The organism is Pseudoalteromonas sp. SG41-1 (assembly GCF_014164575.1).
Classification (GTDB): domain Bacteria; phylum Pseudomonadota; class Gammaproteobacteria; order Enterobacterales; family Alteromonadaceae; genus Pseudoalteromonas; species Pseudoalteromonas rhizosphaerae.
Window position 1 is genome coordinate 173,015 of record NZ_JACJFL010000003.1, and the last position, 57,671, is coordinate 230,685.

Consider the following 57,671-nt stretch of genomic DNA (forward strand, 5'->3'; position numbering starts at 1 on the left):
CTATTAAAGGTCGACCGTTATTCGCAAGTAATGCATTTAGTGTCACGCGTTGTTGGCACATTAAAACCTCAGCTGGATGCCCTACACGCTTACCAAGCCTGTATGAACATGGGCACTTTAGTTGGTGCGCCTAAAGTCAGCGCGGCAGAGTTGGTAAGGCAAACTGAAGGTAAGCGCCGTGGTAGTTACGGTGGTGCGGTAGGTTATTTAACCGGTGACGGCGCCATGGACAGTTGCATTGTTATTCGCTCGGCCTTTGTTAAAAATAATACCGCGTATGTACAAGCCGGTGCCGGAGTTGTGTTTGACTCAGACCCTCAATCTGAAGCCAATGAGACTCGTGCTAAAGCACAAGCGGTTATTACAGCCATTCAATCGACGTACCAAGGACACTAAAATGAGTCAAAACATCAACAACTTAACGGACTTAAAAATCTACTTTTTAGATAATTTTGATTCATTTAGTTATAACTTAGTCGATGAACTTTCTATGTTAGGCAGCGATTTAGTGGTATATCGTAACAACATAGACGCGCAGGTGATTTATGACAAAATGTGTGCGGAAACGAAACCAGTGATTTTAGTACTGTCGCCGGGCCCAGGCACCCCCACTGCGGCGGGCTGCTTAATGGCATTGATTGAACTATGCAAAGGCCGTTTTCCAATGTTGGGGATTTGCCTTGGCCAACAAGCACTAACACAAAGTTATGGCGGTATTATTGGCCATGCTGGAGAAACCGTACATGGTAAATCATCAATCATTGAGCTTGGTGAGCACCCAGTATTTGCAGGTATGGGTGAACGTATGCCTGTGGCACGTTATCATTCACTGATGGCCACGAAAGTACCCGACAGTGTTGCAGTGATAGCCCACTATGAGTCAATACCGATGGCAATTTATCATCGTGACGATAAAGCCCTTGGCTATCAATTTCATCCTGAGTCTATTTTGACGCCCAATGGCGCCGCGCTACTTCAACAAAGTATGCAATTTTTAGCCAGTGCACAGCAGTAGAGGATAGTATGTCAGTAAACCAACAATCAGCCAGTAAGGCGAGCATTGGCTCAATGATTGATGTGTTATTAACGCAAACATCATTAAGCTTTAGTCAAAGCCAACAGTTATTTGATGCCATTATGCAAGGCAAAGTAAATGACATCGAACTGGCAGCCATCTTAGTGGCACTGAAAATAAAAGGTGAAGTAAGCGACGAAATCGCAGGAGCAGCCGCATCGATGCGTGCTAATGCGATACCTTTTATTACTCACTTAACAAACCTTGTCGATAGTTGTGGCACTGGCGGCGATGGCTCAAACACTATTAATATTAGCACCACCGCCGCCATCGTTGCTGCAGCTTGCGGTATAAATATGGTCAAACACGGTAATCGCAGTGTTTCGAGTAACTCCGGCTCCGCTGATTTACTCAAAGCATTGGGCATCAATATAGACATGAACCCAGCACACGCGGCGCAGTGTTTAGAGCAAACCGGCTTTACGTTTTTGTTTGCTCCGCATTATCACAGCGGCGTACGCCATGCTATGGGTGTGCGAACGACCTTAAAAACCCGTACTATTTTTAATATTTTAGGGCCATTGGCAAATCCAGCAGCACCGGATGTGCAATTATTGGGGGTATATGATGAAAGTTTATGCTTAGCGATGGCACACACCTTAAAAACGTTAGGTACACCGCGCGCAATGGTCGTTCATGGCTCGGGCACCGATGAAATAGCCTTGCACGGTGAAACGACCGTCGCAGAGCTTAACAACGGAAAAATCAGCCAGTATACACTTACCCCTGCTGATTTTGGTCTTGCAAACTATTCACTTGAACAACTTGCCGGTGAAGGGCCTGAATATAACGCCAAGGCTAGCATGGCTATTTTAGCTGGTAACGGCACCGACGCGCACAATGCGGCCATTATTGTTAACGTTGCTGCGTTGCTTTATTTAACCAATAAAGCCGACGATTTTAAAAGTGCCGCGATGCAAGTTAAAGAGGTTTTACAAAGCGGACGTGCATTGAATACCTTAAATGCCATTGTCATAAGCAGTAATAAAGAATACGCAAACTCCGAGGTAAGTAATGGCTAATGTATTAGACAAAATAGTTGCAGATAAAAAAATAGAGCTCATTGAACGCAAATCCAAGCGCCCTCTTGAGAGCTTTAAGCATCAAGCAATACCCACAAATCGTGATTTTTATAAAGCCCTTGCAGCGCCTGGCACTCAGTTTATTTTGGAATGCAAAAAGGCCTCGCCGTCAAAAGGCCTTATTCGAGAGCCGTTTGATTTAGCCGAGATCACCCGTGTTTATAAAAACTACGCTAGCTGCATCAGTGTGTTAACCGATGAAAAATATTTTCAGGGTAGTTTTGATTATCTCGAATTTGTGCGCAGTCAAGTAGAGCAACCATTGATCTGTAAAGATTTCTTTATTGATGAATACCAAATTTATTTGGCCCGTATTTATGGCGGCGATGCTATTTTATTAATGTTGTCAGTACTTGATGATACGCAATATCAATCGCTTGAAAAAGTTGCAAAAAGCCTAAACATGGCAATCCTCACCGAAGTGAGTAACGAAGCTGAAGTACATCGAGCTCTGGCACTCAATGCGCAAATTATTGGTATTAATAACCGTGATTTACGTGATTTGAGCACAAACTTAGCTACCACTGAGGCACTAAGAAAGCTTATTCCTGATAACAAAGTGGTTATTTCAGAATCAGGTATTTACACACACCAAGATGTAAAACGCTTGGCCCCGTTGTGTAATGGCTTTTTAATCGGTAGTTCACTGATGGCTGAGCGTGATTTAGAGCGCGCTTGTCGAAGCGTAATTTTAGGTGAAAACAAAGTTTGTGGCTTAACCCGTAGCCAAGATGCCATTGCCGCTTATGAAAGTGGTGCCGTTTATGGGGGGCTAATTTTTGCACCTAAATCCCCTCGATTTGTTGATTTAGATTGTGCAAAACAAGTTATGCAAAGTGCCCCGCTTGCCTATGTAGGCGTATTTGTAAACGCAACAATCGCAGACGTTGTCAATCATGCTCAGAGCTTAAAGCTTGCAGCAGTGCAATTACATGGCCAAGAAGATGCAGTCTATATAAACGAACTGCGTCCTTTGCTACCAAGTAATTGCCAGATTTGGAAGGCGCAAGCTGTGAAGGATAGCTTGCCAACACCTGTCAATGGCGTTGATCGCCACTTATACGATACTCACAGCGATACGCAAGCCGGCGGTACCGGTAAGACCTTTGATTGGTCAATACTCAAAGAGACTAAGCAGCCATTTATGCTTGCTGGTGGCTTAAACCCAGAAAATATTCAAGGTGCATTATATCAAGGTGCGCATGGACTCGACCTAAATTCAGGGGTTGAGCAAAGCGCCGGTAAAAAATGCCCAAACAAATTAAATGATGCATTTATCAGCATCCGTAAATATTGAGGTTAATATGAATAATCCAGCTTATTTCGGCGAATTTGGCGGCATGTTTGTCCCAGAATTGCTAGTACCAGCACTTAAACAACTCGAAAACGAATTTAATAAATCGCAAACAGATCCGGCTTTTCAAGCTGAACTGGAAAAGTTACTTAATGAATATGCTGGCCGTCCTACGCCGCTGACATTAACGCGTAACTTAATTAAAAACCCAAAAGTAAAATTATACTTAAAGCGTGAAGACTTACTGCACGGTGGCGCGCACAAAACGAATCAGGTGTTAGGCCAAGCACTATTAACTCAACGCATGGGTAAAAAACAAGTTATTGCTGAAACAGGCGCAGGCCAACACGGCGTTGCAACGGCGCTTGCGTGTGCATTACTTGGTTTAAAATGCCGTATTTATATGGGCGCTAAAGACGTGGCACGCCAACAACCAAACGTATTTAGAATGAAACTAATGGGCGCTGAAGTGATCCCGGTTACTGCAGGCTCTGGCACATTAAAAGATGCCGTAAACGAAGCGCTTCGTGATTGGTCAGCAAATTATAAAGAAGCGCATTACTTACTTGGTACTGCTGCAGGTCCTCACCCATTCCCTACCATCGTTCGTGAGTTCCAAAAAGTGATTGGTGAAGAAGCAAAACAACAAGTATTAAAAGCTGAAGGTCGCCTACCTGATGCGGTGCTTGCTTGTGTAGGCGGTGGCTCTAACGCCATTGGTATGTTTACAGATTTTATTGACGAGCCAAGTGTAAAACTCATTGGCGTAGAGCCCGCTGGCAAAGGGCTTGATACCCACGAGCACGGTGCAACAATCTGTAAAGGAACTAAAGGTATTTTGCACGGTACTTATACCTATATAATGCAAAATGATGATGGCCAGATTGAGGAATCATATTCTGTCTCAGCGGGTCTTGATTACCCAGCTGTTGGCCCACAACATGCGTTTTTACATGAAACTGGCCGTGCGCAATATGTGGGTATTACAGATACCGAAGCATTAGAAGCATTCCAATTACTGGCTAAAAACGAAGGGATTATTCCTGCGCTCGAATCAAGTCATGCACTAGCTTACGCACTGAAGTATGCAGAGCAGCAAACTGAAGAGTCAATTTTAGTAGTGAATTTAAGTGGTCGCGGCGACAAAGACTTATCACACGTTATGGATGTACTTTCTAAAGGGGATCAGTTATGAGCCAGACAGCAATCCAAAAAACAGACCGCTACGGTAAAATGTTCGCCCGTTTAAGCGAGCTAAATCAAGGTGCATTTGTGCCGTTTGTTACAATTGGCGATCCAAATAAAGAACTGAGCGTTGAAATAATCAAAAGCTTAATTGATGGCGGCGCTGATGGCTTAGAGCTGGGTATTCCATTTTCAGACCCAATAGCAGATGGCCCAGTTATTCAAGCTGCCAATATTCGGGCCCTTAAAGTAAATATAAATACCCAAGATTGCTTTGATATCATCAAGCAAGTACGCCAGTACAATGCTGATATCCCAATTGGTTTATTGTTGTATTCGAACTTAGTTTTTAAACGCGGTTTAGAGGCTTTTTACCAAGATGCCAAAGCAGTCGGCGTTGACTCAATTCTAGTTGCAGATGTGCCGCTTCATGAATCTAAAATGTTTCGCAAAGCGGCAGTGAGTAATGGCATTGACCCCATTTTTATAGCCACGCCTAACGCACCTGATGACACTTTACGCGAATGTGCCTCTTATGGCCGTGGTTATACTTATTTGCTATCTCGTGCGGGTGTAACAGGCACAGAAACTAAAGCACAAATGCCGGCGACATCAATTGTCACTAAACTAAAAGAATACCACAGCGCCCCTGCGTTATTAGGTTTTGGGATTTCAACCCCTGATGATGTAAAAGCAGCACTTAATGCCGGTGCAGCAGGTGCTATATCTGGCTCGGCGGTAGTGAAAATTATTGAAGCGAATCTCGATACCCCTCAAGCTATGCTCAGTGGTTTACAAGAGTTCGTAGCGAGCATGAAAGCTGCAACTGCGCTGTAAGTTCATACTTCGAAAATAAGAAAAGGGCCTGTTGCGGCCCTTTTCTGGTAATCAAACGCGTTAAAGACTCTCTTTCAACGCTTTTGCTGCTTTAAATACAGGCTTGTTAGCGCCTTCAATGTCTATTGCCTCTCCCGTTTGTGGATTGCGTCCTGTACGTGCGGGATAATAACTTAACGCAAACGTGCCAAAGCCATTTACTTGCACTTGATCACCTTCTGATAATGATTTAGTGATGGCTGCAAGCATGCTTGATAACGCCGCTTGAGAATCTTTTTTAGTTAATTCACTGTGTGCAGACATTGCACTAATCAGTTGTGCTTTATTCATAAAATGCTCCTAAAAATACCGCTTACTCAGTCACTGTTCAGCAGATTTTGGTAATGATTGATACAAAGGCACGCAGGCTAAGGGTTAGTAACTACTAAGTCAACCTTGTAAACAACACAATAAGTTGATACAACCTCTGCAACTATTCTTTGGTTTTATTTTTTGGGCATTCTATGCATGCAATAATTGAGTTTATTCCGCTAATTTTATTTTTTGCGGTATTCAAGTTAGTTGATATTTACTGGGCAACGGCATTATTAATGGGCACCACTTTTCTGCAGGTCGCTTATTCTTATTTTAAAATAGGCAAAGTGCCTACACGCCAATGGTTGTTTTTTGCCATTGCAGTGATTTTAGGCACTCTTACGCTGGTGTTTCATGATGAACAATTTGTGAAGTGGAAAGCCACTATCATCTACGCTGTGCTCTCATTAAGCTTATTGATCAGTCGCTACTTTCTTGGTAAAAATTTAGTTAAACAAGCACTCAGTGCCATTTTAAATAATGCATCAGACTCTGAGCAAGAAATTACCGTACCTGAGTCGCTTTGGGATAAACTCAACATATTGTGGATAGCGATCACAGCGGGAATATCAGCGTTAAATATCTATATCGCTTATAACTTTTCTCTCGATTTTTGGGTTAACTTTAAAGTGTTTGGCTTAATGGGGATCACATTTGTCAGTCTTTTTGCCACTATCATCATGTTGTATAAATATTTACCCGATGAAGATGAGCCCAAAGTAGACAATAAAAAGCGCTCTTAATGTAATAAATATGTCGTCTTAGCTTGTTAGCCTAGTATACAAAATCACGCTGAGACGACCTTGAACGCCAATCAATACCGCTGGTTTGAATTTACATTTATATTTGTATGCCTTCCTTTGCTGGGTTTTTACCTTCGTGCCTACCTTGCTAATTGGCTGATCCCCGCGTTAATCGTGTTAATGAGTGTCTGCGGTATGTTGCTGCTAGGCGATCCCCACTTTAAACGCTTTAGACTTACCAGCCTTGGTCAATTTTCCGCAGTGAAACGCCGACTGTTTAGTTTCTTTTTTATCGGCGCACTGTTTTCAGGGGTTTTTTACGGGATCATTAATCAAGGTAATTGGTTTATGCTGCCTCGAAACTCATTTAATGACTGGTTAATGTTACTCGCGTTCTATCCATTATTGTCAGTCATGCCGCAAGAGTTGATATTTCGAACCTATTTTTTTCATCGTTATAAACGCATCATGCCAAAAAAAACGGTGCGCATAATTGTTAGCGCCACAGTATTTGCTTTAGCGCATATTGTTTATGCTAATTGGGTAGCAGTACTACTGGCATTTATAGGCGGGTTATTATTTGCATTTACCTATGCTCAAAGCCGCTCCACGTTTGTCTGCGTTATCGAACACAGCTTATGGGGACTGTGGATGTTTACATTAGGAATAGGTCAGTACTTAGATTCGGCAACAATCTCTTAACTGAAAAAGCCGTGCTAATGATACTTAACACGGCTTAATTATGGGAAGCTCAATTAGTTGTATTAATTAAAAACCGAAAATGCTCATAGCAAAAAACTTAGTCGCTACGGTATTAATAAATATAACTACTAAAATTACCGGAATAAAGGTTGATAGCGAAAAATTAACGTATTTTTCAGTAAAGCTACCTGCATAGCCTGGACAACCTTGGCTTAGCTCTTCACTTAAACGTACTTTTTTCCAGCGATACATCACGAATAAACATACCATTAAACCATTCAATGGCAAGATAGTGTCGTAAAATACATCATACACAATATCAAATAAGCTTTTAGACGCTCCGCCATAGTTAGTAAATGAAGTTAACCCTTCAACCATACCAAACGACATAGTACATAACACTGTCAGTACACCGATGCTACCAGTTAATATCAGTAACGCCATTTTACGGCTTATGCCTTTACGGTCACTTAGCGTAGCTGTTGGCACCTCAACGATGGATACCAACGAGGTAATTGCAGCAAAAAATACCAGCAAGAAAAACACAAACGCAACAATTGATGCACCAACATAGCCAATATCAGTTTGTAGCGCGAGTAAAATCTTTGGTAAAAACTCAAAAATCATCGACACAGATGAGTCAGACAATTTAGTAGGATCAGTATCTGGGTTAAAACTAAAGATAGCTGGTAGCACCATAAGACCGGCAATAAACGCCACCAGTGAATCAGTCAGTGCAACCATTTTAGCACTGCCAACAATGTCATCCTTTTTCGAGATATATGAAGCGTAAGTCATCAATATACCCATACCCAACGACAATGAGAAAAACGCTTGCGCTAATGCACCGTTCAAGACACTGGCATTCATCTTAGAAAAATCAGGGATAATATAGTACTTAACGCCAGCCATAGCATTGTCTAGCGTCAATACATACGCCACTAATGCGATTAGCAATACGAACAATGCTGGCATTAAAAACTTAGCTGCTTTTTCAATCCCTTGCTTAACACCACCGACTAAAATCAAATTAACAATTAATGCCACAGCAGCCATATACGCAAACACGCTGGAACTATTAATAAACACCCCAAAGCTTTTTGGATCAGCCAACACATCTAAGTTACCAACCGCAACTTGGCTTAAATAACCAAAAATCCATACCGTGATAACCATATAAAACACAGCAATCATAAACGGGGTTAATACTGCTAAAAAGCCAGCAAAACTCCACTTAGTATCATTACCAGATAATAACTTGTAAGAGCCTAATGGATCTTTTTGTGCTTGGCGTCCCATTGCCATCTCTGCCATCATTACTGGCAAACAAATAAACACAACAAACAGCGCGTAAACGAGCAAAAAAGCACCACCACCATTTTTTGTTGCTGAGACTGGAAAACCAACCAAGTTACCAATACCGACCGCAGAGCCAGCAGCTGCTAATATAAATCCAAGGCGGGAGCTAAAATGCTCACGAGTATCGCTCATTTAAAAACCTTATTATTATTTTGTACCATTCAAGCGACTCTACCAGTGTTGTGCTGGGCTTTTCAAGCAGATTCCGCTTAAAAATATAATGATACTGTAAACCTTAGAGGTTGTTGTTCTTTTAAGATTAAAATTTGTTCAAGCTAACAGTGATTAAATCGCAGCATCAATTTACAGCCTCGAAAGTTAACTAAAAACTGCGTAAAGCTTTCGCGCTTTAATAGCGCTCTAAACTAATCGTAATTTATTCGCCTATTAATTTTGCTGTGCTAATATCAGCATAATTCCAATAATATTCAAATCCAGAGAACACACCATGTTGTATATGATTTACTCAACTGATGTTGAAAATAGCTTAGAATTAAGAAAAGCCGCCCGCCCTGCTCATTTAGCACGCTTACAAGAATTAGACGAGCAAGGCCGATTACTGACAGCAGGTCCATTACCTGCCATTGATAGCGCCGAGCCAGCTGACGCTGGTTTTACTGGTTCTTTAGTGATTGCAGAATTTAGCTCATTAGAAGCAGCTCGCGAATGGGCTGCAGCAGATCCTTACGTCAACGGCGGCGTATATGAAAACTCACAAGTTAAACCGTTTAAAAAAGTTTTTCCTGGCTAAGTAAAACCAACAATCAAACAGGATTATACTATTTAAATGAACCAGATTTTAATGCAATGGGTATAAGACTTTGAGTCAAATCACCACAATTCAGTGTTTGTTCACCGGATGTTAATTAAACTCTGCTGCATTGAATCATCAGATTTAGTGATTTTTCACTTGAATTATAGCTACTTGGTTCATTAAACTATTCAGGTCTGGTTTAGGAGTTTCTCATCATGCGTACTGTGTTAGCTCTCAGCGTCGCCATCACTGTGCTATTTTCGAGTGTTTTTTCGACTAGTAGCCAAGCTGCATCTCAAGTCAATAAAGCTGAGATAAATAAAAAACAAGCTGTTGAGCTTGCTAAAAAAGTCGAAGATGGTAAAACTCTTAAAATTACCGTACTTAACGATATTTATACTGTAAGAATATTAAAATCGGACGGCCATGTCGTCGACGTTCATGTCAATAAAAAGACCGGCGAAGTGAAGAAGGATTAAGAAATGCGAATTTTAGTAATTGAAGATGATTTACACTTAGCAGACAATCTGCGTAATGCATTAGAAAAAGAACGTTATAGTGTCGATCTCTGTCATGATGGCGAAGCTGGTTTATTTCACATCACAGAATATCCTCTTGATATGGCGGTAGTTGATTTAGGCTTACCAAAAATTGACGGTATTGAACTGATCAATAAAGCCCGCGCACAAGGGATTACAATTCCAATTCTGATTTTAACAGCACGTGACCGTTGGCAAGATAAAGTTGAAGGACTTGATGCTGGTGCTGATGACTATTTAACTAAACCATTTCATGTTGAAGAGTTAATAGCGCGGTGTAACGCGTTGATCCGTCGTAGCGCAGGCAAAGCAAATCCTGAAATGACTGCTGGGCCTATTAAAATTCACACCCGCTCACAACAAGTGTGGGTTGATGACCGAGAGCTAAGTCTCACCGCATACGAATACAAAGTGCTTGAGTATTTAATGGTTAATCCACAAAAAGTGATTTCCAAATCTGAGCTAACAGAGCACATATACGATCAGGACTTTGATTTAGATTCAAATGTAATCGAAGTATTCGTACTGCGCTTACGTAAAAAGCTTGACCCTGATGGTACTTTAAACCCAGTAGAAACACTACGCGGACGCGGTTACAGGCTTAAAAGTCAGTGGTAGCATCGCAAATACCGTTAAAAGTAAGGCAAGGATTTATCCTTGTCTTTGTTTTATTAGTCGCTTTACCCATTTTATTCTTCTCTATTGGTAAGGCATACTATGCTTCGTTAGTCGAAGCCACCGAAAAAACCCTCGAAGCCCATTTATATTCTTTAATTTCAGAAGTCGATTTTACTGAGCGCGGCATTATCATGCCCAGCACTATTTTAGCTCCTGAATTGAATCGTTTAAATTCTGATACTTATGCGATGATCTATCGTGAAGAACAGCCTGTATGGCACTCTGAGTCGGCGGTAAATGTTAACTTTGTGCCTGACGAACTAGAAACCAAAGCAGGCGCTGCCGACTTTCGTCGTGTGGAATATAAAAATACCGTGTATTGGCAACTTAGCCTAACCGTTATTTTAAATAACATTGACCAGTCAGAGCATGCTCGCTTTATTTTATTAAAACGCAACGATGCTCTACTGCGCTTAATGGATGGTTTTAAACAAACCCTTGTAAACTGGATGTACGTCATGGGTGTAGCCATTGCAGCATTAATGGCTGTGGGCTTTGTGTGGAGCGCGCGGCCGTTGCAACGACTGGATAAAGAAATAAAAGCCATTGAGTCAGGTGATATTCAAGAAATTAAAGGACTTTATCCTGTTGAGCTGCAAACTATAAAAGCCGATTTAAATTTACTACTCGAAACTCAGCAACGCCAAAAAGAGCGCTATCGTGCGTCTCTAAGCGACTTAGCTCACGCACTTAAAACGCCACTGGCAGTATTAAAATCGAGCCCGCTTGCCAACGATGCCGATGCCCAAGAGCAGCTTGACCGTATAAATGTGATGATCGAACACCAATTAAAACGCGCTGCAACGGGTGCAGCTGATACATGGAAAAAACAAACAGCCATTAAGCCGGTGCTAGATTCAATCCTCAATGCAATGAGTAAAGTTTACCGCGATAAAGATATTATTTTTACCCATGCGGTTAAAGACAAAGATTACTTTTTAGGTGACAAAACTGATTTACTCGAACTACTCGGTAACTTAATTGATAACGCCTGTAAAGCTTGTCGCTCACAAGTCGATATCCAAGTCATTCAAAAACGCAACCTCACTATCGCTATTAGTGATGATGGACCCGGTGTGCCGGTTGATAAACGCGAATCCCTGCTTACTCGTGGTACCCGCTTGGACACCTACGAAAGCGGACACGGTGTCGGTATGGCGATTGTGTCAGATTTAGTAAAGTCGTATCACGGTAACCTGACTATTTTAGATGCTGATACCTTAGGCGGCGCGAAATTTATTTTAGAGTTTAATTATAATGATAAAAAATAACTGGTTAATAGCTGTATCTGGGCTGCTTTTAGCACTGAGTACAACAACGTTTGCAGCAGAAGAGCAATGTACAGTCGTTGAGCAAGCAACACCTGATGAAGCTAAAAAATATATTCAATGTTTAGATAAACAGATAGAGACCTTAACCCGTATTCAACAAACCTGGATAAATAAAATCACTTTAGATTTAAATAAAATCCAAGAAGATACCGGTAACTCTCAGTTGCTACCAATTTTTAAACGTAGCATTATCAATTACCAAAAATACCTGGAAGACAGCTGTAAATGGCGTTATTTACACAAAGTACCCAACGCCACCCAGGCTGCAATTGTATATAAGCGCTGTGAATTGCGTATATTAGAGCAGCACATTACTGTATTAAAACAACCTATCTGACCACCACGGTGGTTATTTAGAAGGTGACTCGATTTCTTCACCATTACCTAACAGAGTCGCTAACCAGCGCCCTTCGTCGCTGGCTTCTAAGGCTATTTTAACAATCATCGTCAATGGCACCGATAACAACATACCTACCGTGCCAATCAGCCAACCCCAAAAGATGAGTGATAAAAATACCACTAAGGTCGACAGTCCTAAACCTTTACCCATGTACTTTGGTTCAACTATATTACCCATCACGGTATTAATAGTTAAATACCCTACTGCTACAATCCCTGCGACCAAGGGTCCTTGCGTGATCAAAGCTAATAAAACTGCTGGGATAGCAGCAATAATAGAGCCAATATTAGGAATGTAATTAAACATAAATGCCATTACCCCCCATAACACGAAGTAGTCAACATTTAAGATCCACAGTAGTAGCCCAGCTAATATGCCTGTACCAACGCTTACCACTGTTTTGATCGCTAAATAAGAGTTAATAGAATTTAAAAAACGGTCTATTTGCTGCATTTTCATATCAGGATCGTCTAATGCCATATGAATTTTATGACTAAGCATAGGCCCTTCAAAAAGCATAAATACCACAGTTAAAATAATTAAGAACAAATTTGCCATCACGCCACCTAAGCCAGTCAGCATACCGGTGGCAACATCAATCATTTTTCCCGGGTCGAACATTGATATAACTTGCTCTTTATTGAGCAAAATATTGTACTTGGCAGCAACATCAACCAGCCAAATAAACTCATCCTGTAACTTACTTTTATATTCAGGTAAATGCTGTGAAAAGTCAGTCAATGATTGCCCGACTAAGCTGGCAAGGCTAACCCCTAAGCCAACCACCATCAACATCACTAGCATGATCGCGATGCCTTTAGGTATTTTGTAACGACCAAAAAAACTTAATAAAGGACTACAAATAATGGCAATAAATGCTGCAAGTACAAACGGAATGACAATAACACTTGCCGCTTTAATACCAGCTAAAGCAATCACCAACGCTGCAAAGATAACTAAACTTTTGTTTACCCCAGTTAAACTAGCCAAACTACAATCCTTTAAAATATAAACTGCAGCTAGTGTATGTGAAAAGTCTGTAAAATGAAATATTTGCAAAGTGATCAAAGCAGCCTACTCTACGTATAACGATTACATAATTACTAAAAGAGTTTTATTGCTATGCATATCTTAATAACCGGCGCAACAGGCCTGATCGGTCGTCATTTGTGCCCTGAGCTGAACAAAGAACATCAATTGACAGTGCTCACCCGCAATCCTGCAAATGCGACAAAACTGTTAGGTGAGAACATTAATGCGACTGACTCCCTTGAAGAGGTTGATTTTAACAATCTCGATTGCGTTATCAATTTAGCCGGTGAACCGATAGTAAATAAACGCTGGAGTGAAAAACAAAAACAAATACTGCGAGACAGCCGTATTACGATCACTCAACAAATTAGCGCTGCAATTAACCAATGCGATACACCGCCGCATACTTTTATATCAGGCAGTGCGGTCGGATTTTACGGTCGCCAATCAACCACCGTAATTGACGAAAGCTTTGTTGATGTGACCCCTGAATTTAGTCATCAGCTATGCCATGATTGGGAACAAGCCGCCCTGCAAGCAGAATCAATCAATACTCGAGTATGTTTATTACGTACAGGTATCGTTTTAGCTAACAATGGTGGTGCATTAGCCAAAATGTTACCGCCATTTAAATTAGCACTAGGTGGTCCTATTGCTGATGGCCAGCAAGGCATGTCATGGATACATATCGAGGATATGATTAATTTAATTATACACATTATCAATAATGTGCAACTCAGTGGCGCAATTAATATGACCGCCCCAACACCTGTATCAAATAGCGAATTTAGTCAAATCTTAGGTAAAGTATTAAATCGACCAGCAAAAATAACTATGCCTGCATGGGTTCTAAAATTAGTAATGGGTGAAATGGCAGATTTGCTGCTTTACGGACAATATGTACAACCAACTAAAGCTCTTGAAAGCAGCTATTGCTTTCGTTATAAGACATTAGATACTGCACTTACGAATTTATTAAAGTGAACGCAGTATTTATGCTAGATTACTATATGGCAATAGAACTAGTCAAAATGGGCTAGTTGGCCGGTATTTCTCATAATGTTTTCATTACTTAATGTTAAGGTCCACATTATGAGATACGATATTAAGCGAATTTACAGCATCTATCTAGAGCTCTATCGGAAGCTTCTAAAACGTTTATTTAGCTATAAGTATCTTTTTACATCTCGATTAGATGGTAGTTTAGCGTAAAATAACTAACGGCAATAGCGTGTTTTCTATCATTTTTAGGGTGTTACTGCCCAAAAAAGCATGTGCTATTTTTGAATGCGAAAAGGCCCCCATTACCAGCATTGCTATTTTATTTTTAGTTTTATATGCCATTAAAGAACTAAAAATATTACCCTCTAAAATACTTGATTTGACTTCAAAACCACTTTCAATAAGCAACGCTTCGGTGCGTTTAAATTTTTCCAACAAATCATGTTTGCCATTTTCTACAGTCACCAAATGACACGTTAAATGATGCAACAAACCACCAGCAATAATCTGTTTAACCATTTTATCTGCTGTTTCTCGTCCATCATAAGCAAGCATAAAGTTGTTCGGCTCACTGAAGTGACGATTGGCAATTAAAATAGGTGTATGAACATGGCGAATAACCTGCTCAATATGCGACCCAATAGCTTTAAAATTCTGTTCGTGAGTTTTACCGCTTCGGCCAATAACAATCAGTCGCGCTGCATCTTCAAGGTCGCAAATTGCCTCAACAATACCGCTATGGCGCTGCTTACTTTCAATTGACTTACACCCTTGTTGGCTAGCAAATACACTCGCGTGATCTAACATTTCTTTGCCTATTTGCAATGCTAATTTACTGCGTTGCTCATCCAGTGTCGCCATCTCTGATAATAATGATGTAGTTGCACCAAAACCAATTATGCCACTTAAGTCGTCAATCACAGCAGCGTTTTGTTTTTCTATGGCATGCAAAAATAGCATCGATTTATTAAGTTTCTTGGCCGCCCAAATCCCCGCCTTACACACATCATCTGTGTAAACTGAGCCATCTATACAAGTAATAATTTTATTCATTGTGCTCTCCTTAATGGCCTGTCATGAGTTTTTCAACTTCTTCAGGGTCATTGTGAACGCCAAATTTGTCAACAATCGTTGCTGTCGCGTCGCTCATACCAATAATCTCGACCTCTGCACCTTCGCGTCTAAATTTAATCACAACTTTATCAAGCGACGACACTGCCGTAATATCCCAAAAATGCGAATGAGTTAAGTCAATCACTACTTTAGCAACGACCTCTTTAAAGTCAAACGACTCAATAAACTGCTCTGAGGATGCAAAAAACACCTGTCCAACAACCTGGTATACTCGTTCATCAGCCGATGATTGCGCTGGCTTTACAACCATAAAACGACCAATTTTATTGGCGAAGAATAGTGTCGCCAATAGCACACCGACCAATACTCCCATGGCCAAATTATGCGTTGCGACAACAACAACGACCGTAGCAACCATTACGATGCTACTTGATAATGGGTTTTTCTTTAAATCTCGCAGTGAATTCCAAGAAAAGGTGCCAATCGACACCATTATCATCACGGCAACCAGTGCCGCCATTGGAATTTGCTTTAGCCATTCATCTAAAAACACCACCATAAGTAGCAGAAAAGTACCCGCGGTAAAACTTGATAAGCGGCCACGTCCCCCTGATTTTACATTAATGATCGACTGGCCAATCATCGCGCAGCCGGCCATTCCTCCCATTAAACCTGAACCTATGTTCGCGATCCCTTGACCTTTACATTCACGATTTTTATCACTAGCGGTATCGGTTAAGTCGTCAACAATTGTCGCTGTCATCATCGACTCCAATAAACCAACGACAGCAAGGCCAAATGAATAAGGAAGAATTATTAGCAGTGTGTCGAGGTTAAAAGGCACATCAGGCCATAAAAATATTGGTAAGGTATCTGGTAACTGGCCCATATCGCCAACAGTTCGAATCTCAAGTCCTACCAACATTGCAACCAAAGTTAAAACCACGATACACACTAGTGGTGATGGAATTGTTCTGCCTATCACCGGTAAGTAAGGGAATAAATAAATGATCCCAAGACCCGCAGCCGTCATCGCATATACATGCCATGTTACATTCGTCAGCTCCGGCAGCTGTGCCATAAAAATAAGAATTGCCAACGCATTTACAAAGCCTGTAACCACGGAGCGAGACACAAAGCGCATTAAACTCCCCAGTTTTAAATAGCCTGCAATAATTTGTATCACACCGGTGAGTAATGTCGCCGCCAAAAGGTATTCTAAACCATGCTCTTTAACTAAGGTAACCATCAGTAAAGCCATAGCGCCAGTAGCGGCAGAAATCATCCCTGGTCGTCCACCCACTATCGAAATAACCACGGCAATACAAAATGAAGCATACAAACCGACTTTAGGATCCACGCCCGCTATAATAGAAAAAGCAATCGCTTCTGGTATGAGCGCAAGCGCCACCACAGTACCTGCTAGTAAGTCCCCTCGAATGTTAAAAAGCCAATCTCGTTTTATTTTTTCTAACATAAAAAACCTTTTCATGTAGTTAACATTAACGCCCATACAGCAGTCAATAAAACACCGACAATGCTTTTACTAAACGATGACAACCGCATTTTCATTAATGTTTTTTTATTTATTAAAACGGCACATAACCGCCTACCAATGTTTGGTATATAGGTATCACGCAGCGGTGATTTAGAGGAGGAATAACTTAGGGCGGCGTTAAACGCAAAACATTGTTCCTTATGTAGAATGAATAAATTATCGTCTTTATTCTTGCATCTAACGTATTTTTAAGCAAGCCAAGTAACTTTTGTGTAGGCGCTGACAGCTGCTGTCACTCCTTACCTTGCCAATAAAAACACATAAAAAAACATGCCATCATTTACCCGTTCCTTCTCAAACGGCTGCAACGATAAACATTGTAAATACATTTTAGTTATCGTCTTTTTAAGTTGTTAAATACATATATGCGACTAAACTTTAAGAATAATTACAAAAACTTATCAAATAAATGAAAAAGTACTTAGTCTTTCTATTGTTGTTTAGTGGATTCGCGAAAGCGACTATGACCCCTGTTTCTTACCAAGTCGGTGATCAAACAATCGTTGCTCCAGCAGTACGATATGAATATGGCTATGCTTACAATATTGAAGCAAAGAAACTTTTAAAACTAGTCACTTTAAATTGGCCCCCTTATATTGATGAATCACTTTGTAACAACGGTTGGCTATTTCAACTAACCGTTAAACTACTACTACAAAAAGGTTATGGAGTGCATATAGAGTTTCTCCCATGGGCCCGAGCACTAAGAGCGGCCGAATTAGGTCATGCAGATATTTTATTTCCTGAGTATTTTATTGATAATAATGTTATGTCAGAGAATAAGCCAAATAAAACGCGCAATGATTTAATGGCTTTATCCTCGGCTATTCCAGGTGGAAACTTGTCACTAGTCGCACTAAATGGCAGCCACTCAAACTATGACGGCAGTGTAGAGTCTATAAAAGATCAAATTATTGGTGTTGTCCGAGCATATAAAAACACCCCAGAACTCGATAAACTAATTGACTCAAAACAAATTAATACCATTGTTGCCAATAATGAGTTTCAGCAAATTCATTTACTTATGAGCCTACGGGTAGACCTAATTGTAGCTGATTTTGACGTGTTGATTGCCAGCATTGAAAAGTCTGCTGCCTCCGAAAAAGAAAAACAACAAATGAAAACTGCTCTAATGGTTTTGTCCCCACCTTTAGGTTACAAACCCCTCTATTACACAGTAAGTAAAGCAAACCCATATTGGCAGGAAATTTTAGCCGATCTCAATAACGAGATAAAAAAAATGAAAGAGCAAGGAGCACTTTCAAGCTATATTGAAGAAAAAAAACAATGTAGCAGCTAAAAATAAGGCGCTTAAATGTTAGCAAATAAGCGCCTATATATTATTAAAACAACGACTCAAATGTCCCATCAGGAAATAATATACCAGGAACCCCTCTTACCGCTGTTACATCTGCGATTTGTGTATCGCCAAAATATAATCCACCACTGTAGTTTCGACCTTTTTGCTTAACATCTAACCAGCGACCTTGAGCACCGTGGATCACGGCATTAATATTATTGCCTACTGTACGTAAGTTAATTTCAAGTGCTCTATTCTTTAGCCGTAAGGCAATCTCTGCATTGGTAATATCAGCTAAACGATTCAAACGACCAACATAAGCAAACTGAAAATCCGGTGCGCCATTTAATGGCGTTATCAATTGCACAGCAAATGCAAGATTCTGTGTAGCTTCATTTATAAATGGCGTTGCTTCGATTGCTTGTAAGTTAAACTGTGTCGTTTGATTTTCACTAACAAGCTGACCTTTAAAGTCAAAGCCAGATACCACTGTCACAAGCTCTTCAAAAGGAGTAACGAAGCGATCAGCGTTTAGCTTTATATCACCGGTTAAGACGCCGCTATTGGCACTTTCTAATGAAACCTTTGTCTCTATATTCAGCTGCCCGGTTGTTTCACTTTGATCATTTGAAAATGGATCGTCAGTTCCATCAAATGACAACACTAAATCACTCACATCGGCGTTTAGTTGAGCATCTTTGCCTATCACTTTCGCACTCATAATACCGGAGACTTTATTACCCAGCAGTCCACTTACTTGCCATTGTGGAATATTTAAATCTAGCTGTACGTCATGCTCATCATACTGGCCACTAATAGCCCAAGAATAAGGGGATTGTTGGTAGTTTATTGTCAGTCCCTGTAAATTATAAACTCCTGCGTCGGTATTATTTAATGGCGAAAAGTTATAGAGCACGTCATAAAGCACATTCGCTAAAACGGTAATAGTTTGTTGCGAGTCTTCGCCTAATATTGTTTCAAATTCAGTTAGCTTTTGTTTGAGCTCATCACTGTACGTTTGCTCTTGTAAGCGTGCCACACCTATTATATTACGCACATCTTCGAGTAACTCACGAGAGTGTAATTGCTCTTCATCTCGTTCTAGTGGCGAAATATTGCTAGCATTCCCAATCATAACTAGCTTTTGTTTGACCTCTCCAACGACGGATTGCAATAATTGATTACCATCTTCATTAAGTAAATTCTCTGACACATAGCGATCTGCAAAAGTACGATAAAGTGGCAAACTTGCTAACTGGGCCTGTTGTTCTACCACCGTATTATTGGCTGTATTTAAACTCGCCTCGATATCCGCAGCTCTTTTTAAGATCACACCAAAAGTCAGTGCATTAGTAAGCAACTCAGCTTCAAGGCTGTCATTCAACTGACTATGAGTGAGGTGATAAAAAGGTGTCGCACTCAAGCTTTGTGTGGTTATGCTTATGTCTAAGTTATTGTCGCTAATCACTGAGCTGATCGGCGATAAATAGACCTTATTTTCGCCCGGGGCTGCAAAAAAATCAGCACGGTAACTTAATGTCATATCCATCACTTCTTGATAATCAATGCGACGATTAGAATTCTGATCATTCGGGTTGTTTCTCACTGTGCGACCACAACCTGCAAAACTTGGACATGTTAACGTCGTTGCATTTGAGGTAAATTCAACATGATGAAAATTTAAAGTTGTGGTTGGTAAAGTCACATCATTAATATTTGCAACGTCAATATTTTCTATAGAGCCCGTGTTATCATTAATGAGTGTTAACGTACCCGCAGTGGATTGCCAAGGCGCAATATAAAAGCTTACCGAGGAGGACGTCAGCATGACAGGCAAAGTGTTTGTTGTGCCATTATCTGATGAGTCACCACAACCAACTAATGACATAAGTAAACTAACTGATATAAGTTTTTTAAACATCACAAGTCCTTAAAACGCTAACTTCAGGTACCAATTTACATTGGCATAATACGCTTTATCAATATCGAGATTATCGGTCTGTATATTAAAACCAAAATAATCGTTCTCAATACCCAGCAAAAATGCTTCACTTTTTATTTCATAACCACCAATAACTGCCCAATGATCCCAAAAGTGCATGCGTGCTTTTAATTGAGAAAACGTATCTTGATCAAATTGTTTAACCATCAGCTCTGAAGAAAACAAATCATTAATACGATAATCCGCATAAACCTTAACGCGCACCGGCATATCAAATTTATGTGTAACTTCATTACCATACTCTGACGTTGCTAAGCGTATTGTAGGCTCAGTAGCAATATCGCCATCATCGTTTTCAGTAAACGGGAGCTCTGTTGTATAACCATTTGCAAAACCACTTTTTTTATACTCGGTTTCATACAGTAAGTCTTGTGCGAGAAGGCCGATGGTTAAGTCTTGATTTATTTTCCAATTAACTGCTAAATCAACGCTGTACCCTAAGCCGGATGGGTTCTCATCAGGAGTAAATCGCTTAAATAAAATATCTTTCGAAAAATAAGAGTCAACTGTTAATGCGCCTTGGATCTCATCACTATAAACTGTACCTTCTACATTTATATCTTGAAAATGCGTACTAGCAAAAACCGTTAATTTAGGCGTTATTGTTAATGCGTCAGAGTCTAAAAATTTGAAATCATATGAAACAAACAATCCATTGGTGGTTGATTGCTTACCGTCTAGGTAATAAACATAATTTCTATCTTCAAAAGGAAGGTCATTTTTTTCGGTATGAAAGTAAACAGCAGTATCCGGATCAAAACTTAAAACATAATCAAAACGACTTTGATAACCGACTTTAAAATTTCCATAACCAACGCCAAACTCAAACACATTATAAGTAAATGCGCTATCACCTGATGTAAGTGGAGCATCAAAGTCGTCAATAAAGGCAGTGACAGGTTGTGCTTCTGTATACACTTCTGAATCGAATGTGGTAAAGACTTGAAACTGCTCTGCAGCGTAACTAATAGGGGTAATTAAAAAAGCGGAAAATCCTAACGTGAGAATTTTTTTTTTCATACTTATTTCACTTGTTATTATTTAAGAGGGAGAACGACTCTCCCTCTTATTTTTACGTTACTTCGATGAATCTAAAAAACTAATATCAGTGTAATCGATAACTTCACCATCAATATACTCTACAGAAATACCATTTGTGATCTCTGTTACTGTACCAAACTTCATCATCGCACCTGCGAAGTTAGCATTTACGCTACCCATAAAGTCCTCACCCTCTTCTGCCATCAAAGATAGTGTATAGCCAATACTATTATGTAACTCGATATCAACGGCATAATTATCATTTTCATTTGCCCAATCAACAGATAACATCGCAGTGAAATCAATATCACCTGTAACACCTGTTGCGCTGATCATGCCAAGCTCTGTTACATCTGCGCCAGATATGCTTAATGTACCAATAAATCCTGAATCACCGTCAACTATTTCAACACGACTCCAGCCATCTACTGATAACACATTTCCATCAACAGCCGTATCGCTTGAAACTTCCTCTTCAAAGTTAATTACTAAACAAGAATCTGATAGATCTTTAGGAATAGTCCCACTGTTAGCGTCGATACAATTCTGTAAAGCCTCACCCATATCATCAAGTGTTTCAATACTAACTTTTGCACCATCAACTGTTTCAATCATACCGCCAAACGCAAATACAATTGCTTTATTATTGATAGAACCATTAACGTTGATCTTATCGCCATTTTCACTATTAACAAGATTTAGCTCTAATGCATCTTTATCAAAGCTATACGTCCAATTAGGATATCGTGTAGAAACAACACCAGTGGCTTCATCTCCTAAGTCCCAAGCTTCTGTTAGCACATCATAAATAACTTCGGCAGTATCAAATAATGCCCGACCGCCTGTTTTCGTTACCAAAGTTGCATTTCGAATACTCTCAGTGCCTGCTTTAACATCAACTAATACTGTAAATGTTGCAATTGCTGCTTGGGCATCAGATTCAAGTGAGGTTGCACTGCTCAAAGCAGTATCTGCTTCGTTGCTAACGCTTGTGGCTAATGTAGCACTGAGTTTAGCTTCTGCAGATAAATTTGTAGCAATCTCTTTATCACTCGCTTCAGCGGCAATATCCATTAATGCAGCAGCAGCAACCTCAGCTTGTACTGCCGCATTAGCGAGTTCGGCTGCTTTTGCACTAGTCGCTGTAGCCACGGTAATTGCAGCTTGAGCGGATGACAAAGCAAGTTCTGCATTAGCTTTGTTGTCAATCGCTGCAGCGGCAACTGCAATCATAGCTGTTGCTAAATCACTTTGCGCAATCATTGCCGCAGAATCAGCAGCATCTAGGTTATTGCTTGCGATAGTCACATTGCTTTTTGCAACGTCGATATCGATGCCTAATGCAGTCACAGCCTCATTAGAGCGAACCACCTCAGCATCAATCCCCGTAATTAAAGTTGAAACCGCTGCGAGTTGGGTTGCAACAGCGCTACTTAACGAGTTTGCTTTATCAACTAATTGTTGATATTGCTCACCTAAACTTGCGGCGGTTGTTGCAATCCCTTGTGTTGAAGCAAGTGCAGCAGAAAGCTCTACTTGTAACTGGCTATATTCCGCCTTGCTCCCTGATAACGTAAACACATCAGCACTGTAAGCCAAAACCTGCTCGGTTGTTTCTAAACCAGCATCACCCAACGTTTTCACTTTTGTCAATTCAGCAGTACCAACAGCGATTGAGTCGGTAGACGTAGTTAATGCAGCAGTTGTTGCAGTAACTTGTAATTCTAACTCAGCCGCTACTTTAGCTGTTAGATCATCACCAGCATCACAGTTATCTTCACAGCCAATTTTCTCTAATGCTTTTTTAACTTCTTTTGCGGTTTCTTTTAAATCTTTATCAAGCCCTTTATCTTTTGCTTTTGCTTGCACATCTTCAACAGCTTTGGTGGCTTTATTTTTGAGTTTTGCAATTTCATCAGGATCGGTAATACCTAAGTTTTCAGCAACTTTAGCAAATGCTTCATCAATACCTTCACCTGTAACTACTGCGGCAAAAATAAGGCTGGTATTCTCAACTGCTTTTTGTAACTCAGCTGCAATCTTCTGGACAATTTCATTGTCACTGTTGCTTACTTTGCCTTCTTTAACAGCTGCAGATAGACTTGCAATCAGGTCTTTTAATGAGCCATTGGCACCCGCCCCCGCGACAGACTGCAATGAAACGGCAGTTTGAACTAACGCCAAAGTACCTGCATCCAGTGAATCACCTTCGCCAATATCACTGAAATCAACCGCACCACCAAGAGAAATATCACCAAGTAAAGAAGCGGCTTTAATTGCTGTATCAGGCCCTAATACTTGAATTAATGTTTTTAAACTTGCCGCTGCAACTGCTTCATCTGAGACTGCTGAACCATCTTTAGCACCGTCTAACAACATTTTTGCTGCGATACTCGTATATAAAGTCACATTAGCAAAGTACTGCTGCACACCAGTACCATCACCCTCCGCGAAATTAATACCACGAGCACTTGCTGGTGCTGGTGAAGCTTTAATAAACTTAACAACTTGTAATTCAAGATCATCTTTGTACCATTCGCCAAAATCAATCGCGGCATCGCCATTATTGATCATCCCAGCGACTTCAGATGCTGCTGGGGTTTCATCATAGCTGCCACAACCGGTAAATGAATCACACTTGACCATGCTGTCATCTTCTTTCGACGTACTCACCGTAATATAAAGCGGACCCGAAAAGCCGTCTTCTAGATAAATATTATAGGCACCACTGGTTGAAGTCATTGTCTCTGTTGGATTAGCTGCCGCAACCAATGCCAATGCTTTGGCATCAGCGTCTGCTTGTGAAGTTGTCGATTCTGCAGTATAGCTTGCATCAGATGCAGCCTCTAAACGATAAGCTACTGGGACAGATTCCCCCGCATCATCAACAGTAGATACTGTCACTTTGGCATTTTTTAACGCGCCTTTTACAGCTTTCCCCGATACTTGGGTATTAAAATTAGTGCTGACTTCGCCTTTGTATACTGTAACTGGTTCAGGCTTGTTATAGTTATTATCATTTTCTGAGCCACAACCGGTCAGGCCGAGAGTCAATGCAACCGAGGCTGCAATTGGGGTAAATTTAATTATTCTTTTCGCCATGAAAATCTCCTAGGGTGCTTGTTAGCAAATAGCATTACTGAAATCGTAGCCTATATTAATATCAACAGTCATTTAAGTTAAAATTATGTATAAAACCGTATCAAATTAACGTAATTAACCACATTATTATTACATGTTATCAACTTACCACCAATATATGACAATTTATAAAAAAATGTAATTTTAATTACACCTGTAAATATGCATCTAACTAGCACTGCCATTTTTAACACAAGTTAAAAGAAATAAAATAAAAAACATTTAAAAACAAAGAATTATAAAAACACTGTTTTTTTTTGAAACTCATTGAGGGACTAACTTTAGGGGAAATATCAACCAAAGAATACAATTTGACGCAATGCTGTTTACATTTTTTCACATAAATATGGATGTAAAAGTGGCCTGACTGCCACTTTTAGTTTTATTTCACTAATTAATTGACCTCAGGTACTCGGACAACGCCTTCCATTAGCACACGAGCACTGCGACTCATACTGGCCTTGGTAACCTGCCACTTACCGTTTTGAAGTATCGCTTGCGCGCCTACAGTTAATGTACCTGACGGATGACCAAAGTTAACTTCGCTCAACTGACCGCCACCAGCTGCAAGATTAACGAGCGATCCTGCTATCGCAGCTGCGGTGCCGATTGCAACAGCGGCAGTACCCATCATGGCATGATGAAGTTTCCCCATCGACATGGCACGTACCAGTAGGTTGATATTATCACTGTGAATTTCTTTACCGCTTGAAGCTAGATATGTCATCGGTTTATTAATAAATGCCACTTTTGGTGTATGTTGACGCGCTGCCGCCTCACTAATATGAGCGATCAAGCCCATTTTAACTGCCCCATGCGCTCTAATAGACTCAAGCTTAGCTAATGCTTGTTCGTCATTATTTATATCATCTTGAAGTTCAGTGCCGGTATAGCCGATATCTGCTGCATTAACAAAAATAGTAGGGATACCCGCGTTGATCATAGTGGCTCTAAGTACACCAAACTCAGGGACTGCTAGTTCATCTACCACATTGCCTGTTGGAAATAGCGCACCATCGCCATCCGCTGGATCAATGAACTCTAATTTCACCTCAGCGGCGGGAAATGTCACCCCGTCGAGTTCAAAGTCACCCGTTTCTTGTACTTCACCGTTGGTCATTGGCACATGCACTAAAATGCTTTTTTTAATATTAGCTTGCCAAACTCGCACTATAGCCACACCGTTTTCTGGAATACGGCTAGCATCAACAAGACCATTACTAATTGCAAATGCGCCAACTGCAGAAGTTAAATTGCCGCAGTTCCCGCTCCAATCAACAAACGCTTTATCAATAGCAACTTGGCCAAATAAGTAATCAACATCGTGATCAGCTTGCTCACTTTTACTTAAAATAAAGGTTTTACTGGTACTAGAAGTAGCCCCCCCCATACCATCGGTTTGTTTGCCATATGGATCTGGGCTACCAATCACTCGCAGCAATAAATTATCTCGCACAGAACCTGCCACTTGTGCAGCCTCTGGTAAATCGCTGAGATTAAAGAATACCCCTTTACTAGTGCCACCGCGCATGTAGGTGGCAGGTACTTTAATTTGTGGTTTAAATGTCATGACTGTTTTCCTTATACACTTTGCGTGGCTTCTAAAAAGTCTTGAGCAAAGCGTTGTAATACGCCACCTGCAGCATAAATGGATAGTTCTTCTTGAGTATCAATACGGCACTTTGTTGGCACATTTAATACTTCACCATTAGTGCGGGTAATCGTTAAATTAACGCTCGCACCTGGTGTTAATTCACCAGTTACATCGTAACTTTCACTACCATCTAGCTTAAGCGTTTTACGGGTGGTGCCCGCTTTAAATTCCAGCGGTAATACACCCATACCAATTAAGTTAGTACGGTGTATACGCTCAAAACCTTCTGCAGCAATAACTTCAACGCCTGCTAAACGCACGCCTTTGGCTGCCCAATCACGAGAAGAACCTTGTCCATAGTCAGCTCCTGCAACAATAATTAATGGTTGTTTGCGCTGCATATAGGTTTCGATTGCTTCCCACATCCGAGTAACTGTGCCCTCAGGCTCAATACGGGCATATGAGCCTTGTTTCACTTCGCCATTTTCAATCACCATTTCATTAAGTAATTTAGGATTAGCAAAAGTTGCACGTTGTGCAGTTAAATGGTCGCCGCGGTGCGTTGCATAAGAATTAAAGTCTTCTTCTGGCACACCCATATGCGTTAAGTACTCACCTGCTGCACTACTGGCCATAATTGCATTTGACGGTGATAAATGATCAGTTGTGATGTTATCGCCAAGTACCGCTAATGCGCGCATGCCTTGCATGGTACGCTCACCAGCGAGTGCGCCTTCCCAATATGGCGGGCGGCGAATATAAGTACTTTGTGGGCGCCAATCGTAAAGTGGGTCGTTATCTTCACCGTAATCAACGGTTAAATTAAACATCGGCTCGTAAACCTTCTTATACTGCTCAGGTTTTACGCTTTGTTTAATCACTGCGTCAATCTCTTCATCTGATGGCCAAATATCTTTTAAGGTTACGTCATTGCCCTGCTGGTCTTGTCCGAGTACGTCTTTTTCAATATCAAAACGAATAGTTCCTGCAATAGCATAGGCAACTACTAATGGCGGAGACGCTAAAAATGCTTGCTTAGCGTATGGGTGAATACGGCCATCAAAATTACGATTACCAGAGAGCACAGCCGTGGCGTATAGGTCGCGATCAATCACTTCTTGTTGAATAACGGGATCAAGCGCACCACTCATACCGTTGCACGTAGTGCACGCAAAGCCAACAATACCAAAACCAAGTTGCTCTAATTCTGACAGTAATTTTGCATCTTCAAGATACGATTGCACTGTTTTTGAACCCGGTGCTAATGAGGTTTTAACCCATGGCTTGCGAGTTAAGCCCTTCGCATTTGCATTACGCGCAATAAGACCAGCTGCTATGACGTTACGTGGATTACTGGTATTCGTACAACTAGTGATAGCAGCAATAATACAGGCACCGTCCGGCATTAAACCGTCTTCATTTTCAACAACCCCAGAGATCCCCTGCGCTGCCAAATCACTGGTTGAAACACGGCGATGCGGATTTGACGGTCCAGCAATATTGCGGCCAACGCTTGATAGATCAAATTTTAATACCCGATCGTACTGCGCTGTTTTTAGGCTGTCGCTCCACAGACCGGTAGTTTTTGCGTAATTTTCAACTAAGGCAATTTGCTCTTCTTCACGTCCTGTTAGGCGTAAGTAATCAATGGTCATCTGGTCGATATAAAACATCGCTGCGGTGGCACCAAATTCTGGTGTCATATTTGAGATAGTAGCGCGATCGCCTAATGTCAATGCATCTGCGCCTTCACCATAAAACTCTAAATAGCTTGATACGACACGCTGGCCACGTAAAAACTCAGTGATCGCAAGCACGATATCCGTTGCTGTAATACCCGGTTGACGTTTGCCACTGAGTTCAACACCAATAATATCAGGCAAACGCATATAAGAGGCGCGGCCAAGCATCACGCTTTCGGCTTCAAGGCCGCCAACACCTACTGCAATGACACCTAACGCATCAACATGCGGTGTGTGGCTATCAGTACCGACTAAGGTATCAGGAAAAGCAATCCCATCGCGGCTTTGGATCACCGGCGACATTTTCTCAAGGTTGATTTGATGCATAATGCCGTTACCAGGTGGGATCACATCAATATTTTTAAACGCAGTTTTGGTCCAATTAATAAAGTGGAAACGGTCATCGTTGCGTCTATCTTCAATAGCACGGTTTTTTTCAAATGCATCAGGATCAAACCCTGCGTATTCAACGGCTAATGAGTGATCAACAATCAGCTGTGTTGGTACTACTGGGTTAACTTTAGCTGGATCGCCGCCTTTGGCTGCAATGGCATCACGCAAGCCAGCTAAATCAACCAGCGCTGTTTGTCCCAAAATATCGTGACAGACTACGCGCGCGGGATACCAAGGGAAATCTAAATCTTGTTTGCGTTCGATAAGCTGCGACAGTGCTGCGGTTAGCATTTGCGGCTCACAGCGGCGTACTAAATTCTCTGCTAAAACACGTGATGTATAGGGTAAGGCTGCGTACGCACCAGCCTTAATTTCATCAATTGCAGCTTGGGTGTCAAAATAATCGACATTAGAGTTAGGTAAGGGTTTTCTGTATTTAGTATTGTTTATGATAGTCATTACAAGACTCGCTAATTTGGTGACGGTGGTCGCACACGTATAGCGTGTTTAAGGGATGTATGAAAAAAGAGGCCTTAAAAACTATGCGCTAGTGGCAATGTGCAAAAAATAAAAGGTGAGCGTATTTTCGCCCACCTTTAATAGTCTTAACGTGATTCGATTGGCGTATAACTACGCGCTTCTGGCCCAGTGTAATCTGCACTTGGGCGAATAATACGGTTATTAGCGCGTTGCTCTTTTACGTGTGCGGTCCAGCCTGTTACACGGCTCATAACAAAAATAGGGGTGAATAACTTAGTTGGAATGCCCATAAAGTGATACGCCGATGCATGGAAAAAGTCTGCGTTACAAAATAACTTCTTCTCACGCCACATAATTTCTTCACAGCGCACTGATACTGGATAAAGTACCTCGTCGCCTAGCTCTGCAGCGAGTTTTTCAGACCACTTTTTAATGATCACATTACGTGGATCTGATTCGCGATAGATTGCGTGACCAAAGCCCATAATTTTATCTTTACGCTCCAGCATGCCCATTATTTCTTGCTCTGCATGGTCTGCATCTTTAAAGCCTTCAATCATATCCATTGCCGCTTCATTCGCGCCGCCATGTAATGGGCCACGTAACGTGCCAATGGCACCTGTTACACAAGAGTGAATGTCAGATAATGTCGATGCACAAACGCGACCAGTAAAGGTTGAGGCATTAAATTCATGCTCTGCATATAAAATCAGCGATACATTCATCACTTGAGCAAATAACTCTGATGGCGCTTTATCATGTAGTAGCGTTAAAAAATGCGCGCCAACTGAGTCATCATCAGTTTGTGTTTCAATACGCACACCGTCGTGAGTAAAACGATACCAGTAACAAATAATGCTTGGGAATACCGCAACCATACGGTCAATGGCATCATTAGCCTGACTAAAGTCATGCTCCATTTCAAGGTTACCTAGCATAGAGCAACCTGTACGCATGACATCCATTGGGTGCGCGTCTTTTGGAATGTTTTCAAGTACAGTTTTCAGTGCCGGTGGTAAACCACGTAAACTTTTTAGTTTAGCTTTGTATTCGCTAAGCTCTGCAGAGGTCGGTAATTCACCGCGCGAAAGTAGGAAAGATACTTCTTCAAACTGCGCTTTTTCAGCAAGCTCTGCAATGTCGTAACCACAATACGTTAAGCCTGAACCGGTTTGCCCTACTGTACAAAGTGCTGTTTGGCCTGCTACTTGTCCGCGAAGTCCTGCGCCGCCTAATGCTTTATCTACCATGATGTGTCTCCTGTTGAATTTATTATTATTTATCAGATTTTGCTGAAAAAAGGTTATCGAGTGTATTTTCATACGAGTGATAATCTAAAAAGTCATAAAGCTCAGCACGTGTTTGCATATTTTCAATTTGGCTCTGTTGAGAGCCTTCATTTAAAATTGCTGAATAGACGTTAAGTGCCGCTTTATTCATTGCTCTGAACGCGCTGAGTGGGTAAAGCACCATTTCTACGCCTACATCACTTAGTTGCTCTTTAGTATAAATTGGCGTTTGGCCAAACTCAGTAATGTTAGCCAAAATAGGCACATTAATCGCTTTGGTAAAGGCTTGATAGTCGGCAAGATCGTGTACGGCTTCTGCAAAAATCGCATCGGCGCCGGCTTCAACACAGGCTGCTGCACGTTCAATCGCGGCATTTAAGCCTTCTTTTTGAAACGCATCAGTACGCGCCATAATGTAAAAGTCACTGTCAGTTTTAGCATCAACAGCTGCTTTAATACGGTCAACCATCTCGCTTTGCGAGACAATTTCTTTATTCGGGCGATGGCCGCACCGCTTTTGCGCTACTTGGTCTTCAATATGAAACCCCGCCGCGCCGGCTTTGGTCATCTCTTTGACTGTGCGAGCAATATTAAATGCTCCACCCCAACCAGTATCGGCATCAACAAGTAATGGTAAATCGCTGGCACCTGTGATGCGGCGAATATCTTCCAAAACATTATCAAGACTGGTCATCCCCAAATCAGGCATACCAAATGAAGCATTCGCGACACCTGCACCTGAAAGGTAAATTGCTTGATGACCCATTTTTTCAGCCATCATCGCCGTGTAAGCGTTGATTGTGCCGACGACTTGTAATGGATGATTATTGGCAATCGCCTGTTTAAATTTTAATCCTGCTGACATTACATTCTCCTAACTTTGAACGGGGTTGCTTTATGACAACTTATATTTTTTAATGGTTTAATATGACGTTTTTACTGCTCCGCGCGCTCATTTTGCGCGGCATGTAAATTAAACTTCGTTTGTATATTGGCTTGCGATGCACTGATATGGCGCTTCATCAATAACTCAGCTAATTCCCCATCATGGTTTTCAATCGCATTAATAATGGCTAAGTGCTCATCAAACGCTTTTGATACGCGAGGCCCAACCATGCCCATTTGCACACGATACATACGAATTAACTGATAAAGTCCGTTACTCAATAAGTGAATAAGGTGGTCGTTTTTACTGCCTTTAATAATGCGATAATGAAAATCCAGATCGCCGGCTTCTTGATAGTAAGACTCACCCTCTTTTACACGTTGTGTTTTCAGATGCTGATTAAGTAATTGCTTTAAACTTTGTACTTCATCCGGTGCCATATTGTCGGCAGCTAAACGACACGCTAAACCTTCAAGCGCACTGCGAACTTGATATACTTCTATTAAACGTTCAGCTGTAAGTGCCACAACACGACAACCCACATTCGCTTTACGCTCAACTAAATAACAACTTTCAAGGCGGTTAAGCGCTTCACGAAGCGTTGCACGGCTTACACCATAACGCTTTGCCAGTTCTGGCTCGGATATCTTGCTACCTTGAACAATACTGCCTTCGACAATTTCTCGACGCATATCCACAAATACCTGATCTGAGGCGGTAGTAATAGGTGTTTCACTAAAAGCATCTTGCGTCATTGTTCACCTTCTAAGATTGTCGACAATTTACGGATACACTATGGTCTTTAGCTGTAAATGTGTCAACCCTAAATCAGTAAAAACTGCGTTTAAAAACGGCTATTGTCGACATAAGTATAATAAATAATGTTTAAAAACACTTAAAACACACATTTATGCACCAAGTGTCGACAGGTTTGTATACTTTAAAAGATTATTTAAGGCACTGCTCTGAGCCACTAATAATGCTAGAATACAACTTTAAAATTCTCTGTGAGCACTGCCTTGGACGCCAATACCTATATTCCCCAGCATTTTATAGATGACGTAAAGACCTATTTACCAGCACACCTAACATTGGATGACTTTCTCAATGCCTGTCGCAGACCGCTTCGTAAATCTGTACGTGTCAATACGCTTAAAATGTCGGTTGAGGATTTTCAGCAGTATGCCCTTGATAGAGGCTGGACATTAAGCCCAATCCCATGGTGTAGCGAAGGTTTTTGGTTAGAGCGCAGTGAACATGAAGAGCAAGCTCTGGCACTGGGTAACACGGATCTACATTTAAGTGGCGCTATGTATGTACAAGAAGCCAGTTCGATGCTGCCACCAATAGCACTTAAAGACGCATTAACTGATGCAACTCATGTGCTCGACATGGCATCCGCTCCTGGCTCTAAAACTTCTCAATTAGCAGCATTAATGAATAATCACGGGGTATTGGTTGCCAATGAACTGTCGTCATCTCGTTTAAAAGTACTCAGCGCAACCTTAAAGCGTATGGGAGTTGGCAATTGTGCATTGTCGCATTTTGATGGGGCTATTTTTGGCGATTATATGTATGAATGCTTTGACAGTATTTTACTCGATGCCCCATGCTCTGGCGAAGGTACGGTTCGAAAAGATGCTGATGCCTTAAAGAATTGGTCAATTGAGTCAAACATTGATATTGCCAAAGTGCAAAAAAACTTAATAAAAAGCGCTTTCTATGCATTAAAACCAGGCGGTACATTAGTCTATTCAACCTGTACTTTAACCCCGCTCGAAAATCAGCAAGTGTGCGAATATCTTCTCACTGAGTTTGCAGAGCATCTTGAAATACAACCATTAGATCATTTGTTTGCAGGTGCGGAGCGAGCCACAACCAGCGAAGGCTATTTGCATGTCTGGCCGCAAACATTCGACAGCGAAGGCTTTTTTATTGCTAAGTTTAAAAAGCTTGCTAGCTGCGATAATCCAAATCAAAAAGTAAAAAAAGGTGCATTCCCTTTTCAGCCGTTTGACAAAAAATCCAGCCAAGCATTTTACACTGAGCTAAAAAAACAATTTGACCTGACATCACTCAGCGGCTCACTAATGCAGCGCGATAAAGAACTGTGGCTATTCCCTGAGCAGTTTGCCGCCATTGAAAACAAAATAAAATACGCGCGACTTGGTATCCACCTCGGCATGATCCACAAAAATGGGGTGCGTCTTAACCACGAATTTGCCACCGTATTTGGTGGCCAATGTAAGGCTAATGTAATTGCGCTAAGTAACGAGCAGGCCAATGACTACTTTCAAGGTAAAGATATTCGTTTAAGCGAACCTAGCAACGCACTTGGCGAAGTGGTTTTAACCCTTTGTGGCTGTCCGATAGGGCTTGGAAAATGGCAAAAAAATAAAATTAAAAACTCCTTACCTCGAGATTTAGTACAAAACACTCAACTGATCAGCTGGTGATAATAATAAGGTGTGGATAAGTTGGCAACAACCAATGTATAAAATTTAAGCTTTGCGCTTCGTTTTAAGACAAACAGTTGTTTTATAAGCAGTATAAAAAATCATCATTTATTGGGTTTTTTTACATATGTTAACTACACTTAATATTACTTTCTACTTCTCCCTTAATGAACTTAGAAGGTGTTTTTAAAGTTAGCGCAGGCTCATTAGAGCCATCCCCTAAGCCCAGAACAATGCGGATTCGTTCTGGGCGTTTTTTTGTCTATAAATAAGCTATCGTCTTGAAATTTATTCAGTCTCAGTCACATAGGTAATCATTGCTTTATTACACATAACTTGTTTCTATATATAGACTAAGAAAGTGTAAGGACTACCATGTTAAAAATATCTTCATTGATCATGACTATTTCAGTACTGTCATTCTCTGTTATTGCCAATCCTGAGTCGCAAAAATACCTTGGTTTTAATTACCCGCATAAAGCGCAAAATGCTGTGAGTATCACGTTTGATGATGCCCGTCACAGCCAAGTCGATGTTGGCGCTGCGATTTTGAACAGGCACCAAGTCAAAGCAACTTTTTATGTTTCCCCTTTTAACGTCAAGCAGCGCCTAACTCAGTGGCAAGACGCGGTAAAATCGGGCCATGAAATTGCAAATCATACCAGCAGCCACGTATGTACAGGGAATTTTGAATGGTTAAGAGCACAAGACTTATCACTTGAACACACTACACTCAAGTGGCTTGAAAATGATATTTTATCAGCGCAGCAATACCTAAAAGATCATTTAGGAGTGACCCCTCGCGCCTTTGCTTATCCGTGCGGCAATACATTTGTTGGCCGGGGCATTGATACTAAGAGCTACGTGCCTTTAATCGCTAAACATTTTGACAGCGGCCGAACTTGGTTAGATGAGTCAGCTAATAATCCTAATTTTACTGATTTTGCACAGCTAACAGGACTTAGGATCGACGGAATGAGTTTTGATGAAATCATTACCATGCTGGATCAATTACGGGAAAATAATGCTTGGTTGATTTTAGCGGGCCATGAAATTGGTAACGGAGATCAATATACCACTGACGCAAAAGTACTCGAGCAATTGCTTGTTTATCTGAAAGATCCTGCTAACGGTTATTGGTTAGATACAGTAAGTAACGTTAGCGACTATGTAAGACAACAGCGCAAACCATTAAATTAATCATTGCTTAAATCAAACTCTGTGGTGCGATTATCGGGATGGAGTAACTGATAACGCGCCAGCTTTCCTTGTTGTAATTCAATCAAACTAATCGCTGAATCACTCACCAAGTATTTTTGCCCCTCCCCGATGGTTTGATGTTTATCGACTTCCATCTGCCAACGCTTTGTAAAAAAGTTTAACGGGCTTTTCGGCGCGTATAAAATCGAGTCTAACTTATCCAGCACGTTAATTAATCTACGCGGAAACTCATTTTTAATACCACTGGCAGTAAGTTGCCAAATTCTATTGGGGTGCTTACCAAAGCGTTTCTGTACGGAAAAACAGAATGAGTAATGTACATCACCCGATAAAATAAGCGTTTCTTTAGGGGTATCGTCACGGCGAAAGGTATCCAGTAACTTTTTAGCTGAGCCTTCGTGGGCCATCCAGTTTTCAACATCAACTAATAATGGCTGTCCGCAAATATTAAACAATGACTGAATAGCTTCAATTGATTTAACGCCAAACACCGGTGCGGGTGAGACAATGATCACTTGTTCATGAGTCACTAAACTGCCTTCTAGCTCAGTGAGACGCTCCCAATCAAGTAGACCAGAGGGCTCATTAAAGTTTTGCTCATTACGCCAACGATGAGTGCGGGTATCCAGCACGACCACTTTAGGCACAGTATTCAGCTCATAATGCCAATGATTAAACTCGAGAATGGTTTTATCAAACGCTTTAAATTGCCATTGTTTTTGCTCAGAAAAACTCGTCTTAAACGCATCAAGTAAAGCGGCTGTTTTATGACCTGCATCATTGCCAAAGCCTTGCATCAACCAATAACTGATCAAGCCATTATTAACAATACGGCGGCTAACTGGATGTTGGTAAATAACCTGCTCCCAACCAGCCGTCAAGTTCCAATCATCGGTAACATCATGATCGTCAAACATCATTAACGTTGAAATATTTGCCAGTAGCACCTGAACGTGTACTAAGCCATTTTTAAAATCCGTTAAAGCTGCTTTTTCATTATCAAAAACTTGCTGGCATTTGGGCGAGCTTGCTTGATAGCTAATACTATCAAAGTCAATTAAGTCCCACAGTAACGGGCTAAAATTGAGTAAATAAAGGGCTATAAACTCTTCAAAAAAGATCAAGTGATTTGCAGCTTTTAAGCTTGAAAAATGTGGCTCATCTTTTTTTAGCCAATAGCCAACCCCTATTTTATTGCGTTTTTGCCAAGGGACCGTCGGTAAATATAAGTGGCGCTGATAAAGTTGTTCACTTAACTGTGCAGGTAAATCAATTGCCAGTGGTTGCTCTTGGTATATTCCTAATACGCTGATCAGTCGTTCAATTGCTAATAACATCGCACCAGCAACATCATCGGCATACACTTGATCACCAGAGAGCAGTAAAACATCCGCCCCGGTTTGATTTACACTGCGATTTTGCTGTTGAAAATCATTCGCAGCCACTAAGCTATCTTTTGCAGGATGATGTGGGTTACGGCATGAGCCATGTAAAATCTGCTCAAGTTTTTGCGGGATCACAAATTCAGGGGTGGCTTTTCCTTGATAACAAAAATCACTTAAATCAACGTCTAAGTTGCTGTTTAATAGGCGGTAGCTGATCAGCTGATTAACAGGCAATGTTGCGGCAATCGGTTTTACGATCACAAAGTGCAAGTAAAGATGAGTACCTAAAGCAATGCTCTGTTGCTCACTAAAAACGTCTATATCATCAAATTCAATACTAAATTGTGATGCTACCGACGTTGCAAACTGTATGCAAACCTCTGCAGCATCAGCTCGGCGCACCATCGGCCCCATTATTAATAGAGGGAGTGATGCTGTGCTCATATGCTAATTAACCTTTGTTCACTAAGTTGAACAATGAGTAGAAGTTTTCCGTAGTCGCTTTGGCTAGCTCTTTGTAGCTAATACCTTTTAAATCAGCAATGTAATAAGCAACATCTTGCACATAAGCGGGCTGATTAGTTTTCCCACGATACGGTACTGGCGCTAGATAAGGCGAGTCTGTTTCGATTAATAATCTATCAAGAGGGATTTGTTTAACAACATCTTTAAGCTCTACGGCATTTTTAAAGGTCACAATGCCAGAGATAGAAATATAAAAGCCTAAGTCGATGGCTTTTTTAGCCATATCCCAATCTTCAGTAAAGCAATGCAATACACCACCACACTTTTGTGCGTTATGTTCACGCATTAAGTTTATGGTGTCGTCGCGCGCATCGCGAGTATGAATTATAAGTGGTTTTTGTAACTCGTTCGCCACTTCAATATGACCCACAAAACTTGCTTGTTGCACGGCATGGGTGTCTTTAGAATAATAGTAATCAAGCCCTGTTTCGCCAATTGCTACTACTTTATCGTGGCTTGCTAAATCAATTAAGCGTTGTTTATCAAGTGCGTCTTTTTGATCAAGCGGGTGAACACCACACGAGGCAGAGACATCACTATAGCCTTGAATTTTTTCTAGCATACTAGGGAATTGATCAAGTGTGACACTCACACATAAAAAGTGTTCAACTTGTTTAGCCCGTGCACTATCAAGTACTTGGTCTAAGTTTAAATCGAGTTTATCAAAATCGAGTCGGTCTAAATGGCAATGAGAATCTACAATCATGTTACTGCTTACTACATGGTATAAGTTGGATTACCAGAGTTTAACATAGTCCCTAGTAGTTTTTCGATCTTCACATTTAGGTTAGTTTTATCATCGATAAAACTAATACCAATGCCCGGTGGATTAGAACTTTGCGCGCCTTGTGGCGTGATCCATGTAACTTTTCCGGTTATTACATCATCTTCAAGCGCATCCGGTAATGTCACTTTTAATGCCAATGAATGACCCATCTCATAACGCATATTAGTGCGCACAAATAGTCCACCATTTTTTAAATACGGCATATAGCAGCGGTATAATTCATCTAGATCATCTAAATCGACTAATAATTCTTGCACAATAATCCTACTTATAGCTTTTACGTAAACGATACGCTAAACGAGACACTGCCAACGGCAAGTTCAATCCTAATATCTGTGTACTGTTTTGCACAAATTCGGCCAATGCATTTTGCGCACTCTGATATGAATCAAAATCCATTCCAGCAATGAGTTGTTGTTTTAATTGTTCGCTTAAAAATAAACAAAAGACGCGAACACGCTCTGTATCTTTACTGATAATATCAACTAACGCACTGAAATTATGGCCTTGTTTTAGCTCAGTTGCAAACTTATACAATTCATCGATTACTTCCAGCTGCTCATCTTGTTGCCAACGGGCAATCAATAATGGCTGCTGGGTAAACATTTTTAACCATGGATATGCAGGAACGTGCAGTTGGGAAATCCAATTCATAGCAACATTGGCGTCATTCACTTTTACTTGTGTAAGCGCGCAGCGACTTAAAATAGTGGCCGGTAATTGCGTTGTCGCACTCGTTGTTAGTAACAAAAATCGCTGTGGGCTGGGCTCTTCTAACGTTTTAAGTAAGGCATTGGCCGCCGCTGTGGTCATTTTATGGCAATCATTGATCACCACCACTTTATTGGCATTTTGCGCCGCTGATTGATGCATGAAATCGCTGACACTGCGAATATCATCCACACCAATGCTTTGTCCATCAGCTTGCACTACATATTTGTCAGGATGAGTAACCGCTTGATTTAAATGGCAGCTCTTACAATGCCCACAAGGGACTAAGTTAGTTGCAGACAAGCACAATAATGCATTAGCCAGCTGCTCCACTAAGGCGCGCTTACCAACACCTTGTTGACCATTAAATAATTGTCCATGGTGAAAACGCCCAGCATTAAAACTGGCTGCTAATTGCTGCTCAACATTGCTAAGCCAAGGATAAATCATGTTAATTGTTACTTTTCATAAATTGTTCAAGCACGGTAATAATATCTTGATGTACTAATTGCATACTTTGACCTGCATTGACTGTTTTAATAGTGTCATCACTATTTGCGAGTTCTAAATAGCGTGCGCGGGTACGTTCAAAAAAACTCAATGCTTGTTGTTCTATACGATCCAGTTCACCGCGTCCTTTCGCACGGGCAAGGCCCACCGCAGGTTCAATGTCCAAATAAATGGTCAGATCTGGTTTTAAACCTTTTAATACAATATTGGCGAGAGAATCTAACGTAGTAGCGGCAATTTCACGTCCGCCGCCTTGGTAAGCCTGCGATGATAGATCGTGACGATCGCCTAATACCCATTGTCCTTTAGCAAGTGCTGGACGAATAACATTATGTAGCAGTTGCGAACGGGCTGCATACATCAGCAGTAATTCTGTTTCGCTGGCAATCTGTTCGACATGGTTATCTTTTACAATAGTGCGCAGTGCTTCAGCGATGGGTGTGCCGCCGGGCTCGCGTACATTAATAAAATCAACTTTGTGCTGCTCTAAAAACTGTTGGCAAATTGCTATAGCTGTCGATTTACCGGCCCCTTCTAAGCCTTCAATCACAATAAATTTTGCTGCTGTCATGATCTCTCTTTTTAGTTTGAAAAAGCATTAATCGGCTTTCTCGTTTTATATTCTTTACTCTGATTTGCTTAACTGTTTTTGATAACGTAAGTAATCTTGTACTGCTTTGTTATGTTCTTTTAAGGTTTTAGAAAATTGATGGCTACCATCGCCTTTGGCAACAAAATAAAGGTACTCAGACTCAGGTGGATTGACTGCTGCAAGTATTGCCGCTTTTGACGGCATAGCAATCGGCGTAGGCGGTAAGCCATTAATTTTATATGTATTATACGGAGTATGATTAGTTAAATCTTTACGTTTTATATCACCATCAAAGTCAGCACCAATGCCATAAATCACGGTTGGATCAGTTTGCAAGCGCATTTTTGTATTTAGTCTATTAGTAAATACAGAGGCTATTAATGGCCGTTCGCTGGCAAGGCCTGTTTCTTTTTCAATAATTGAGGCCATAATCAATGCTTCGTAGGCCGTTTTAAACGGTAAATCAGCAGCCCTGTTTTGCCAAGCCTCATCAAGTACATTTTGCATTATTTTATGCGCTCGTTTGAGCACTGAGCTTGTCGTATCATTAGCATGATAATAATAGGTATCAGGAAATAACCACCCTTCTAAATGCTGCTCAGAGCCGACTATTTGCTGAGATAACTCACCAAGACTTAAATCTTGACGAAGGTACTGGGCTTTACTTATTGCCGCTAACACGTCACGAAGTGACTGACCTTCAATAATTGTAAAACTAAAGCTTACTTGTTTACCTTGATTGATTTGCCGAATGTTATCAAGCACCGTGGCGTTATTAAGTTGATATAAACCAGCTTTTAAATCCGTCAGCGTCGGATCGAGTTTCGCGAGTATCTGATAACGTAAGCACCCATCTAACCATTTTTTAGCTTGCCACTGTTGGCAGAGTTGATTAAACCCCGTGCCTTTTTTAACTTCAAACAACGTATTCGCTGGCGCTTTTAAACTACTGTTAATAGTAGCTTGCAACTGTTGATAACCAACTCCAGTTACCAATAATGCTAGCAACACAATCGATATAATCACTCTTAACACGCAGACTCCTTGGTAAATAAACCATGCAATAATACTAAACTGTTTGCTAACTCAAACTGCATACCATCAATCGCTGTAACAGGCACAATTCCCATTAAGCTATTACAACTAAATACTGCCTCCATTTGCAGCAATTGTTCTAGCTTAATATCAGTAAATTCAATGGTTAACTTATCACACAGTGATTGCAGATAAACCCCTTGAATGCCACAGTTTTGCAAACTTGGACTAAAAACTCGACCATTTTTAATAGCAAAAATATTTGCCGCAGAGGTTTCAATCACATTATTGTGATAATCACACACCAGTGCATCATCACAATCTTGCCCTTGCATGGCGCGTTTGATCATTACTTGCTCTAAACGATTTAACGTTTTCAAACCAGCAAGCAGTGGTTGCGATGCAAGTTGCACAGGACTAATAGCGAGTTTAATACCTTGTTGTGCTAATTGAGCGTAGTGTGAAGGAAACGGTAATAGCGACAGTACAATCAATAAATTGCTTTGTTCAGGAAGGCCATAACCACGCCCTCCTTCACCACGTGTAACCACTATTTTTAACACGCCCAGCGAAACCGTCTTAATATACTCAGCGATTGCTTGCTGCAGTGCCGATAAATCCAGCTCACCAAAACTAAGTCGCTGCGCGCATTCAACTAATCGTGCCCTGTGAAGTGGCCAATGCTCTACTTGAGCATCAACTATTTTTGCCGTTGTAAAAAAGCCATCGCCATAATTAAAGCCGCGATCATTGCTACTTATACTAACGCCTTGCTGTGGCGTGACTAATTTTATTGTTTGCGCTATGTGAGTTTTTTGTTTAGGCATATTTTGCATATAAAAAAGCCCAGTAACAACTGGGCTCTTATTTTGTCTCGTTGTTAAAAAGATTATACCTTTTTAAATACCAACGAGCCATTAGTACCACCAAAACCAAATGAGTTACATAATGCGTAATCAAGTTTCGCATCACGAGCCGTGTGTGGAACGTAGTCCAGATCACAGCCTTCATCAGGGTTATCAAGATTAATTGTTGGTGTTACTTTTTGATCTTGTAACGACAAAATAGTGATAATTGATTCAACAGAGCCTGCTGCACCGAGTAAATGACCCATCATAGATTTTGATGAACTCACCATCACATCTTTGGCAGCATTACCAAAAATTGACTTAACCGCAGAGGTTTCTGCTTTATCGCCAGCGTTAGTCGATGTACCGTGAGCATTAATATAACCCACTTGATCTGCATTGATTTGCGCATCGTTTAAAGCATTTTCCATTGCCAAGGCTGCACCGGCACCATCTTCCGGTGGCGACGTCATGTGATAAGCGTCGCCGCTCATACCAAAACCAACCAACTCAGAGTAGATTTTTGCACCTCGGGCTTTCGCATGCTCGTATTCTTCAAGTACGATAACACCTGCACCATCAGCAAGTACAAAGCCATCACGGTCTTTGTCCCATGGACGAGATGCAGCTTGCGGATCGTCGTTTCGGGTTGATAACGCACGTGCAGCGTTAAACCCCCCCATACCAATTGGCGTTGAGGCTTTCTCTGCACCACCGGCAACCATCGCATCAGCATCGCCATAAGCAATCATGCGCGCAGCGTGACCAATGTTGTGTAAACCTGTTGTACAGGCTGTCACGATAGAGATATTTGGACCACGTAGACCGTGCATAATCGATAAATGACCAGAGATCATATTGATAATGGTCGACGGCACGTAAAAAGGAGAAAGCTTACGTGGGCCACTGTTTAATAACTTTATGTGGTTTTCTTCAATAAGTGTTAAACCACCAATGCCCGAACCCACAGCAACACCAACGCGGGCTGCGTTTTGCTCTGTGATCTCAAGGCCAGAATCTTGTAGTGCTTGTACACCTGCTGCAATGCCATACTGGATGAACAAATCCATTTTTTTAGCATCTTTTGCCGGCATATAGGCTGACGCATCAAAATCATTCAGCAAACCAGCGAACTTGGTGCCAAAACTAGATGTATCAAAATGAGTGATAGTTTGGATACCACTTTTGCCATTTAACAAGCCTTGCCAGGTTGATTCAACATCATTACCTAGCGGCGTCAACATTCCTAAGCCAGTTACGACGACTCGACGTTTAGCCACGGTTTGCCTCCAATAAGGGAATTATTATTTTTCTGGTGGGTATTAATACCCAAATGCGTGGAAATACAGGGTATAGATAGATTAAGGGCAGCGAACGCTGCCCTTAATATGCGATTGATTACTCAGCGTGAGCCGTTACGTAATCGATTGCAGCTTGTACTGTAGTGATCTTTTCAGCTTCTTCATCTGGGATCTCAGTATCGAACTCTTCTTCAAGAGCCATTACTAATTCAACAGTATCAAGTGAATCTGCGCCTAAGTCATCAACGAAAGAAGCTTCATGCTTTACTTCTTCTTCTTTAACACCTAGTTGCTCAATGATGATTTTCTTTACGCGTTCTTGGATGTCGCTCATTCTTCTTTCCTTTATTAAAAACGCCAATGCGTTATTTTCAGATTGCGGCGTAGTTTACGGCGCATAATTCTGTGATTCAAGGATTTGCTGATAATTTTTTATCTGGTCAAACCTCTTGACGGTTATTTGTGTCTTTTATCGCTTATTTTCAGCACGAATTCAAGTATGTTTAAAGCAAGTTAACAAAAAATTCAACATTTTTCGACAAGCCGCCTCAAAACAAAATAGGAACAAAGTTCCTTACACCATGTACATCGCACCATTTACGTGCAAAGTTTCGCCTGAAACATACGCTGCTGCATCAGATGCTAAGTAACATACTGCGGCGGCAATTTCATCCGGTTGGCCTAAACGCCCAGCAGGAACATTAGCAAGCGTAGCTGCTTTTTGCTCGTCAGTTAAGCTGTCGGTCATATCTGTTTGAATAAAACCAGGAGCAACTACGTTGACTGTAATACCACGAGAAGCAACTTCACGCGCTAACGACTTAGAAAAACCAATTACACCCGCTTTAGCTGCTGCGTAGTTAGCTTGCCCTGCATTACCCATTGTACCAACAACTGAACCTATATTGATAATTCGACCGTTTTTCTTTTTCATCATCGGGCGTAACACTGCTTTAGATAAACGAAAAACTGAGCTCAAGTTAGTATCAATGATATCGTCCCACTCTGCATCTTTCATACGCATAAGTAAGTTATCGCGGGTAATACCGGCATTATTTACTAATACGTCGATATCGCCTAAATCGGCTTTTATCGCAGCAAGTGTCGCCTCGATCGACGCAGGATCAGTTACGTTTAACGCATAACCTTTACCATTCTCGCCTAAGTATTCGCTGATATTTGCAGCACCGGACTCGCTGGTTGCAGTACCGGCAACTTTAGCACCTTGTGCTACCAATGTAGTGGCGATTGCTTTACCAATACCGCGACTAGCGCCTGTAATTAGGACAACTTTGCCCTCTAACGAAAATAAATTTGCCATTTTTTCCTACTCTTATTTTGCTTCGTCAATGGCAGTTTGGCTATTCACCGAACCACATACCATTGCTTTATCAATGCGTTTAGCAAGACCCGTTAACACCTTCCCAGGACCAAACTCGTAGCTTTGGGTAATGCCCTGCGCTACCAATGCTTGTACTGTTTCTGTCCATCGTACTGGACTGTATAGTTGACGCACTAATGCATCTTTAATAGCGTCCGCTGAACTTGCAGCTGTTACATCAACATTATTAATTACATCACACTTAGGTGTATTAAATGTTAAAGCAGCTAAATCTTTTGCTAATTTTTCTGCCGCTGGTTTCATTAGTTCACAATGTGAAGGTACGCTTACCGATAAAGGCAATGCACGTTTTGCACCGGCTTCTTTACACGCTTCTGATGCTCTGTCTACTGCGGCTTTATGACCTGCAATCACAACTTGACCCGGTGAGTTATAGTTTACTGGTGCAACCACTTCACCTTGTGCTGATGCCAAGCACGCGGCTTTAATTTCGTCATCACCTAAACCAATGATCGCAGCCATTGAACCCACGCCTGCTGGCACAGCTTCTTGCATATATAAACCACGGTTTTCAACCAATTTTACAGCTTCGCCTAAGCTCAACACATCAGCACATACCAGCGCTGAGTATTCACCTAAACTGTGACCTGCCATCGTTACGTCTGCATCTGGATTTGCAGCAAGCCATTGGCGGTAAATTGCCACCGATGCTGTTAATAATGCCGGTTGCGTACGATGGGTTTGATTTAATTCTTGTTCTGGACCATTAAGTACTAATGCAGCCAAATCATAACCAAGTGCCGCTGATGCTTGCGCGAACGTCGCTTTAACAATATCAGATTGCTCTAATAGTTCACTTAACATACCCACAGATTGTGAGCCTTGACCCGGAAAAACAAGTGCAATTTTTTGTGCCATACTTTGCTCTTTTAATTAAACAAATAAATAAATTTTTAAGTACGCACCTGACATAGTAATTAATCGTCAGTTGCGACTTTTTTAGTTGAATGTGTTTGCTCGAAGATAGCTGCAATTTTTTCAGGAAGTTGACGTTCCACCTCTCTAGCAGCTTCGTCGATAGCAGCATGAAATGCTTTAGCTGAGGCATTTCCATGGCTTTTTACGACAATACCGCGCAATCCTACCAGAGAAGCGCCGTTATACTGGTCGGGGTTCACCCGTTTATAGAGTTTTTTTATTACTGGCTGTAACATAAATGCTAAACATTTATAGAAAAAGTGCTTTTGCAGTGCTTTGGTAAGCTTAAACATAATCAGCTTGGCAATCCCTTCACAGGTTTTCAAAGCCACATTGCCCACAAAACCTTCACAGACGATCACATCTGATTTACCAGTAAAAATATCACTACCTTCGCTGTAACCAGTATAATTGAGGTAGCTACATTGTTGCATCAGTTGTGCAGCTTGTTTGATATCTTCATGGCCCTTAATGTCTTCGGAGCCAATATTTAATAAACTCACTTTTGGACTATCACAGCCCAGTGCCTGCCCTGCGACAACCGAACCCATAATGCCAAATTGATATAAGGTTTGTGCATCACAATGCACGTTCGCACCTAAATCAAGTAAGTAAACCGGATTTTTTCGCTCAGTTGGCACAGCCGAGATCAATGCAGGACGTTTTACGCCTGGCAACATTTTCAGCACATAGTGAGCCATAAATAATAATGCACCGGTATTTCCGGCACTAACGCACGCTTGTGCCTCACCTGATTTAACTAAATCAAGGGCAACGCGCATTGAGGAATCTTTTTTAGATCGCACAGCAGAAGACGGTTCACAGCTATTGGTGACTACTTGACTACAATGACGAATTATTAAACGAGGATGAGATAGAGAATCGAGAGACTCGAGTTCTTTAGATATTACTTGTTCGTTGCCACATAAGATCAATCTTAGGTTGGCATTTGCATTTACCGCGTTAACGGCTGCGGGGATAGATGAACGGGGGCCATAATCGCCCCCCATCATATCTAACGCAATTGTTAGATTGGTCAGCATAAAAGCAATCTCTTATTTAGAAATTACTTGAACGCCTTTGTAGTAACCATCTGCAGTCACATGGTGACGACGATGAGTCTCACCAGATGTTTGGTCTACAGTTAAAGTTGGACCACTGATCGCATCGTGTGAACGGCGCATGCCGCGTCTTGCACGAGACTTTTTGCTTTTTTGTACAGCCATAGTCTTCTCCTAAGAATCTTTCTTAAGTTGTTTCAAAATATCAAATGGATTTGGTTTATCATCTTCCGCTTTTAAAACACCAAAGCTGGCAGGCTTTGCTGAATAACTGCATGAAGCTTCGTTGTGGGTAGCAACTAATGGCACTGCTAAAATTAGTTCGTCTTCGATTAAATCAAAAACGTTAACTTCACCATTTTCATCAAGCGCTACTTCATCGTAGTCTTCTGGAAAAATCTCTAACTCTGTATCCTCACCGACTGGTGAATAAACAAAGTCTTGAACCAAATCCAACCCTAAATCACCATTACAACGTTGACAAGTGACAGTAACATGTGTGGACAAATTGCCTCTAATCACAGCGAAACCTTGATCATCGTTTTTGCAATGAATTTTTACCGCTATTTCACCTACTTCTTCCTGCACAACTTCCCGTAAACGGGTAAGTTTTTCAAGCGGTACAATGCCGTCATACTTTAAACGGTGTTGCGCTGCCTTGCCTGGATGAAGAGTGATGGGAATTTTCACCTTTTGCATAGGGGCTGCATCATATAGATAGTTACTTGGTTAGTCAAAGTAAAAAACCAATTTTAGCTGGTTTTTCGCGATTCATTTCTTTGTTTTGCCAACGGATCTGATTTATCCTAACTCAATCTAATTTTCATTAGGAAAACAATCCATGCAGCACCCGCTTATTTTAGCCTCAAGTTCACCCTTTCGTCAGTCTTTATTGCAAAAATTTAATCTGCCGTTCGACAGTTTTTCACCTGATATTGACGAATCAGCACTACCCAATGAAGCCCCTGTTGAACTTGTAAAACGCTTAAGTGAACTCAAAGCACGCGCAGCCACTGCCCTTTTTAAACAAGGCTTAGTAATTGGCTCTGATCAAGTTGCCGTATTTGAGCAACAAATCTTAGGTAAACCACACAACAAAGAAAATGCCATTAAACAACTGAGTTTATTTAGCGGTAATACAGTCACATTTCTAACGGGCTTATGTGTTTATGATATTCAAAGCAATAAAACAAAAACCCTAGTTGAACCCTTTAATGTTACATTTAGAACACTGGCACAAGCACAAATATCTGCTTACTGTGACGCAGAGCAACCCTACAATTGTGCAGGCAGCTTTAAAAGCGAAGGCTTAGGTATTTGTTTATTTGAAAAGCTTAGCGGTGATGACCCTAATAGCTTGATTGGTTTACCACTTATCAAACTCAGCCAATTATTGACTGAGTTTGATCTGGATGTGTTAAGTAATCAAGACTAACTATTTATTCACTACGACTTAAACTAAACGCGCAGCTAGTTGCTGATACGAATCAACTGTCGCAATCGGTGTAAACTCGTTTAGCTGCTGGGCGTTATGCACCCCCATAGTTACACCTAAACGGTCAATATTGGCCGCTTTTGCCATCGCCATATCTATTTTAGTGTCGCCAATCATCAGCGCATCATCATGGCTAATATTGAGTTCATCCAGCAGTTGCAACAACATATCAGGAGCTGGTTTTGACAATGCATCATCACTGGTGCGGGTCGCTACAAAGTAATCCCGTAACTGTGTTTCATCCAGCAAGCGTTCAAGGCCGACTCGGCTTTTTCCGGTAGCAACAGCTAACAATACGCCACGGTTTTTTAATGCCGCTAAAGTCTGTTCTACATCAGCAAATAAAGGCGTAGGCGTGTTATCAAGATGTTTATACTGATGCTTATAACCGGCGATTAAATCAGCGTGTAAATGGCTCTGCTGAGGAAATAACACCGTCACGGCCTGCTCAAGTGATAAACCAATGATATTTTTAACCGCCTCGTCAGTGGGGCAAACTACACCACAGACTCTCGCGGATTGATGCATACAGTTAACTATTTTAGCCACCGAATCCATCACCGTGCCATCCCAATCAAATATAACTAATTTATAGGGTTTCACGGTTTTGCGGCACGTAACGTTTTAATACAATTAGCCAGCGCTTTATCAAGCGGCGCTTCTACTCGCATAGTAGTTTCATTTTTTGGATGATAAAAACTCAAATCGTGCGCATGTAAAAATAATCGCCCTAATCCCACTTTACGCATCGCCGCATCAAATGCTTGGTTGCCATATTTATCATCACAAGCAATTGCATGACCTTTACATTGTGTATGCACACGAATTTGGTGAGTACGACCGGTTACTGGTGATGCCTGCACTAACGAACATTCAGCAAAGCGCTCCAGTACTTTAAAACGAGTATGTGAAGGTTTACCTTCAACGTTATCCACACGTACTACTCGTTCACCTGATTGTAGGGTGTTTTTACGCAGCCCTTCGGTGACATTTTTAGTTTTAGAATCCCATTGCCCATCAACCAATGCCCAGTAATTCTTTTCCATGGTTTTTTCACGTAACTGTTCATGCAAGCTGGTCAACACTGAACGACGTTTCGAGATTAACAAACAGCCTGATGTATCACGGTCTAAACGATGTACAAGCTCTAAACTGCGCTCATCTGGGCGCAATACGCGCAATGCTTCAATTAAACCATAACTGAGCCCACTGCCGCCATGCACAGCCATGCCTGATGGTTTGTTAATGACGATAAGGTATTTATCTTCAAATAAAATAGCCTCTTCAAGTTTGGTCACTACATCAAGATTTTTAGGCACAAACTCTTCACGTTCAGCTATTTGTATTGGTGGAATACGAACGATGTCATCGAGTTGTAATTTATACACAGGTTTGATGCGTTTTTTATTAACCCGCACTTCCCCTTTGCGAAGAATTCGATACACAGCGCTTTTAGGCACCCCTTTTAAATGAGTAATAAGAAAGTTATCAATCCGTTGACCTAAATGGTCTTCGGTAATCGTGACGAAAGATACTTGTAAGCCGGTTTTTTCTGACATTGCCTAATCACTGATTTAAGTAAAATAATTTTAGTTGCTAACACAGTTATAATAATGGGATAATCACCGTCGCAAATATATATTTGCAAATAACAACGGTGCTTTTTAACACATTAAAACATTCGTGATGCACATTCTGGGTAATTGATCATACAGATCCTAGATAAGTTTTCCAAAGCTTTTATACATACCCAGTTTACACGTGCCTTCAATTAACTCCGATGCGTGTAATATATCGCCAGTTAAGTTTGAGCATGAAGTGTTATTTAATGTTGATGAAAAAAGCAATTTGAACAGATAATTTGTCTGATCGTGACGGCGTACAATACGCCGTTCAGCAGATGTGTTGTAACCGTACAAGTTAATTTAATTAATGGTCGACTCTGGACAGAACTCGAATACGTCACTGTAAAAAAACAGCCGATAGTTTTGGCACCATAATAGAATTTAATAACGTGACAACACGTTATTGTCAGCCAGCACCATAAAGATACTTAGAGTACGGATACAGTACCAAGCTCCCCCACAGACCCAGTCGTGAGATTGTACAAAAAGAAGCGATGGGAGCAACTGAACAGGCGAAAAGTTTCGTCATGTCAGAGACATAACACAGTAGAGTAACAATATGAAACGTATGCTAATCAATGCGACGCAGCAAGAAGAAATGCGCGTAGCACTGGTTGATGGCCAGCGCCTGTATGATTTAGATATCGAAAGCCCGGGTCACGAACAAAAAAAAGCCAATATTTATAAAGGCAAAATCACTCGTATAGAACCGTCATTAGAAGCCGCCTTTGTTGATTACGGCGCTGATCGTCACGGATTCCTTCCTTTAAAAGAAATAGCCCGTACTTACTTCCCACAAGGTTATACTTTCCATGGTCGTCCGAATATTCGTGACGTGATCAAAGAAGGTCAAGAAGTTATTGTCCAAGTAGACAAAGAAGAACGCGGCCAAAAAGGCGCAGCCCTCACCACTTTTATTAGTGTTGCAGGTAGCTACTTAGTCTTAATGCCTAATAATCCTCGTGCTGGCGGTATTTCTCGTCGCATCGAAGGTGATGAACGCACTGAACTTAAAGAAGCTTTAAGTCGTTTAGAACTGCCTAAAGGCATGGGTTTAATCGTGCGTACTGCCGGTGTTGGTAAATCGTTTGAAGAACTAAACTACGATTTAAAAGCGCTGCTTGTTCATTGGGATGCGATTCAGCAAGCCTCTGATGGCGGTAAAGCACCGTTCTTAATTCATCAAGAAAGCAACGTGATTTTCCGTGCGATTCGCGATTATTTACGCCGTGACATCGGTGAGATCCTAATTGATAAAGCCCGTGTATTTGAAGAGGCTAAAGCGCACATTGAGCGTTTTCGCCCTGACTTCATGAGCCGTGTAAAACTTTATCAAGGTGAAGTGCCTCTTTTTACTCATTATCAAATCGAAAGCCAAATTGAGTCTGCGTTTCAACGTGAAGTACGCTTACCTTCTGGTGGTTCAATTGTTATTGACCCAACTGAAGCACTTACTTCTATTGATATCAACTCATCTAAAGCCACTAAAGGCGGCGATATCGAAGAAACTGCGCTTAATACCAACTTAGAAGCTGCAGACGAAATTGCTCGCCAATTACGTTTACGCGACTTAGGTGGCTTAATCGTTATCGACTTCATTGATATGACACCACCGCGCCATCAACGTGAAGTAGAAAATCGCTTAAAAGATGCTGTTCGTCCAGATCGTGCCCGTGTACAAATTGGTAAAATTTCGCGTTTTGGCTTACTTGAAATGTCGCGTCAGCGCCTACGCCCTTCATTAGGTGAAGCGAGCCAAGGCCCATGCCCACGTTGTAGTGGTCAAGGTACTATTCGTTCAAACGAGTCGATTGCATTGTCAATCCTACGTTTAATCGAAGAAGAAGCGATTAAAGACAATACCTCACAAGTTAATGCCCAAGTACCTGTAGCGGTTGCCTCATATCTGTTAAATGAGCAACGCCGTAGCGTGCATCGCATCGAAAAACGTCATAACTGTGATGTGGTGATCATTCCAAATCAACATATGGATACACCACATTATGAAGTAATGCGTTTGCGTAAAGATGAAACAATTGAAGCAGCAAGCTACGAGCAAATCACATTACCTGAACAAGAAGTGTATGAAACATCAAAAACACCAACGGTCGCGGTACGTGAAGAGCCGGTGTTAAAAGGCGTAGTTATGCCATCGACACCAGCACCACAAGCTCAGGCTCAAGCAGCCCCAGCAGCGGCACCACAAAGTGTTGCAGCCCAGCCGCAGGTAAGTTTATTTACTACCATCAGCAATTGGTTTAAGGCTTTATTTGCAACGCCTGCTGAGCAAACAGAAAGTAAAGAGCAACAGCAGCAAAAAACAGCGAGTGAATCTCGTAATAATCCACGTCGTAACAATGACGGTGATACACGTCGTCGTAATAACCAACGTCGTCGTAACAATAATTCACGCACTAAACCGCAAAGCGAGCGTACAGAAAGCGTAGCTGAAGAAACGCCAGCAGTTGAAAACACGCAAAACAACGAGCAACAGGAAAGAAACGATAACCGTAACAAACGTCGTCGCAATCCTAACTCACGTAAGCGTAACGATAACAGCAAAGTAGTAGCAGAAAAAACCGAAGCAAAAGCTGACGTAAAAGACGTTGCACCAAGCCAAGATGTCGTTGTTGAAGCAACGGAGCAAAAACCTAAGGTTCGTCGTCAGCGCCGTAACTTACGTAAAAAAGTTCGCCTACAAGATGAAAATGCACAACCGGCTACAACCAACAATGACGCAGAGCTACAAGCTACGCCTGTTGTTGATGACAAGCCAGCTAAGCCAGTTGTAACTCAAACTGAAGAAGTTAAAGCACCGGTTGAGACTACTGCTGTTGAAACAACGGCTGTTGAAGCGCCTGAGCAAAAAGCTGAACAGACGGCACCAAACGAGCAAGAGACAGTAACATCGACTGATGAAGAGCAAGGCCAAACGCGTACGCGTTCACGCCGTTCTCCACGTCATTTACGTGCTGCTGGGCAACGCCGTCGTCGTCCTGAGGGTGAAGAAGCTACGCCAACGCAAGGTACACAACCACCAGCATTTATTCCAGTTGCAGATCAAGCCGCTGCTGAATATGAAGCTGAGTTAAAAGCCAAGCAAAATAAGCAAGCTGCAGAAGTAGTTGAAGAAAAACCTGCCGTTGCTGAATCAGCTCCGGAAGTGGTTGAACAAGCACCTGTTGCTGCTGAACCGACTCCAGAAGCGGTTGAACAAGCACCTGTTGCTGCTGAACCTACTGAAGAAGTGGTTGAACAAGCACCTGTTGCTGCTGAAGCAACTGAAGAAGTGGTTGAACAAGCGCCTGTTGCTGCTGAAGCAACTGAAGAAGTGGTTGAACAAGCGCCAGTTGCTGCTGAAGCAACTGAAGAAGTGGTTGAACAAGCACCTGTTGCTGCTGAAGCAACTGAATAAGTGGTTGAGCAAGCACCAGTTGCTGCTGAACCGACTGAAGAAGTGGTTGAACAAGCACCAGTTGCTGCTGAACCTACTGAAGAAGTGGTTGAACAAGCGCCAGTTGCTGCTGAACCTACTGAAGAAGTGGTTGAACAAGCGCCTGTTGCTGTAGAACCTACTGAAGAAGTGGTTGAACAAGCGCCTGTTGCTGTAGAACCAACTGAAGAAGTGGTTGAACAAGCGCCTGTTGCTGTAGAACCTACTCCAGAAGTGGTTGAACAAGCACCAGTTGCTGTAGAACCAACTCCAGAAGTGGTTGAACAAGCGCATGTTGCTGCTGAACCTACTCCAGAAGTAGTTGTTGAGGAAGCACCAATGGCAGAGACTAAGCCTACTGCAAAACCTGTAGCACACACTAAAACAGTGATCACTTCAGGTAAAGCAAGTGCGCCAATGGCACAACCTACTGCTGTTGCAGATAGCGAAGTCGCCCATACGCCAAAAGCGATGGCACACGACAAACGTGACGCTATTCCAGATAGCGGCTTACGTGCCGGTTCTATCAAACCAGCTGGTCGCGCGAATGCTGCAATGACTAAAACCATGAGTGTTGACTAACACTTTTGGTTTAGCTTAAAAGCACACTAAAAAGCCGCGTAAATGAAAATTAACGCGGCTTTTTTAATAGCAGTTTTAAGGTTAAAGAGAACGATTTACTAGGCTCTAGCTAAAGCAAACTAGCCTAAGCAGAGATATTAGATAAATAGTGATGGAAAAACAAACAGCACATTGCACTTGTTATTTATAAAAAGCGCATGAAGGGTAATGCTATATTTATCCTTGTTTTAGCATATACTCATGCAGCAATTCAGGAAACTTTTCTTGCGGTGGAAACTTACAAAAACTGTGCTCTGCCCCCGTACTCGCCCACTCAAGTTTTTCATCAGTGTAAGTTTCAATGAATGGTTTGTAGGTGCGAGAGTCATCTAGCATTGTTGAGCGAACATTTACAAAATCATCCAAACCTTCTAGGTGGGTAAATAACCAGCTCATACAATGTCCACAAAAAAGTGCTGCGTACTACTGTCATGCAGCCCGCCAATAACAGGCGCTCCAGATGTAATAGAAAAGGCAGCTCGTTGAAATAATGAGCTTAAGCTAAATGCGCTAGACGTCATTTTCTGACAACCAGTGCAATGACAAGCCATAGTGATCATTGGCTTTGCGCTAACTTCAAACTTTACCTGTCCACAACGACAATGGCCTTTTGTTTTATGAGATGTACTGTCCATTATAATCTTCCTTTAAGTTCAATTTTATCAACGCCGATGCTACGTTGAATGTATCACAAATAACCTTAGCACATGCTACAGGGTTTGATTGCGCTATAAAATGTCCGCCTTCAATCTCAACTTGGCTGAAGCTGGAACACATTGACGCTAAGTACTTCACCGCACTCGCGCTTACCAGTAAATCTCTACTAGGGCGAATATAAGTCACTGGGCAATCTAACTCGCACTGTTTGAAAGGCCAGCTATGTTGCCTAATCTTAATTTGAGTTTACGTTTATTCGCTGTTTGCAGCGAAGCAAATACGGGATAAACCAACGTTTGGCCACCCGTTAAACTAAAACCAAACAGATAAAGTAGCTTTTTACTTAAATAATTTGCTGACAGTAAGCTAACAGGTAAAAAGCCTGCCAACTTAGATAACAAAGAAGGCGCTGAGATAAAGCTGGCCAAAAATACGATGCCTTTCACACGACTGCCAAGTAGCTTATAAAGCTCACAAGCCACCGGCCCAGAATAAGACTCCGCGACAATATAAATATCAGTATCTTTAAAACGCTTTGCTATTTCTGCCGCTTGTTTAGCATAAACAAGCCTTCAAGTGATTCATATGAGATCACTTCAGTATTTATATTTTCAGGCAAGTTTTTTGTCAATTTAGCAAACAGACGGCCAGTACCATCAAGGCCAGGAAGCAGTATAATTTTCATATTTAAATTCAGCACCCAACGTTAGCATTCAAATACTTGAACTTTGATTTTGGCCAAGTGCTTTTGTGCTCAAAAATCATGAGCAAGAAATATGAAAAGTGTAAAAACAATTTAGCTTTGCTCATAAACACCTAGACTCGTTAAATTATACAGTAACTAATTGATTATCTAAAACGATGGCAAGTCGAAGGCTCATATTATTAGGGATGTTTGTTATTTTTTCTTTTCTTGTATTGCGGTGCCAACTGAAAGACCAATGCCAGCGCCAACAGCAATGCCAATAGCTAAACTAAAATGTAATATGTTAAATATTACACCAATAACCACACCGATAGCAGAGCCAACTCCACACCCTATTGCCATATATACACCTAAGGTTTTATTTGCTGATTTACCTTCCTTTTTATTACTCATATCAGTCCTTAAATCATCACAGCTATATCGGCTTATCTAAAAGTCTAAAAAATGACTCGATTTGATTTATTTTCATTTGTAAACTAAACACAGCCTAGTTACTATTTTGGTTAAATTATTTGTAAGCACATAGCTAACTATACCGTCTCATCGCTTACTGCAGCGGCAAATCATGTAAATCAATTCCCTGCATTTATTAGTCTTTAATTCTTTTCAATAATTCAATTACTTCTTGCACCACCCTATCTGGTTCATCATTTTGAGGATAATGATAGCTCTTATCTGTTAATACAGCTTTACCTTGTGGAAAAGACTCAGCCGAAGTTGAATGCAATTCGCCCCAAATTTTTCGGCCTTCATCGGTAAAAAAGAGTAATGGCGGATTTTTATACTTTTTCACGGATGCAATAACGGTTACTGGAATATCTGGGATCTGTGGATAATCTGGCAATGGTCTTTTCCCCCAAAAGTCCAGATACTGGTTGGACATACCATTAGCCATATCGCCTAATTTCACTTGTGCTATTTCTTTCTCAGCTTTTGCAAGATCAATTTGGCGCATGATATCAACATCATGCTCCGAAGCAGGCTCAATCAGCATGAGGGCTGAAACCCACTCAGGGTAAGTTGCAGCGAATCGTCTTGCGATATAAGCACCATATGAATGAGCAATATAGACGATTGGTTTTTCAACGTGTAACGCTTCAAGTAGCATGAGAACTTCGTTTGCATACTCTTCCGAGCTGTAGTTTTTTCTCAATTGCGTAGAACCGCCGTTACCAATTTTTAAATAACGAATGATGCGGGCTTCCTTTGCAAGCTTTTCAAAAACCGGCTCCCAATCAAATAACCCCGCAGAGCCACCAGCCTCTAAAAATAGAGTATGCTTGCCACTCCACGCGATTTCGTACTCAATATCATAGCCATTAACCTTAATAAAATTAGGCTTGGCAAACACACTTGCCGTGACAAAAAACAGCAAAACATTAATCCAAATTTCACTTTTCCTCCTTAACGACTAAACCTGTAGATAAACTCATTTTATAATTCACTTTTATTAATAAACCATAGCCAAGTTACTATTTTGGTTAAATTATTTTTTGTATTAAAAGCTAGAGTAATAATCTTATTCGCGGTGGTTTTTTCAGACAACTTAATTAATTTAGTATCGACTGTAACTATGCTTCGGCACACAGCAAAAACAAGAAAGCGCGGTGTAAACACCACGCTTTCAACTAATTCAAATCTGCTTAAAACTTACTGCTTATGGCTCTAATCTTCACTTTCCATAAACCGTTGCAATTGGTCTTTAAGGTTCGGCGGTATGCCTTTAATAACTAACGTATCAGTGGCCTCGTTGTACATTACCCGTTCGCCTAAGTGTTTGCGCTCAAAGCTGATGCTAACACCGCCGCCAAGGCCAGAGAATTTAACCATACTGGTAACTGTTTTTTTATCGACCGGGAATGACTCTTCTAAATCATAGCTTTGCTCTTTGCAAAAGCTTTCAAATGGGTTGTCGTCACCTTTGGTAAGCGTTGCTGATAACTCGCTGACGTTAGCATCTTCACCAGTAGTAACGCAGTCATTACAGTAATCAAATACTTGTTTACGCAGATCGTCTTTTTCAGATTTATCAAATTGTTGCTCTGATAAATAATCTTCAACTGCATTGAGCATTACTTGGCTTTGCTGTTTAGGATCGATGCCTTCTTCGCAACCTAAAAAGTCTAAGAAGAAGTCGGCGACTTTGCGCCCTGCTCGGCCTTTAATAAATGAGATATAACGATTGTCTTCTGCTTGGGTGTCCCACGCAGTTAAATCGATGCGTGCAGCTAGTTGCATGCGGGAAATATCTAAATGGCGTGACGAGGCTAAATCAAGCTCAGAGGTAATAGAGTAATGCTCTTTGATGTTGATCATTGCAATCAGCATATAATCGGTTGCTACGTATTGATAATGACAAAATACTAAATAGCCAGTTTCGTTAAACGCGTACTTATCAAGTTCCTCTTTAAGTACAGCTGAAGCTTGCTCTGTCATATGCCAAAAGCCAAGCTCGCTATTGCGGTAACTTTGCATGGCTGATGCAACTACAGAGTTTTTATCACCACTAAAAGCACAGTACCCCTTACCTGGTTTGCCGTTGTATGCGTGATGAAGTTGTTCGATGAATACAGCGACTTTATCATTCACTGCCATTTCGTCATTGCGCAAATGAATTTGCGTATCGTCGTCTTTTTTGTCTACATAATGAACGACTAACTTTTTAACATCTATTGCCATCTTTGTTTTTCACGCCTCTGGTGTTAAAATGTGAGAATATAACTCTTTTATTGAACCAACTGATGCCAATCTTATCAAAATATTCTAATGATGAAGTAGAACAAATCGTCGATCAGCTCATTGATGTGTTAACTAAGCACAATGCGCCGGTTGATTTAAGTCTTATGTGTTTAGGAAATTCTATCACGCATATCTTAAAAGAGCATGTACCAACAGGGAAAAGACAAGCGGTTGCAGACAATTTTGCCAAAGCACTTGCGCAATCGGTTAAATAGACTTTATGAATTTATCGCAGCACAATCAGTTTTCGTCTAAAGCGAGTCAATTATTAAGTTGGGGGCATTTGTTTACTTTTGCCAATATCGGCTTAGTGTTGCTCATAAGTTTAAGTTACTTATTTGCTGACTCTCCACCTACCAGCTTTATGGGTATTCTTTATATGCTAGTGACATGGCTTAGTCACACTAGTTTTATTACCTTTATTGCCTTTGTACTGACGATATTTCCGCTAAGTTTAATATTTCCTTATCCACGTCATATCCGCGGTATGGCTGCAATACTTGCCACTTGTGGTGCATCACTACTGACGCTTGATGCCTATGTGTATTTTAACTTAGGCTACCATTTAAGTAGCTCTGCGTTACCTGAGATTATTACCTTATTGTGGCATCGTTTAACTAGCTCTCCAGCGCTGACAACCCTGCTCGCTGGGGGAATTGTAATGCTTATTTTTGCATTTCAGTTATTAGCAAGTAACTATACATGGCACCATTTAGCTCGCTTAAAACAATATAAATTTGCTCGCTACGCCGGCTCATTGTTATTGGTATGTTTTG

At 41.2% G+C, this 57,671-nt stretch carries 55 protein-coding genes and 1 pseudogene (2 of these 56 running past the window's edge); 21 read left to right on the top strand and 35 right to left on the bottom strand.

Annotated features, from left to right (window positions below):
• The 6 genes in view from H5203_RS03895 to trpA are tightly spaced (at most 53 nt apart) and all read left to right on the top strand, a layout consistent with a single transcriptional unit that may run on beyond the window.
• Nucleotides 1-396 carry the 3' portion of an anthranilate synthase component 1 gene (locus H5203_RS03895; protein ID WP_182734838.1) on the top strand. 1,173 nt of this gene lie to the left of the window's left edge, so only the last 396 of its 1,569 coding nucleotides appear in the window; its start codon lies beyond the left edge, outside the window; the stop codon is at nt 394-396.
• Between the two features lies 1 nt (nt 397).
• Nucleotides 398-1,015: an aminodeoxychorismate/anthranilate synthase component II gene (locus H5203_RS03900; protein ID WP_182734840.1), complete on the top strand. Its 618-nt coding sequence runs from the start codon at nt 398-400 to the stop codon at nt 1,013-1,015.
• A 53-nt stretch (nt 1,016-1,068) separates the two neighbouring features.
• Nucleotides 1,069-2,097, top strand: coding sequence for an anthranilate phosphoribosyltransferase (gene trpD, locus H5203_RS03905; RefSeq protein WP_149981183.1), 1,029 nt, complete (start codon nt 1,069-1,071; stop codon nt 2,095-2,097).
• Entirely contained in the window at nt 2,090-3,454 is a 1,365-nt protein-coding gene (gene trpCF, locus H5203_RS03910) for a bifunctional indole-3-glycerol-phosphate synthase TrpC/phosphoribosylanthranilate isomerase TrpF (protein WP_182760467.1), read from the top strand. Before trpD ends, trpCF begins: the two co-directional genes overlap by 8 nt.
• Before the next feature lie 7 nt (nt 3,455-3,461).
• On the top strand, nt 3,462-4,646 hold the full coding sequence (trpB, locus tag H5203_RS03915) for a tryptophan synthase subunit beta (protein WP_145233645.1): 1,185 nt from the start codon (nt 3,462-3,464) through the stop codon (nt 4,644-4,646).
• Nucleotides 4,643-5,473, top strand: coding sequence for a tryptophan synthase subunit alpha (gene trpA, locus H5203_RS03920; RefSeq protein ID WP_145233643.1), 831 nt, complete (start codon nt 4,643-4,645; stop codon nt 5,471-5,473). Before trpB ends, trpA begins: the two co-directional genes overlap by 4 nt.
• Nucleotides 5,474-5,533: 60 nt before the next feature.
• Here trpA and H5203_RS03925 read toward each other — a convergent pair whose 3' ends face one another.
• A complete protein-coding gene (locus H5203_RS03925; protein ID WP_145233641.1) occupies nt 5,534-5,803 on the bottom strand; it encodes an HU family DNA-binding protein in 270 nt (89 codons plus the stop codon).
• Between the two features lie 173 nt (nt 5,804-5,976).
• On the opposite strand from H5203_RS03925, the gene H5203_RS03930 reads away from it, so the two are divergent.
• Entirely contained in the window at nt 5,977-6,570 is a 594-nt protein-coding gene (locus H5203_RS03930) for an inner membrane-spanning protein YciB (protein WP_145233638.1), read from the top strand.
• 60 nt (nt 6,571-6,630) lie between these two features.
• Entirely contained in the window at nt 6,631-7,272 is a 642-nt protein-coding gene (locus H5203_RS03935) for a CPBP family intramembrane glutamic endopeptidase (protein ID WP_145233636.1), read from the top strand.
• Between the two features lie 66 nt (nt 7,273-7,338).
• Here the strand turns inward: H5203_RS03935 and H5203_RS03940 are convergent, their stop codons facing one another.
• The gene (locus H5203_RS03940) at nt 7,339-8,763 is read right to left on the bottom strand and encodes a sodium-dependent transporter (protein ID WP_145233634.1); all 1,425 of its coding nucleotides are present in this window, start codon (nt 8,761-8,763) and stop codon (nt 7,339-7,341) included.
• A gap of 316 nt (nt 8,764-9,079) precedes the next feature.
• Here H5203_RS03940 and H5203_RS03945 point away from each other — a divergent pair, with 316 nt between their 5' ends.
• From H5203_RS03945 to H5203_RS03965, 5 genes are all read left to right on the top strand, one after another.
• Nucleotides 9,080-9,382 carry a YciI family protein gene (locus H5203_RS03945; RefSeq protein ID WP_145233632.1) on the top strand — a complete coding sequence of 101 codons (303 nt, stop codon included), beginning with the start codon at nt 9,080-9,082 and terminating at the stop codon, nt 9,380-9,382.
• A 218-nt stretch (nt 9,383-9,600) separates the two neighbouring features.
• A complete protein-coding gene (locus tag H5203_RS03950) occupies nt 9,601-9,864 on the top strand; it encodes a PepSY domain-containing protein (RefSeq protein ID WP_145233630.1) in 264 nt (87 codons plus the stop codon).
• A gap of 3 nt (nt 9,865-9,867) precedes the next feature.
• Nucleotides 9,868-10,542 (top strand): response regulator transcription factor, encoded by a 675-nt coding sequence (locus H5203_RS03955; RefSeq protein ID WP_016709350.1) that lies wholly within the window; start codon nt 9,868-9,870, stop codon nt 10,540-10,542.
• Complete coding sequence (locus H5203_RS03960; RefSeq protein ID WP_182777518.1) at nt 10,536-11,873, top strand: ATP-binding protein; 1,338 nt, start codon at nt 10,536-10,538, stop codon at nt 11,871-11,873. The genes H5203_RS03955 and H5203_RS03960 overlap by 7 nt, the downstream gene beginning before the upstream one ends.
• Nucleotides 11,860-12,270 carry a hypothetical protein gene (locus H5203_RS03965; RefSeq protein WP_145233626.1) on the top strand — a complete coding sequence of 137 codons (411 nt, stop codon included), beginning with the start codon at nt 11,860-11,862 and terminating at the stop codon, nt 12,268-12,270. The genes H5203_RS03960 and H5203_RS03965 overlap by 14 nt, the downstream gene beginning before the upstream one ends.
• Before the next feature lie 12 nt (nt 12,271-12,282).
• On the opposite strand, the gene H5203_RS03970 is transcribed toward H5203_RS03965, so the two are convergent.
• Entirely contained in the window at nt 12,283-13,323 is a 1,041-nt protein-coding gene (locus H5203_RS03970) for an AI-2E family transporter (protein ID WP_182731442.1), read from the bottom strand.
• Between the two features lie 132 nt (nt 13,324-13,455).
• Here H5203_RS03970 and H5203_RS03975 point away from each other — a divergent pair, with 132 nt between their 5' ends.
• Nucleotides 13,456-14,349 (top strand): TIGR01777 family oxidoreductase, encoded by an 894-nt coding sequence (locus H5203_RS03975; protein ID WP_182819402.1) that lies wholly within the window; start codon nt 13,456-13,458, stop codon nt 14,347-14,349.
• Between the two features lie 219 nt (nt 14,350-14,568).
• On the opposite strand, the gene H5203_RS03980 is transcribed toward H5203_RS03975, so the two are convergent.
• Nucleotides 14,569-15,420: a universal stress protein gene (locus tag H5203_RS03980; protein WP_182777516.1), complete on the bottom strand. Its 852-nt coding sequence runs from the start codon at nt 15,418-15,420 to the stop codon at nt 14,569-14,571.
• A 10-nt stretch (nt 15,421-15,430) separates the two neighbouring features.
• Entirely contained in the window at nt 15,431-16,918 is a 1,488-nt protein-coding gene (locus tag H5203_RS03985; protein WP_182734848.1) for a SulP family inorganic anion transporter, read from the bottom strand.
• 544 nt (nt 16,919-17,462) lie between these two features.
• Between H5203_RS03985 and H5203_RS03990 the strand changes: the two genes are divergently transcribed.
• A complete protein-coding gene (locus H5203_RS03990; protein ID WP_259398171.1) occupies nt 17,463-18,299 on the top strand; it encodes an ABC transporter substrate-binding protein in 837 nt (278 codons plus the stop codon).
• Nucleotides 18,300-18,342: 43 nt separating this feature from the next.
• Here the strand turns inward: H5203_RS03990 and H5203_RS03995 are convergent, their stop codons facing one another.
• The 8 genes from H5203_RS03995 to H5203_RS04030 all read right to left on the bottom strand — a co-directional run bounded on the left by H5203_RS03995 (nt 18,343) and on the right by H5203_RS04030 (nt 31,622).
• A complete protein-coding gene (locus H5203_RS03995; RefSeq protein ID WP_182819403.1) occupies nt 18,343-20,220 on the bottom strand; it encodes a hypothetical protein in 1,878 nt (625 codons plus the stop codon).
• A gap of 9 nt (nt 20,221-20,229) precedes the next feature.
• Nucleotides 20,230-21,321 carry a hypothetical protein gene (locus H5203_RS04000; RefSeq protein ID WP_145233608.1) on the bottom strand — a complete coding sequence of 364 codons (1,092 nt, stop codon included), beginning with the start codon at nt 21,319-21,321 and terminating at the stop codon, nt 20,230-20,232.
• Nucleotides 21,322-21,378: 57 nt separating this feature from the next.
• The gene (locus H5203_RS04005; RefSeq protein WP_182819404.1) at nt 21,379-24,444 is read right to left on the bottom strand and encodes a hypothetical protein; all 3,066 of its coding nucleotides are present in this window, start codon (nt 24,442-24,444) and stop codon (nt 21,379-21,381) included.
• 433 nt (nt 24,445-24,877) lie between these two features.
• The gene (gene prpF, locus H5203_RS04010; protein ID WP_182819405.1) at nt 24,878-26,053 is read right to left on the bottom strand and encodes a 2-methylaconitate cis-trans isomerase PrpF; all 1,176 of its coding nucleotides are present in this window, start codon (nt 26,051-26,053) and stop codon (nt 24,878-24,880) included.
• An 11-nt stretch (nt 26,054-26,064) separates the two neighbouring features.
• Nucleotides 26,065-28,671 carry a Fe/S-dependent 2-methylisocitrate dehydratase AcnD gene (acnD, locus tag H5203_RS04015; protein WP_182819406.1) on the bottom strand — a complete coding sequence of 869 codons (2,607 nt, stop codon included), beginning with the start codon at nt 28,669-28,671 and terminating at the stop codon, nt 26,065-26,067.
• A 146-nt stretch (nt 28,672-28,817) separates the two neighbouring features.
• Entirely contained in the window at nt 28,818-29,942 is a 1,125-nt protein-coding gene (gene prpC / locus H5203_RS04020) for a 2-methylcitrate synthase (protein WP_145233600.1), read from the bottom strand.
• Between the two features lie 25 nt (nt 29,943-29,967).
• Entirely contained in the window at nt 29,968-30,846 is an 879-nt protein-coding gene (gene prpB, locus H5203_RS04025) for a methylisocitrate lyase (RefSeq protein WP_145233598.1), read from the bottom strand.
• Nucleotides 30,847-30,917: 71 nt separating this feature from the next.
• Entirely contained in the window at nt 30,918-31,622 is a 705-nt protein-coding gene (locus tag H5203_RS04030; protein WP_145233596.1) for a GntR family transcriptional regulator, read from the bottom strand.
• A gap of 264 nt (nt 31,623-31,886) precedes the next feature.
• Here H5203_RS04030 and rsmF point away from each other — a divergent pair, with 264 nt between their 5' ends.
• Both rsmF and H5203_RS04040 read left to right on the top strand, forming a co-directional pair.
• On the top strand, nt 31,887-33,323 hold the full coding sequence (gene rsmF / locus H5203_RS04035) for a 16S rRNA (cytosine(1407)-C(5))-methyltransferase RsmF (RefSeq protein WP_145234083.1): 1,437 nt from the start codon (nt 31,887-31,889) through the stop codon (nt 33,321-33,323).
• A gap of 375 nt (nt 33,324-33,698) precedes the next feature.
• A complete protein-coding gene (locus tag H5203_RS04040; RefSeq protein WP_182731435.1) occupies nt 33,699-34,523 on the top strand; it encodes a polysaccharide deacetylase family protein in 825 nt (274 codons plus the stop codon).
• Here the strand turns inward: H5203_RS04040 and H5203_RS04045 are convergent.
• The 14 genes from H5203_RS04045 to yceD form a co-directional block, all read right to left on the bottom strand.
• On the bottom strand, nt 34,520-36,373 hold the full coding sequence (locus H5203_RS04045; protein WP_182819407.1) for a metallophosphatase: 1,854 nt from the start codon (nt 36,371-36,373) through the stop codon (nt 34,520-34,522). The genes H5203_RS04040 and H5203_RS04045 overlap by 4 nt on opposite strands.
• A gap of 7 nt (nt 36,374-36,380) precedes the next feature.
• Nucleotides 36,381-37,160 carry a TatD family hydrolase gene (locus H5203_RS04050; protein WP_145233593.1) on the bottom strand — a complete coding sequence of 260 codons (780 nt, stop codon included), beginning with the start codon at nt 37,158-37,160 and terminating at the stop codon, nt 36,381-36,383.
• An 11-nt stretch (nt 37,161-37,171) separates the two neighbouring features.
• Nucleotides 37,172-37,498: a PilZ domain-containing protein gene (locus H5203_RS04055; RefSeq protein ID WP_145233592.1), complete on the bottom strand. Its 327-nt coding sequence runs from the start codon at nt 37,496-37,498 to the stop codon at nt 37,172-37,174.
• Between the two features lie 7 nt (nt 37,499-37,505).
• Nucleotides 37,506-38,402 (bottom strand): DNA polymerase III subunit delta', encoded by an 897-nt coding sequence (holB, locus tag H5203_RS04060; RefSeq protein WP_149982363.1) that lies wholly within the window; start codon nt 38,400-38,402, stop codon nt 37,506-37,508.
• 1 nt (nt 38,403) lies between these two features.
• Nucleotides 38,404-39,033 (bottom strand): dTMP kinase, encoded by a 630-nt coding sequence (gene tmk / locus H5203_RS04065; protein WP_149982364.1) that lies wholly within the window; start codon nt 39,031-39,033, stop codon nt 38,404-38,406.
• A gap of 54 nt (nt 39,034-39,087) precedes the next feature.
• Nucleotides 39,088-40,089, bottom strand: coding sequence for an endolytic transglycosylase MltG (gene mltG, locus H5203_RS04070; protein ID WP_149982365.1), 1,002 nt, complete (start codon nt 40,087-40,089; stop codon nt 39,088-39,090).
• Nucleotides 40,083-40,925, bottom strand: coding sequence for an aminodeoxychorismate lyase (gene pabC, locus H5203_RS04075; protein WP_259401903.1), 843 nt, complete (start codon nt 40,923-40,925; stop codon nt 40,083-40,085). Before pabC ends, mltG begins: the two co-directional genes overlap by 7 nt.
• Before the next feature lie 53 nt (nt 40,926-40,978).
• Nucleotides 40,979-42,217, bottom strand: coding sequence for a beta-ketoacyl-ACP synthase II (fabF, locus tag H5203_RS04080; RefSeq protein ID WP_149982366.1), 1,239 nt, complete (start codon nt 42,215-42,217; stop codon nt 40,979-40,981).
• A 118-nt stretch (nt 42,218-42,335) separates the two neighbouring features.
• A complete protein-coding gene (acpP, locus tag H5203_RS04085; protein WP_016707440.1) occupies nt 42,336-42,572 on the bottom strand; it encodes an acyl carrier protein in 237 nt (78 codons plus the stop codon).
• A gap of 240 nt (nt 42,573-42,812) precedes the next feature.
• On the bottom strand, nt 42,813-43,559 hold the full coding sequence (fabG, locus tag H5203_RS04090) for a 3-oxoacyl-ACP reductase FabG (RefSeq protein WP_145233587.1): 747 nt from the start codon (nt 43,557-43,559) through the stop codon (nt 42,813-42,815).
• A gap of 12 nt (nt 43,560-43,571) precedes the next feature.
• Nucleotides 43,572-44,498: an ACP S-malonyltransferase gene (gene fabD / locus H5203_RS04095; protein WP_145233586.1), complete on the bottom strand. Its 927-nt coding sequence runs from the start codon at nt 44,496-44,498 to the stop codon at nt 43,572-43,574.
• A gap of 59 nt (nt 44,499-44,557) precedes the next feature.
• Nucleotides 44,558-45,601, bottom strand: coding sequence for a phosphate acyltransferase PlsX (gene plsX / locus H5203_RS04100; protein WP_145233585.1), 1,044 nt, complete (start codon nt 45,599-45,601; stop codon nt 44,558-44,560).
• A gap of 12 nt (nt 45,602-45,613) precedes the next feature.
• Nucleotides 45,614-45,784 (bottom strand): 50S ribosomal protein L32, encoded by a 171-nt coding sequence (rpmF, locus tag H5203_RS04105; RefSeq protein ID WP_002962381.1) that lies wholly within the window; start codon nt 45,782-45,784, stop codon nt 45,614-45,616.
• Nucleotides 45,785-45,793: 9 nt separating this feature from the next.
• Complete coding sequence (gene yceD / locus H5203_RS04110; protein WP_145233584.1) at nt 45,794-46,318, bottom strand: 23S rRNA accumulation protein YceD; 525 nt, start codon at nt 46,316-46,318, stop codon at nt 45,794-45,796.
• A 142-nt stretch (nt 46,319-46,460) separates the two neighbouring features.
• Here yceD and H5203_RS04115 point away from each other — a divergent pair, with 142 nt between their 5' ends.
• Complete coding sequence (locus tag H5203_RS04115) at nt 46,461-47,054, top strand: nucleoside triphosphate pyrophosphatase (protein WP_182819408.1); 594 nt, start codon at nt 46,461-46,463, stop codon at nt 47,052-47,054.
• A gap of 18 nt (nt 47,055-47,072) precedes the next feature.
• Here H5203_RS04115 and H5203_RS04120 read toward each other — a convergent pair whose 3' ends face one another.
• Complete coding sequence (locus H5203_RS04120) at nt 47,073-47,717, bottom strand: HAD-IA family hydrolase (RefSeq protein WP_145233582.1); 645 nt, start codon at nt 47,715-47,717, stop codon at nt 47,073-47,075.
• Nucleotides 47,714-48,673: a 23S rRNA pseudouridine(955/2504/2580) synthase RluC gene (rluC, locus tag H5203_RS04125; protein ID WP_145233581.1), complete on the bottom strand. Its 960-nt coding sequence runs from the start codon at nt 48,671-48,673 to the stop codon at nt 47,714-47,716. The genes H5203_RS04120 and rluC overlap by 4 nt, the downstream gene beginning before the upstream one ends.
• A 625-nt stretch (nt 48,674-49,298) precedes the next feature.
• On the opposite strand from rluC, the pseudogene rne reads away from it, so the two are divergent.
• Nucleotides 49,299-52,754, top strand: a pseudogene (gene rne / locus H5203_RS04130) (ribonuclease E).
• 216 nt (nt 52,755-52,970) lie between these two features.
• Here the strand turns inward: rne and H5203_RS22795 are convergent.
• The 6 genes from H5203_RS22795 to yejK all read right to left on the bottom strand — a co-directional run bounded on the left by H5203_RS22795 (nt 52,971) and on the right by yejK (nt 56,835).
• On the bottom strand, nt 52,971-53,189 hold the full coding sequence (locus tag H5203_RS22795) for a GFA family protein (protein ID WP_259401904.1): 219 nt from the start codon (nt 53,187-53,189) through the stop codon (nt 52,971-52,973).
• On the bottom strand, nt 53,186-53,428 hold the full coding sequence (locus H5203_RS22800; RefSeq protein ID WP_259401905.1) for a GFA family protein: 243 nt from the start codon (nt 53,426-53,428) through the stop codon (nt 53,186-53,188). Before H5203_RS22800 ends, H5203_RS22795 begins: the two co-directional genes overlap by 4 nt.
• A 216-nt stretch (nt 53,429-53,644) precedes the next feature.
• Entirely contained in the window at nt 53,645-53,896 is a 252-nt protein-coding gene (locus H5203_RS04140) for a hypothetical protein (protein ID WP_182819409.1), read from the bottom strand.
• Between the two features lie 452 nt (nt 53,897-54,348).
• Nucleotides 54,349-54,549 (bottom strand): hypothetical protein, encoded by a 201-nt coding sequence (locus H5203_RS04145; RefSeq protein ID WP_182757732.1) that lies wholly within the window; start codon nt 54,547-54,549, stop codon nt 54,349-54,351.
• Nucleotides 54,550-54,745: 196 nt separating this feature from the next.
• Nucleotides 54,746-55,531, bottom strand: coding sequence for an alpha/beta fold hydrolase (locus tag H5203_RS04150; protein WP_220495280.1), 786 nt, complete (start codon nt 55,529-55,531; stop codon nt 54,746-54,748).
• A 290-nt stretch (nt 55,532-55,821) separates the two neighbouring features.
• Nucleotides 55,822-56,835 carry a nucleoid-associated protein YejK gene (gene yejK / locus H5203_RS04155; RefSeq protein ID WP_149982371.1) on the bottom strand — a complete coding sequence of 338 codons (1,014 nt, stop codon included), beginning with the start codon at nt 56,833-56,835 and terminating at the stop codon, nt 55,822-55,824.
• 62 nt (nt 56,836-56,897) lie between these two features.
• Here yejK and H5203_RS04160 point away from each other — a divergent pair, with 62 nt between their 5' ends.
• Both H5203_RS04160 and H5203_RS04165 read left to right on the top strand, forming a co-directional pair.
• Complete coding sequence (locus tag H5203_RS04160) at nt 56,898-57,110, top strand: DUF1414 domain-containing protein (RefSeq protein ID WP_016707302.1); 213 nt, start codon at nt 56,898-56,900, stop codon at nt 57,108-57,110.
• Between the two features lie 5 nt (nt 57,111-57,115).
• Nucleotides 57,116-57,671, top strand: partial view of a DUF3413 domain-containing protein gene (locus tag H5203_RS04165; protein WP_182819410.1) — the 5' portion only. It continues 941 nt past the right edge of the window; the window shows 556 of its 1,497 coding nt (coding positions 1-556); its start codon is at nt 57,116-57,118; its stop codon lies off the right edge, out of view.

Bases quoted from the DNA above. Each gene is read 5' to 3' on its own strand.
- H5203_RS03980 (WP_182777516.1), bottom strand. From the start codon at position 15,420: ATGAATAAAATTATTACTTGTATAGATGGCTCAGTTTACACAGATGAT.
- acnD (WP_182819406.1), bottom strand. From the start codon at position 28,671: ATGACTATCATAAACAATACTAAATACAGAAAACCCTTACCTAACTCT.
- H5203_RS04005 (WP_182819404.1), bottom strand. From the start codon at position 24,444: ATGGCGAAAAGAATAATTAAATTTACCCCAATTGCAGCCTCGGTTGCA.
- plsX (WP_145233585.1), bottom strand. From the start codon at position 45,601: ATGCTGACCAATCTAACAATTGCGTTAGATATGATGGGGGGCGATTAT.
- fabG (WP_145233587.1), bottom strand. From the start codon at position 43,559: ATGGCAAATTTATTTTCGTTAGAGGGCAAAGTTGTCCTAATTACAGGC.
- prpB (WP_145233598.1), bottom strand. From the start codon at position 30,846: ATGTCAGCAGGATTAAAATTTAAACAGGCGATTGCCAATAATCATCCA.
- yejK (WP_149982371.1), bottom strand. From the start codon at position 56,835: ATGGCAATAGATGTTAAAAAGTTAGTCGTTCATTATGTAGACAAAAAA.
- H5203_RS04030 (WP_145233596.1), bottom strand. From the start codon at position 31,622: ATGACGCAAGATGCTTTTAGTGAAACACCTATTACTACCGCCTCAGAT.
- H5203_RS04145 (WP_182757732.1), bottom strand. From the start codon at position 54,549: ATGAGTAATAAAAAGGAAGGTAAATCAGCAAATAAAACCTTAGGTGTA.
- H5203_RS03955 (WP_016709350.1), top strand. From the start codon at position 9,868: ATGCGAATTTTAGTAATTGAAGATGATTTACACTTAGCAGACAATCTG.
- H5203_RS03975 (WP_182819402.1), top strand. From the start codon at position 13,456: ATGCATATCTTAATAACCGGCGCAACAGGCCTGATCGGTCGTCATTTG.
- prpF (WP_182819405.1), bottom strand. From the start codon at position 26,053: ATGACATTTAAACCACAAATTAAAGTACCTGCCACCTACATGCGCGGT.
- H5203_RS03900 (WP_182734840.1), top strand. From the start codon at position 398: ATGAGTCAAAACATCAACAACTTAACGGACTTAAAAATCTACTTTTTA.
- H5203_RS03925 (WP_145233641.1), bottom strand. From the start codon at position 5,803: ATGAATAAAGCACAACTGATTAGTGCAATGTCTGCACACAGTGAATTA.
- rpmF (WP_002962381.1), bottom strand. From the start codon at position 45,784: ATGGCTGTACAAAAAAGCAAAAAGTCTCGTGCAAGACGCGGCATGCGC.
- H5203_RS03950 (WP_145233630.1), top strand. From the start codon at position 9,601: ATGCGTACTGTGTTAGCTCTCAGCGTCGCCATCACTGTGCTATTTTCG.
- H5203_RS03945 (WP_145233632.1), top strand. From the start codon at position 9,080: ATGTTGTATATGATTTACTCAACTGATGTTGAAAATAGCTTAGAATTA.
- H5203_RS04000 (WP_145233608.1), bottom strand. From the start codon at position 21,321: ATGAAAAAAAAAATTCTCACGTTAGGATTTTCCGCTTTTTTAATTACC.
- H5203_RS03965 (WP_145233626.1), top strand. From the start codon at position 11,860: ATGATAAAAAATAACTGGTTAATAGCTGTATCTGGGCTGCTTTTAGCA.
- H5203_RS04040 (WP_182731435.1), top strand. From the start codon at position 33,699: ATGTTAAAAATATCTTCATTGATCATGACTATTTCAGTACTGTCATTC.
- H5203_RS22800 (WP_259401905.1), bottom strand. From the start codon at position 53,428: ATGGACAGTACATCTCATAAAACAAAAGGCCATTGTCGTTGTGGACAG.
- H5203_RS03930 (WP_145233638.1), top strand. From the start codon at position 5,977: ATGCATGCAATAATTGAGTTTATTCCGCTAATTTTATTTTTTGCGGTA.
- H5203_RS04115 (WP_182819408.1), top strand. From the start codon at position 46,461: ATGCAGCACCCGCTTATTTTAGCCTCAAGTTCACCCTTTCGTCAGTCT.
- acpP (WP_016707440.1), bottom strand. From the start codon at position 42,572: ATGAGCGACATCCAAGAACGCGTAAAGAAAATCATCATTGAGCAACTA.
- trpD (WP_149981183.1), top strand. From the start codon at position 1,069: ATGATTGATGTGTTATTAACGCAAACATCATTAAGCTTTAGTCAAAGC.
- trpCF (WP_182760467.1), top strand. From the start codon at position 2,090: ATGGCTAATGTATTAGACAAAATAGTTGCAGATAAAAAAATAGAGCTC.
- holB (WP_149982363.1), bottom strand. From the start codon at position 38,402: ATGATTTATCCTTGGCTTAGCAATGTTGAGCAGCAATTAGCAGCCAGT.
- H5203_RS22795 (WP_259401904.1), bottom strand. From the start codon at position 53,189: ATGAGCTGGTTATTTACCCACCTAGAAGGTTTGGATGATTTTGTAAAT.
- H5203_RS03940 (WP_145233634.1), bottom strand. From the start codon at position 8,763: ATGAGCGATACTCGTGAGCATTTTAGCTCCCGCCTTGGATTTATATTA.
- pabC (WP_259401903.1), bottom strand. From the start codon at position 40,925: ATGCAAAATATGCCTAAACAAAAAACTCACATAGCGCAAACAATAAAA.
- fabD (WP_145233586.1), bottom strand. From the start codon at position 44,498: ATGGCACAAAAAATTGCACTTGTTTTTCCGGGTCAAGGCTCACAATCT.
- rluC (WP_145233581.1), bottom strand. From the start codon at position 48,673: ATGTCAGAAAAAACCGGCTTACAAGTATCTTTCGTCACGATTACCGAA.
- yceD (WP_145233584.1), bottom strand. From the start codon at position 46,318: ATGCAAAAGGTGAAAATTCCCATCACTCTTCATCCAGGCAAGGCAGCG.
- H5203_RS03990 (WP_259398171.1), top strand. From the start codon at position 17,463: ATGACCCCTGTTTCTTACCAAGTCGGTGATCAAACAATCGTTGCTCCA.
- H5203_RS04160 (WP_016707302.1), top strand. From the start codon at position 56,898: ATGCCAATCTTATCAAAATATTCTAATGATGAAGTAGAACAAATCGTC.
- H5203_RS03985 (WP_182734848.1), bottom strand. From the start codon at position 16,918: ATGTTAGAAAAAATAAAACGAGATTGGCTTTTTAACATTCGAGGGGAC.
- H5203_RS03995 (WP_182819403.1), bottom strand. From the start codon at position 20,220: ATGTTTAAAAAACTTATATCAGTTAGTTTACTTATGTCATTAGTTGGT.
- trpB (WP_145233645.1), top strand. From the start codon at position 3,462: ATGAATAATCCAGCTTATTTCGGCGAATTTGGCGGCATGTTTGTCCCA.
- H5203_RS04050 (WP_145233593.1), bottom strand. From the start codon at position 37,160: ATGATTGTAGATTCTCATTGCCATTTAGACCGACTCGATTTTGATAAA.
- trpA (WP_145233643.1), top strand. From the start codon at position 4,643: ATGAGCCAGACAGCAATCCAAAAAACAGACCGCTACGGTAAAATGTTC.
- tmk (WP_149982364.1), bottom strand. From the start codon at position 39,033: ATGACAGCAGCAAAATTTATTGTGATTGAAGGCTTAGAAGGGGCCGGT.
- H5203_RS04045 (WP_182819407.1), bottom strand. From the start codon at position 36,373: ATGAGCACAGCATCACTCCCTCTATTAATAATGGGGCCGATGGTGCGC.
- prpC (WP_145233600.1), bottom strand. From the start codon at position 29,942: ATGGTAGATAAAGCATTAGGCGGCGCAGGACTTCGCGGACAAGTAGCA.